49 protein-coding genes and 4 pseudogenes are annotated in these 50853 nt (G+C 64.7%); 21 read left to right on the top strand and 32 right to left on the bottom strand.

Annotated elements, in window-relative coordinates:
* Positions 1-211, top strand: a pseudogene (locus IHV84_RS14890) (hypothetical protein); the annotation flags it as partial.
* A gap of 91 nt (positions 212-302) precedes the next feature.
* Here IHV84_RS14890 and hisA read toward each other — a convergent pair.
* From hisA to IHV84_RS14945, 11 genes are all read right to left on the bottom strand, one after another.
* Positions 303-1046, bottom strand: a complete 744-nt coding sequence (gene hisA / locus IHV84_RS14895; RefSeq protein WP_044400271.1) for a 1-(5-phosphoribosyl)-5-[(5-phosphoribosylamino)methylideneamino]imidazole-4-carboxamide isomerase — start codon at positions 1044-1046, stop codon at positions 303-305.
* Between the two features lie 56 nt (positions 1047-1102).
* Positions 1103-1771 (bottom strand): imidazole glycerol phosphate synthase subunit HisH, encoded by a 669-nt coding sequence (hisH, locus tag IHV84_RS14900; RefSeq protein WP_198847440.1) that lies wholly within the window; start codon positions 1769-1771, stop codon positions 1103-1105.
* Between the two features lie 50 nt (positions 1772-1821).
* Positions 1822-2457 (bottom strand): imidazoleglycerol-phosphate dehydratase HisB, encoded by a 636-nt coding sequence (gene hisB, locus IHV84_RS14905; protein ID WP_044400277.1) that lies wholly within the window; start codon positions 2455-2457, stop codon positions 1822-1824.
* Positions 2454-3584 carry a histidinol-phosphate transaminase gene (gene hisC, locus IHV84_RS14910; protein WP_066697377.1) on the bottom strand — a complete coding sequence of 377 codons (1131 nt, stop codon included), beginning with the start codon at positions 3582-3584 and terminating at the stop codon, positions 2454-2456. The genes hisB and hisC overlap by 4 nt, the downstream gene beginning before the upstream one ends.
* Complete coding sequence (locus tag IHV84_RS14915; protein WP_066697385.1) at positions 3581-4033, bottom strand: PIN domain-containing protein; 453 nt, start codon at positions 4031-4033, stop codon at positions 3581-3583. The genes hisC and IHV84_RS14915 overlap by 4 nt, the downstream gene beginning before the upstream one ends.
* Positions 4030-4254 (bottom strand): CopG family transcriptional regulator, encoded by a 225-nt coding sequence (locus IHV84_RS14920; protein WP_066697387.1) that lies wholly within the window; start codon positions 4252-4254, stop codon positions 4030-4032. Before IHV84_RS14920 ends, IHV84_RS14915 begins: the two co-directional genes overlap by 4 nt.
* 194 nt (positions 4255-4448) lie before the next feature.
* Positions 4449-5093 (bottom strand): sulfite oxidase heme-binding subunit YedZ, encoded by a 645-nt coding sequence (locus IHV84_RS14925; protein ID WP_198847441.1) that lies wholly within the window; start codon positions 5091-5093, stop codon positions 4449-4451.
* Between the two features lies 1 nt (position 5094).
* Complete coding sequence (gene msrP, locus IHV84_RS14930) at positions 5095-6093, bottom strand: protein-methionine-sulfoxide reductase catalytic subunit MsrP (RefSeq protein WP_198847442.1); 999 nt, start codon at positions 6091-6093, stop codon at positions 5095-5097.
* 153 nt (positions 6094-6246) lie between these two features.
* Positions 6247-7581 (bottom strand): c-type cytochrome biogenesis protein CcsB, encoded by a 1335-nt coding sequence (ccsB, locus tag IHV84_RS14935; RefSeq protein WP_198847443.1) that lies wholly within the window; start codon positions 7579-7581, stop codon positions 6247-6249.
* Positions 7578-9731 carry a cytochrome c biogenesis protein ResB gene (locus IHV84_RS14940; RefSeq protein WP_198847444.1) on the bottom strand — a complete coding sequence of 718 codons (2154 nt, stop codon included), beginning with the start codon at positions 9729-9731 and terminating at the stop codon, positions 7578-7580. The genes ccsB and IHV84_RS14940 overlap by 4 nt, the downstream gene beginning before the upstream one ends.
* A gap of 133 nt (positions 9732-9864) precedes the next feature.
* Entirely contained in the window at positions 9865-10494 is a 630-nt protein-coding gene (locus tag IHV84_RS14945; protein ID WP_066697399.1) for a cytochrome c, read from the bottom strand.
* Positions 10495-10567: 73 nt separating this feature from the next.
* On the opposite strand from IHV84_RS14945, the gene yihA reads away from it, so the two are divergent.
* Both yihA and IHV84_RS14955 read left to right on the top strand, forming a co-directional pair.
* A complete protein-coding gene (gene yihA / locus IHV84_RS14950) occupies positions 10568-11329 on the top strand; it encodes a ribosome biogenesis GTP-binding protein YihA/YsxC (RefSeq protein ID WP_067511846.1) in 762 nt (253 codons plus the stop codon).
* 57 nt (positions 11330-11386) lie between these two features.
* Positions 11387-12295 (top strand): alpha/beta fold hydrolase, encoded by a 909-nt coding sequence (locus IHV84_RS14955; protein WP_198847445.1) that lies wholly within the window; start codon positions 11387-11389, stop codon positions 12293-12295.
* A gap of 80 nt (positions 12296-12375) precedes the next feature.
* On the opposite strand, the gene IHV84_RS14960 is transcribed toward IHV84_RS14955, so the two are convergent.
* Positions 12376-13245, bottom strand: coding sequence for a lysophospholipid acyltransferase family protein (locus IHV84_RS14960; protein WP_198847446.1), 870 nt, complete (start codon positions 13243-13245; stop codon positions 12376-12378).
* Positions 13242-14093 (bottom strand): lysophospholipid acyltransferase family protein, encoded by an 852-nt coding sequence (locus tag IHV84_RS14965; protein ID WP_198847447.1) that lies wholly within the window; start codon positions 14091-14093, stop codon positions 13242-13244. Before IHV84_RS14965 ends, IHV84_RS14960 begins: the two co-directional genes overlap by 4 nt.
* Before the next feature lie 131 nt (positions 14094-14224).
* Here IHV84_RS14965 and metK point away from each other — a divergent pair, with 131 nt between their 5' ends.
* From metK to IHV84_RS14985, 4 genes are all read left to right on the top strand, one after another.
* A complete protein-coding gene (metK, locus tag IHV84_RS14970; RefSeq protein WP_198847448.1) occupies positions 14225-15406 on the top strand; it encodes a methionine adenosyltransferase in 1182 nt (393 codons plus the stop codon).
* A gap of 336 nt (positions 15407-15742) precedes the next feature.
* Positions 15743-15928, top strand: coding sequence for a DUF1328 domain-containing protein (locus IHV84_RS14975; protein ID WP_198847449.1), 186 nt, complete (start codon positions 15743-15745; stop codon positions 15926-15928).
* Between the two features lie 8 nt (positions 15929-15936).
* Positions 15937-16413, top strand: coding sequence for a hemerythrin domain-containing protein (locus IHV84_RS14980; protein ID WP_198847450.1), 477 nt, complete (start codon positions 15937-15939; stop codon positions 16411-16413).
* Between the two features lie 193 nt (positions 16414-16606).
* Positions 16607-17644 (top strand): bifunctional nicotinamide-nucleotide adenylyltransferase/Nudix hydroxylase, encoded by a 1038-nt coding sequence (locus IHV84_RS14985; protein ID WP_198847451.1) that lies wholly within the window; start codon positions 16607-16609, stop codon positions 17642-17644.
* A 69-nt stretch (positions 17645-17713) separates the two neighbouring features.
* Here the strand turns inward: IHV84_RS14985 and IHV84_RS14990 are convergent, their stop codons facing one another.
* The 6 genes from IHV84_RS14990 to IHV84_RS15015 all read right to left on the bottom strand — a co-directional run bounded on the left by IHV84_RS14990 (position 17714) and on the right by IHV84_RS15015 (position 25062).
* Positions 17714-18979, bottom strand: a complete 1266-nt coding sequence (locus tag IHV84_RS14990; RefSeq protein ID WP_198847452.1) for a Zn-dependent hydrolase — start codon at positions 18977-18979, stop codon at positions 17714-17716.
* Positions 18980-19005: 26 nt separating this feature from the next.
* Entirely contained in the window at positions 19006-20457 is a 1452-nt protein-coding gene (gene hydA, locus IHV84_RS14995; RefSeq protein ID WP_198847453.1) for a dihydropyrimidinase, read from the bottom strand.
* Positions 20458-20537: 80 nt separating this feature from the next.
* Positions 20538-21995 (bottom strand): NCS1 family nucleobase:cation symporter-1, encoded by a 1458-nt coding sequence (locus tag IHV84_RS15000; RefSeq protein WP_198847454.1) that lies wholly within the window; start codon positions 21993-21995, stop codon positions 20538-20540.
* Between the two features lie 221 nt (positions 21996-22216).
* Entirely contained in the window at positions 22217-23530 is a 1314-nt protein-coding gene (gene preA, locus IHV84_RS15005) for an NAD-dependent dihydropyrimidine dehydrogenase subunit PreA (protein ID WP_198847455.1), read from the bottom strand.
* 33 nt (positions 23531-23563) lie between these two features.
* Positions 23564-24913 carry an NAD(P)-dependent oxidoreductase gene (locus tag IHV84_RS15010; RefSeq protein WP_198847456.1) on the bottom strand — a complete coding sequence of 450 codons (1350 nt, stop codon included), beginning with the start codon at positions 24911-24913 and terminating at the stop codon, positions 23564-23566.
* Positions 24913-25062, bottom strand: coding sequence for a hypothetical protein (locus IHV84_RS15015; RefSeq protein WP_158276436.1), 150 nt, complete (start codon positions 25060-25062; stop codon positions 24913-24915). The genes IHV84_RS15010 and IHV84_RS15015 overlap by 1 nt, the downstream gene beginning before the upstream one ends.
* A gap of 182 nt (positions 25063-25244) precedes the next feature.
* On the opposite strand from IHV84_RS15015, the gene IHV84_RS15020 reads away from it, so the two are divergent.
* On the top strand, positions 25245-25958 hold the full coding sequence (locus tag IHV84_RS15020) for a TetR/AcrR family transcriptional regulator (protein ID WP_233100044.1): 714 nt from the start codon (positions 25245-25247) through the stop codon (positions 25956-25958).
* A gap of 89 nt (positions 25959-26047) precedes the next feature.
* On the opposite strand, the gene IHV84_RS15025 is transcribed toward IHV84_RS15020, so the two are convergent.
* Complete coding sequence (locus IHV84_RS15025) at positions 26048-27427, bottom strand: sigma-54-dependent Fis family transcriptional regulator (RefSeq protein ID WP_198847457.1); 1380 nt, start codon at positions 27425-27427, stop codon at positions 26048-26050.
* A gap of 362 nt (positions 27428-27789) precedes the next feature.
* On the opposite strand from IHV84_RS15025, the gene petA reads away from it, so the two are divergent.
* Complete coding sequence (gene petA, locus IHV84_RS15030) at positions 27790-28416, top strand: ubiquinol-cytochrome c reductase iron-sulfur subunit (protein WP_198847458.1); 627 nt, start codon at positions 27790-27792, stop codon at positions 28414-28416.
* 46 nt (positions 28417-28462) lie between these two features.
* On the opposite strand, the pseudogene IHV84_RS15035 reads toward petA, so the two are convergent.
* Positions 28463-28912 (bottom strand): annotated as a pseudogene (locus tag IHV84_RS15035) (LysR family transcriptional regulator substrate-binding protein); the annotation flags it as partial.
* Between IHV84_RS15035 and argC the strand changes: the two are divergent.
* From argC to IHV84_RS15075, 8 genes and pseudogenes are all read left to right on the top strand, one after another.
* A pseudogene (gene argC / locus IHV84_RS15040) lies at positions 28907-29774 on the top strand (N-acetyl-gamma-glutamyl-phosphate reductase); the annotation flags it as partial. The pseudogenes IHV84_RS15035 and argC overlap by 6 nt on opposite strands.
* 204 nt (positions 29775-29978) lie before the next feature.
* Positions 29979-30269 (top strand): co-chaperone GroES, encoded by a 291-nt coding sequence (locus tag IHV84_RS15045; protein ID WP_198847459.1) that lies wholly within the window; start codon positions 29979-29981, stop codon positions 30267-30269.
* A gap of 97 nt (positions 30270-30366) precedes the next feature.
* Positions 30367-32004 (top strand): chaperonin GroEL, encoded by a 1638-nt coding sequence (gene groL / locus IHV84_RS15050; protein WP_066695232.1) that lies wholly within the window; start codon positions 30367-30369, stop codon positions 32002-32004.
* A gap of 289 nt (positions 32005-32293) precedes the next feature.
* Positions 32294-32746 (top strand): DUF1924 domain-containing protein, encoded by a 453-nt coding sequence (locus tag IHV84_RS15055; protein ID WP_370541295.1) that lies wholly within the window; start codon positions 32294-32296, stop codon positions 32744-32746.
* Positions 32743-33261: a diheme cytochrome c gene (locus tag IHV84_RS15060; protein WP_198847461.1), complete on the top strand. Its 519-nt coding sequence runs from the start codon at positions 32743-32745 to the stop codon at positions 33259-33261. The genes IHV84_RS15055 and IHV84_RS15060 overlap by 4 nt, the downstream gene beginning before the upstream one ends.
* 8 nt (positions 33262-33269) lie before the next feature.
* The gene (locus IHV84_RS15065) at positions 33270-34046 is read left to right on the top strand and encodes a cytochrome b/b6 domain-containing protein (RefSeq protein ID WP_198847462.1); all 777 of its coding nucleotides are present in this window, start codon (positions 33270-33272) and stop codon (positions 34044-34046) included.
* A 13-nt stretch (positions 34047-34059) separates the two neighbouring features.
* Complete coding sequence (locus tag IHV84_RS15070; RefSeq protein WP_066696793.1) at positions 34060-34725, top strand: winged helix-turn-helix domain-containing protein; 666 nt, start codon at positions 34060-34062, stop codon at positions 34723-34725.
* Positions 34722-36074 (top strand): ATP-binding protein, encoded by a 1353-nt coding sequence (locus IHV84_RS15075; RefSeq protein ID WP_198847463.1) that lies wholly within the window; start codon positions 34722-34724, stop codon positions 36072-36074. Before IHV84_RS15070 ends, IHV84_RS15075 begins: the two co-directional genes overlap by 4 nt.
* 28 nt (positions 36075-36102) lie before the next feature.
* Here the strand turns inward: IHV84_RS15075 and eda are convergent, their stop codons facing one another.
* Together eda and edd are read right to left on the bottom strand one after the other, a co-directional pair.
* The gene (gene eda, locus IHV84_RS15080) at positions 36103-36732 is read right to left on the bottom strand and encodes a bifunctional 4-hydroxy-2-oxoglutarate aldolase/2-dehydro-3-deoxy-phosphogluconate aldolase (RefSeq protein WP_198847464.1); all 630 of its coding nucleotides are present in this window, start codon (positions 36730-36732) and stop codon (positions 36103-36105) included.
* A gap of 162 nt (positions 36733-36894) precedes the next feature.
* The gene (gene edd / locus IHV84_RS15085; RefSeq protein ID WP_198847465.1) at positions 36895-38664 is read right to left on the bottom strand and encodes a phosphogluconate dehydratase; all 1770 of its coding nucleotides are present in this window, start codon (positions 38662-38664) and stop codon (positions 36895-36897) included.
* A gap of 99 nt (positions 38665-38763) precedes the next feature.
* Here edd and IHV84_RS15090 point away from each other — a divergent pair, with 99 nt between their 5' ends.
* A complete protein-coding gene (locus IHV84_RS15090; protein ID WP_198847466.1) occupies positions 38764-39693 on the top strand; it encodes an SMP-30/gluconolactonase/LRE family protein in 930 nt (309 codons plus the stop codon).
* Positions 39694-39710: 17 nt separating this feature from the next.
* On the opposite strand, the gene pgi is transcribed toward IHV84_RS15090, so the two are convergent.
* On the bottom strand, positions 39711-41282 hold the full coding sequence (gene pgi, locus IHV84_RS15095) for a glucose-6-phosphate isomerase (RefSeq protein WP_198847467.1): 1572 nt from the start codon (positions 41280-41282) through the stop codon (positions 39711-39713).
* Positions 41283-41456: 174 nt separating this feature from the next.
* Here pgi and zwf point away from each other — a divergent pair, with 174 nt between their 5' ends.
* On the top strand, positions 41457-42911 hold the full coding sequence (gene zwf, locus IHV84_RS15100; RefSeq protein WP_198847468.1) for a glucose-6-phosphate dehydrogenase: 1455 nt from the start codon (positions 41457-41459) through the stop codon (positions 42909-42911).
* A gap of 90 nt (positions 42912-43001) precedes the next feature.
* Here zwf and IHV84_RS15105 read toward each other — a convergent pair whose 3' ends face one another.
* The 5 genes and pseudogenes from IHV84_RS15105 to IHV84_RS15125 all read right to left on the bottom strand — a co-directional run.
* Positions 43002-43607 (bottom strand): DUF1569 domain-containing protein, encoded by a 606-nt coding sequence (locus tag IHV84_RS15105; RefSeq protein WP_198847469.1) that lies wholly within the window; start codon positions 43605-43607, stop codon positions 43002-43004.
* 79 nt (positions 43608-43686) lie between these two features.
* Positions 43687-44130 carry a VOC family protein gene (locus IHV84_RS15110; protein WP_370541296.1) on the bottom strand — a complete coding sequence of 148 codons (444 nt, stop codon included), beginning with the start codon at positions 44128-44130 and terminating at the stop codon, positions 43687-43689.
* Positions 44131-44135: 5 nt separating this feature from the next.
* Positions 44136-45110: a glucokinase gene (locus IHV84_RS15115; protein ID WP_198847471.1), complete on the bottom strand. Its 975-nt coding sequence runs from the start codon at positions 45108-45110 to the stop codon at positions 44136-44138.
* A gap of 125 nt (positions 45111-45235) precedes the next feature.
* Positions 45236-46297 carry an ABC transporter ATP-binding protein gene (locus IHV84_RS15120; protein ID WP_198847472.1) on the bottom strand — a complete coding sequence of 354 codons (1062 nt, stop codon included), beginning with the start codon at positions 46295-46297 and terminating at the stop codon, positions 45236-45238.
* A gap of 17 nt (positions 46298-46314) precedes the next feature.
* Positions 46315-46761, bottom strand: a pseudogene (locus tag IHV84_RS15125) (carbohydrate ABC transporter permease); the annotation flags it as partial.
* A 9-nt stretch (positions 46762-46770) separates the two neighbouring features.
* Between IHV84_RS15125 and IHV84_RS15130 the strand changes: the two are divergent.
* A complete protein-coding gene (locus tag IHV84_RS15130) occupies positions 46771-47604 on the top strand; it encodes a sensor histidine kinase (RefSeq protein WP_370541297.1) in 834 nt (277 codons plus the stop codon).
* A gap of 30 nt (positions 47605-47634) precedes the next feature.
* Here IHV84_RS15130 and tal read toward each other — a convergent pair whose 3' ends face one another.
* On the bottom strand, positions 47635-48582 hold the full coding sequence (gene tal, locus IHV84_RS15135; RefSeq protein ID WP_198847473.1) for a transaldolase: 948 nt from the start codon (positions 48580-48582) through the stop codon (positions 47635-47637).
* A 171-nt stretch (positions 48583-48753) separates the two neighbouring features.
* On the opposite strand from tal, the gene IHV84_RS15140 reads away from it, so the two are divergent.
* Positions 48754-49599: a MurR/RpiR family transcriptional regulator gene (locus IHV84_RS15140; protein ID WP_066699038.1), complete on the top strand. Its 846-nt coding sequence runs from the start codon at positions 48754-48756 to the stop codon at positions 49597-49599.
* A gap of 52 nt (positions 49600-49651) precedes the next feature.
* Here IHV84_RS15140 and IHV84_RS15145 read toward each other — a convergent pair whose 3' ends face one another.
* Together IHV84_RS15145 and IHV84_RS20500 are read right to left on the bottom strand one after the other, a co-directional pair.
* Positions 49652-50635, bottom strand: a complete 984-nt coding sequence (locus tag IHV84_RS15145; protein ID WP_198847474.1) for a tripartite tricarboxylate transporter substrate binding protein — start codon at positions 50633-50635, stop codon at positions 49652-49654.
* Positions 50636-50764: 129 nt separating this feature from the next.
* Positions 50765-50853: electron transfer flavoprotein subunit alpha (locus IHV84_RS20500; RefSeq protein ID WP_233100048.1), on the bottom strand; the 89-nt coding region annotated here is incomplete at its 5' end.

Genomic DNA, 50853 nt, shown 5'->3' on the forward strand with positions numbered 1-50853 from the left:
CTCTCTCATCTCCCGAGCCTACATCAGCTGCGACCGGCATTTGTGCAACAACGCCGCGCGCTACAACCACGGCCTGGTGTACGCCACCAACCTGCAATACAACCCCACCACGCAGGTCGGCAACCCCTGGGCCAGCCTGCCAAGCTACTGGAGTTCGCTGGTGGGCACGGTGCGCGCCATCAACACCGCCACCGCCCTTCCCGCCTGCTGACCAGCCAACAAAAAGCCCCGCCCGGAGTTGCTCTCCGGGCGGGGCTTTTTTGTGGGTTTCAACGGCTGCGCTCACCGCAGCCCGCGCAATCTCAGGCTTCGCCGAGTTCGTCGGCGCGGGCTTGCGCAGCAGCAAAGTCCAGGTCGCCACTGTAAATGGCGCGGCCGCAGATGACGCCTTCCACGCCTTCGGACTCCACAGCACACAGCTGCTCAATGTCGGCCATGTTCGACAGACCGCCCGAAGCGATCACGGGGATGCTCAAAGCCTGGGCCAGCTTCACGGTCGCGTCGATGTTGATGCCCGAGAGCATGCCGTCGCGGCCGATGTCGGTGTAAATGATGGACTCGACGCCCCAGTCTTCAAACTTCTTGGCCAAGTCCACCACTTCGTGGCCGGTGAGCTTGCTCCAGCCGTCGGTAGCGACCTTGCCGTCCTTGGCGTCCAGGCCCACGATGATGTGGCCGCCGAAGGCGCTGCAGGCGTCTTTGAGGAACCCGGGGTTCTTCACCGCAGCGGTGCCGATGATGACGTAGCGCAGGCCGCCGTCGATGTACTTTTCAATGGTGTCCAGGTCGCGGATGCCGCCGCCCAGCTGCACGGGAATGTCGTCACCCACCTCTTTGAGGATGGACTTGATGGCGCTGTAATTCTTGGGCGTACCCGCAAAAGCACCGTTCAAATCGACCAGGTGCAGGCGACGTGCCCCGGCATCCACCCACTTGCGGGCCATGGCCGCGGGGTCTTCACCAAAGGTGGTGGATTGGTCCATATCGCCTTGCTTGAGGCGAACGCAGTGGCCGTCTTTGAGATCGATGGCGGGGATGAGCAGCATGATGGGTTCGGGAGGAAAAGGGCGAGGTGAAACTCGGCCCGAACGGGTTGAAAGATTCAGGGGTTCCAGTGCAGAAAGTTGCGGTACAGGGCCAGGCCGTGTTCCGCGCTCTTCTCGGGGTGAAATTGCGCGGCAAAAATATTATCGCGCGCAATGGCTGCGGCGAATACTCCGCCGTAGTCTGCCTCTCCGGCACAGTGCGCGGCGCTTTGCGGGCGGGCGTAAAAGCTGTGCACGAAGTAAAAGTAACTGTTGTCAGGAATTCCTGCCCACACCGGGTGCACCGCACCACCGTGGGGCACCTGGCGCACCTGGTTCCAGCCCATCTGCGGCACCTTGAAGCGGCTGCCATCGGGCTGCGTGCGGCCTGCCAGGTCAAACTTGATGACTTCGCCAGGGATCAGGCCCAAGCCCGGTGTGTCGCCCTCGGCGCTGTGGTCCAGCAGCATCTGCATGCCCACGCACACGCCAAACAGCGGCTTGGACGCTGCAGCTTCCAGCACGGACTCTTGCAGGCCCGACTCACGCAGTTCGCGCATGCAGTCGGGCATGGCGCCCTGCCCTGGCAGCACTACGCGCTGGGCAGCGCGCACTTCGTCGGGGCGCGAGGTGACGATCACCGTCCAGCCCGTGCCTTGCGCTGCCGCCTGCACGGCCTGCGAGACCGACCGCAGGTTGCCCATGCCGTAGTCCACCACGGCGACTGTTTTTGCTTCTGTATTCATAGCTGTTAGCGCTTACTGGATGGGCGCTAGAGGCCTTTTTGGCTTAAAAATCAGAGACTGCCCTTGGTGGACGGAATGGTACCTGCCGCGCGCGGATCGCGTGTGAGCGCAGAGCGCAGTGCGCGGGCAAAAGCCTTGAACACCGTCTCGCACTGGTGGTGGGCATTGATGCCCTTGAGGTTGTCGATGTGCAGCGTCACGCCCGCGTGGTTCACAAAGCCCTGGAAGAATTCGTAGGTGAGCTGGGTGTCAAAACCGCCAATGCTGCCTGCGGTGAAAGGGATGTGCAGATGCAGGCCGGGGCGGCCCGAAAAATCGACCACCACGCGGCTCAGCGCTTCATCGAGCGGCACATACGCGTGGCCATAGCGGTTGATGCCCTTCTTATCGCCCACCGCGCGCGCAAACGCCTGGCCGAGGGTGATGCCCACGTCTTCCACCGTGTGGTGGCCGTCGATGTGCAGGTCGCCTGCGCAGTCGATGTCCAGGTCGATCAGGCCATGGCGTGCGATCTGCTCGAGCATGTGGTCAAAAAAACCGATGCCGGTGTGCAGCTTGGCCTGGCCCGTGCCGTCGAGGTTGATGCGCACGGTGATGCGCGTCTCGGCGGTGTTGCGGCTGACTTCGGCAATGCGGTCGGCCGTGGGGTCGATGGCGGAAGAGGTGACGAGTGCGGAGGAGGTCATAAGGAGGCTTGGAGTGCTGCCAGCATGGTGGCGTTGTCCTGGGCGTTGCCCACGGTCAAACGCAAACAGTTGTGCAGCAATGGGTGCATTGTAGAAACGTTCTTGATCAGGACCTTGCGGGTTTTCATGCCCTCATAGGTCTTGCCAGCGTTGGCCACGCGCACCAGCACCATGTTGGCCTCGCTGTCCCAAACCTTTTCGATGCCGGGCATGGCCCGCAGGGCATCGATAAGCACCGTGCGCTGGGCGCGCAGCTCGGCCGCCTGGGCGGCAAACACGTCGGCATGCTCCAGCGCAAACAGGGCGGCTTCGCAGTTGAGCACGCTCACGTTGTAGGGGGGGCGCACCTTGTCGATCTCGGCCACCAGCGCGGGCTGGCCCAGCATGTAGCCCAGGCGCACACCGGCCAGGCCAAACTTGCTGAGCGTGCGCATGAGCAGCACGTGGGCGTTGCGCGCAGGCTCGGCCTGCATGCGGGTGAGCCAGGTGCGGCTGGCGAACGGCTGGTAGGCCTCATCCACCGCCACGATGCCGCCTTGCGCGCCCACGGCGTCGATGATGCGCTGCACCGCGCCCTCGTCCCACAGCGTGGCCGTGGGGTTGTTGGGGTAGGCGATGTAGGTGATGGCGGGTTGGTGCTGCGCAATGGCGGCCAGCATGGCGGGCTCGTCCAGCTCAAAGTCGGGCGTCAGCGGCACGCCCACAAAGTCGAGCCCCTGCAGTTGCGCGCTCATGGGATACATCACAAAGCCCGGCATGGGGGCCAGCATGGTGGCGCGGTGGCCGGTGCCGGGCTGTGCGCAGGCCAGTGCCAGCAGGGTGATGAGTTCGTCAGAGCCGTTGCCCAGCACCACGTCGTAATCCGTGGGTGCGCCCGCATAGGCTTTCAAAGCAGCCCGCAGATCGTTCTGCCGTGCCCCTGGGTAGCGGTTCAACGGCAGCGCCCCCAGACGCTGGCCCAGCGCAGCCTGCAGCGCCTCAGGCAAGGTGAAGGGGTTCTCCATCGCGTCCATCTTCAGCATGCCGGTGGACGGCTGCACCACGTACGAGTGCATGGCGCGCACATCGGGGCGGATGCGGTTCAAAGCGTTGGCGAGCGTGTCGGTAGGCGTGGCGGCAGAGGTCATTCGGCAGTGTCCAGTTCGTTGGGGGCCAAAACAAAGGGGTTGATGGCGCGCACGGCGTCCAGCACCTGGTCGTGCGGCAAGGCTTCGGTCAGCAGGTAGCGGCAGCCCTGCTGGTGGGCGGACGAGACGATGAGCGCATCCCAGTAGCCCAGGCCGTAACGGTCTTGCAGATCCCAGGCGCCATCGACGGTGTAGGCATCCAGATGCGGCGGCAGCCACACGCGCAGGCGGCGCACCTGGGCACGCACTTGCTGCAGCACATGGGGACCGGAAAAGCGCTGGATGGCTTGGTTGTACAACTCGTTGAGCACCTGCGAACTGATGCGCCCGCTGCGCGTTTGCCAGCAAAAAGTGAGCCACTCGCGCGCACGCGCCTGGCGCGCCGGGTCGCGCTCGTCCACGCTGGCGAGCAGCACTTCGGTGTCAACAAAAATGGGGGTGGTGCTCATCGCTGGAACAAGGTCTCGCGGGGCACATAGGGGCCTGATGAAGCGCCCCAGGTCTCAAACGCCAGCGCCTCGCGCATGGCCTGCGCGTAGGCGTCTTCCTGGCGCATTTTTTCGGCCAGCCATTCACCCATGAGCCGCGACACACTGCTGCCACGCTTGGCCGCCTCTACCCGCACCCATTCGGCCACGGTGTCGTCCATCGTGATGGTGACGTTTTTCATACGGCCCAGTTTACACGAACTTCGTGGCCCACGAAGTTCGTGCAACCAAACACCTCAGCGCACCCACCGCAAGACAAGGGCACCATCAACCCTTGAAATACAGAGAGAAATTGGCCTATAGCGCTCTATCCATAAGCGCAAGCAGCTACTAAAAATATAGCAATCTCACCCCAAGGAACGCAGCGCCACCCGGGTCAGCCCTTCAGCCTGCGCCACAGCCGCCATCCCAGCAGCGCCGCGATGATGGCGGCGTAAGGTGCGACTTCGGCAAAGTCGTTTTTGCCAGCGCGCATCCAGAAGAAATGCAGCACCGCCAGCGAAGCGGCTGCGTACACCGTGCGGTGCAGAGCCTGCCAGCGCTTGCCTCCCAGCGCCCGAATGGCCCGCTGGAACGAGGTGGCCGCCAGCGCCAGCAGCACCACAAAGGCTAGCGTACCGACCAGGATGAAAGGCCGTTTGGCAATGTCAGCCAGGATGTCGGGCAAGGCCAGCCCCATGTCCAGCCAGCTGTAGCTGAGCACATGCAAGAAAGCGTAGAAGAACGCAAACAGCCCCAACATGCGCCGCCACCGCGCCAGAGCGGGCACGGCAAACGCGACGCGCAGCGGGGTCAGGGCCAGCACCACGCACAGCGCGCGCAGGGCCCAGTCACCGGTAGAGCGGATCAGCGCCTCGGCCGGGTTGGCACCGAGTTGGTTGGTGGCCGCAGCCACCACCAGCCACACGGCAGGCAGCAGCGCCGCGCAAAACAAGATGGGCTTGATGGCCGGATGCAGCAGCGCCTTGCGCCAGTCGCCCTGCGTGCCGGAGGGGCGCTGCGGGCTTGTATCAGCCCGCATGTCAGTAGAACTTCTTGAGGTCCATGCCCGCATACAGCTGGCCCACCTGGGCCTCGTAGCCGTTGAACATCAGCGTCTTGCGTTTCTTGGCAAACAGGCCGTCTTCGCCAATGCGGCGCTCGGTGGCCTGGCTCCAGCGGGGGTGATCCACATGCGGGTTCACGTTGGAATAAAAGCCGTATTCCTGCTGCGCTGCCTTGTTCCAGGCAGTGCCAGGCTCTTTCTCGACGAAGCGGATCTTGACGATGCTCTTGGCGCTCTTGAAGCCGTACTTCCATGGCACCACCAGACGCACGGGCGCGCCGTTCTGGTTGGGCAGCACCTCGCCATACATGCCAAACGCCAGCAGGGTCAGCGGGTGCATGGCTTCGTCCATGCGCAGGCCCTCCACATAGGGCCAGTCGAGCACGCGCGAGCCCACATAGGGCATGGTGGCCTTGTCGGCCAGCGTCACAAACTCCACATACTTTGCACTGCCCATGGGCTCCACACGCTTGATCAGCTCGGCCAGCGAATAGCCCACCCAGGGGATGACCATCGACCAGCCTTCCACGCAGCGCAGGCGGTAGATGCGCTCTTCCTGCGCACTGAGCTTGAGCAGATCTTCAATGCCGTATTTGCCCGGCTTCTTGATGAGCCCCTCCACCTCCACCGTCCAGGGCGTGGTCTTGAGCGTGTGCGCGTTGCGCGCGGGGTCGGCCTTGTCGGTGCCGAACTCATAGAAATTGTTGTAGGTGCTCGCGTCCTTGTAATCGGTGAGCTTCTCCATCGTCACCGCACCTGCCACGGCCGACTTGGTGCTGGCCAGGGCTGCGAGCTTGCCAGGGCGCGTGACCTGCTGGGCCATGGCTTGGCGCCCCGCCCATGCGGCGATGGCAACACCCGCAGCGCCACCCGCCATCCGCTTGAGCATCTGACGGCGGTCTTCGTAAACGGCCTTGGGGGTGATTTCGCTGGAATACGGGTGTTGAAAGCCCGTGTTGCGAGGAGGTGTCCGCATGAGTTTCTCCGGTGGAATGGTGACTGCCGCGCTGTATGAGCACAAAAGCGACGCTTAGTTCGCTTTGCAGACCAATCAGGTTACACCGAAGACGAAACAGTTGCCCACCGGAGGGCAAGCGCCCCCTGTAGTGGGGGGCGCTGCGCGTAAAAGTTACAGGGTGCCGTAGCTGTGCAGCCCGCTCAGGAACATGTTCACCCCCAGGAAGGCGAAGGTGGTGACCACCAACCCCACCAACGCCCACCAGGCAGAGATGGCGCCGCGCAGGCCCTTCATCAGGCGCATGTGCAGCCAGGATGCATAGTTCAGCCACACGATCAGCGCCCAGGTTTCCTTGGGGTCCCAGCTCCAGTAGCCGCCCCAGGCTTCGGCAGCCCACAGCGCGCCCAGCACGGTGGCGATGGTGAAGAAGGCAAAGCCCACGGCGATGGATTTGTACATCACGTCGTCCAGCACCTCAAAGCTGGGCAGACGCTCGGCAATGCGCTTGCGCCCCCACAGGATGGCGGCCACGATCAGCGCGGAAATGCCGAAGTACACCATCCAGTAACTGCTGCCACCCTCGGTGGCGTTCTGGCGAAACACGATGGGTTCAAAGCACAGCACTACGCCCAGCAGCCACAAGGGTGCAAGCTTGTACCAACGGGTTTCGCTGGCCTGCATCTTGATGAGGTAGGCAAAGGCCACCATGGCGGCCAGCGCAAACGTGCCGTAGCCAATGAAGTTGGCTGGCACATGCAGCTTCATCCACCAGCTCTTGAGGGCGGGCACCAGGGGCTGGATTTCATGTGCCTCCCGCACCACGGTGTACCAGAGCAAGAAGCCCACAGCCGCACTCACCACCAGCATGACGAAGGCCCCGAGCGAGCGGGTTTCGTACTGCTCTTCGTAATACAGGTAGAACGCCGCGGTCATCCAGCAGAACATCACGAACACCTCGTAGAGGTTGCTGACCGGGATGTGCCCCACATCAGGGCCGATGAGGTAGCTTTCGTACCAGCGCACCAGCGTGCCGATGAGGGCCATGGCCACCGCCACCCACGCGATGCGTGAGCCGATCATGCTCATGGTGTTCCCCTCCCCGCGCGAGAACATGCCGATCCAGTAGAACGCAGTGCTCATGAAGAACAGCATGCTCATCCACAGAATGGCCGACTGGCTGGACAGGAAGTACTTGAGGCCAAACACCGTCTCTGCTCGCGCCAGGGTGCCCGCACCATCTTGCTGGTACAGGCCGATGGCCATCAGCGCCAGGGCCGCCACCACCAGCATCAGCACCCGCAAAGGGCGCCAGAACCAGCCCAGCCAGATCACGCTGGGCACCGCGCCGATCAGGATGCCTTTTTCATACACATCCATGTAGGCGCTGTAGCGCTGAAAGGCGTAGAGACCGCCCACAGTGACCAGGACGGCAAACAGCCAGTCCAGCCAGTTGCGGCGCGACAAAAAGCCTTCGTTCAAGGTGATGGTGGTGGTTGCGGTGTTCATGCGTGGCCTGTGTGGGGCTGCGCCCCGATCAGTTTTTGAGCGAGCTGGACAAATTCCTTGTCGCCGTCCATCGTTTTGCGGTTGGTGGAAAACGCCATCAGAGCATGAGAGCCCTGTTCCTGGGGCGATAACCACACCCAGACACGGCGTTCACGGATGTAAAGCATGGCAAAAACGCCCAGGATGAGCAAGGCGCAACCCAGATAGACAATGTTCTTGCCGGGGGCACGGGCCACCTGGAACACGCTGGCCTGCACTTGGGTGAAGTCCTTCAGTTCAAAAGCAATCGGGGCGGGGTACATCACGGCGTCGCTGAGCGACAGCACCGCCTGCGTCATGAAGGCGCGGGTGCGATCGTCCTGCTCCAGGGGCTTGAGGCCCGCATTTTCGCGCGTCAGTTGCACCAGCTCAAACAAAGTGCCGTTCAGGATGCGGATCAGCACCTCACCCGCGCGAGAGCGCTCGGCCTCTGGCACGTTGGCTTCCATGAAATCAGAAATGGCTTGCAGCCCACCGGCTGGCTTGCCTGGAGCAGCTGGCATCGCACCCGCGAACACGGCCAGGGCCCGGGAGGCGGATTGGGACAACTGCTCGGCCAGTTCACGCCGCGAAGGCTCGATGGCCTGCGCCACATAGCGGCGCACAGCCTTGTCGCGAGCGGCGGGGTCTGCCAGCGCTGCACGCATGCGCACAAAGCCATCCATGCTGCCCTGGTCATCGGCAGGCACACGCAGGTAGCGGAAGGGTTCGGAAGGCGCTTCGCGCACGCCCAGCAGGAACACTGGCGTGCCATCGCCCGTGTCCACGGGCAGCATGTAGTTGTGGTACTCGCGGGCCTGGCCTGCGGCATCGCGCAACTTGTAGCTCACACTGGGGCCCACGTTGCGCAACTCTTTCTTGGTCACGGTCTTGTTGGCAGCGCCCAGGCGGGACTCGACGGACTCGCGCAAATCCACCTTGCGCACATCGGCGCCCGACATGTTGGGCGCCCCCGCGAAGTTTTCCACGTTGATGGTGCGCAGCGCCGTGAACTCCAGGGTCATGGTGTCGCCGCCCGCGGCTCCGCCCTTGTTGGTGAGCTGGATGGAGCCACCCACCACGCCTTCCACATCAAACGGCTGGGCTCCAGGCGCCATGGGCACCGCACGCAGCTTGAGCTGGGAGCCCCCATCGTCAAAGCTGGATTGGTAAATCTCGATGCCCTTGTAGCTGGCGGGGTGGTTCACCTCCACACGGGCCGGTGTTTTCTCGCCCGTGGCTTTGTCGTGGATGATGATTTCGCTGGCAAACAGCTTGGGCATGCCGGTGGAGTAGTGCTCCACGATGAACTTCTTGAGTTCCACCGCAAACGGCAGCTCCTGCAGCAGCACGCCGTCCGACTGGTTCAGGATCGCCGTGCCCGACTGCGTGCCTTCGGCCACCACCAGGTTGCCACGGAAGGTCGGGTTGCGCTCGGACAAGCGGTGCTCTGGCTTCACATCGGCAATCAGCCCGCTGCCCGCGTAAGGGGTCTTGCCGCCCAGCAACATCTGGGCGCGCACGATCAAATCGCCGTCGAGCAAACCACCCACACACACCAGCACGATGGCGCTGTGCGCGGCGATGTAGCCGATCTTGTTCGCAGCCCCTGCCTTGGCGGCCACCATCCAGCCGGTACCGGGGCCTGCGGCGGTGTCACGCTGCTGCAGACGCACCTTCCAGCCCCCGCTGGCCAGCATGCCGCCAATGCGCCGGGCCTCGGCTTCCGTGCCTTCTGCCAGGGCCGCTTCGGCCTTGTGGTGGAACGCGCGCAGGCTCTGCTCGCGCACATTTTCTTTATAAGATTTGATATCGCTCAAAAATTTGGGGGTGTTGCGAGCGATGCAAAGGGACGTGCTGACCACCAAAAAGGCCAGGATCAGCAAAAACCACCACGCGCTGTACACCGCATTGAGCTGCAAAGCACCAAAAAGCTCTGCCCAGAAGGGCCCAAATTGGTTCACGTAATTGACGGCCGGCTCATGCTGCTTGAGCACGGTGCCAATGACCGAGGCAATGCAGATCACCGTCAGCAGCGAAATGGCAAACCGCATGGACGACAGCAGTTCGACCCCTGCGCGCAGAGCCCGTGAGCCCGACTGGACGCGAACGCCTTGGGTGGTTTCAGACATGGAGATAAAAGGGCAGGAGGCGAAGAAAAAGGGCGGGGCCATCGTCTGGATGGGCCCGCCCTTTTTGGGTTTGTTTATTGGCGGTTGGTTCCGTGTGGCCTCCAAAAGAAGCCACCCAATGCATCAGCGCAACTCAGCGCAGGCCGGCAATGTAGTCGGCAACCGCCTTGATTTCCTTGTCGTTCAGCTTGGCAGCGACCTGGGTCATCTGGGTGCTGTTGGCACGGGTGCCATCACGGAAGGTATTCAGCTGGGCCACGGTGTAGTCAGCGTGCTGGCCCGACAGGCGTGGGTATTGGGCAGGAATGCCAGCACCGTTGGGGCTGTGGCAGCCAGCGCAGGCGGCGATGTTGCGGTCTGCAATGCCGCCGCGGTAGATGCGCTCGCCCAGGGTCACCAGGTCTTTGTCCTTGGCGAAACCTGCCTTGGCTGGCTTGGAAGCCACCCAGTAGGCGATGTTCTTCATGTCTTCGTCGGTCAGCATGGCGGCAAAGCCCTTCATGACCGCGTTGTTGCGCTTGCCGGACTTGAACTCCTGCAGCTGCTTGACGAGGTATTCGGGGTGCTGCTGGGCCAGCGTGGGATTGACTGCGATGGCTGAATTGCCGTCAGCACCGTGGCATGCCGCGCACACAGCGGTGTAGCTGGCCTCGCCTTTGACGAGGTCCGGCTTGGCCACTTTGGGTGCATCACCCGCTGCAAAGGCCGAGAAAACAGGTGCTGCCAGTACGGCAGCCGTCAACAAGGAGGCGAGCAACTTCATATCGAGGGTGTGTGTTTATGTGCGCAAAAGCCGCTCGATTCTACAATGAGGCTCCAGAGCATCCCAACTTTCCATGACAACCCATCTTTCTGCGCCAGTTGCTGGCAGCCTTCCGCCCGCACCCGACGCCAAGATCGCCATGGGCTGGATGCACACGGCACGCTTTCTGACCACCGCTGCCCAGCTGCACCACCTGCCCCCCATCGATGTGCCGGAAATCGCCTTCGTGGGCCGCTCCAACGCCGGCAAATCCACCTGCATCAACACCCTCACCCAGCAAAAGCAACTGGCCTTTGCCTCCAAAAAGCCAGGGCGCACCCAGCACATCAACCTGTTCGCCCTGGGCAAGCAGGGCGTGACCGACGCCGTGCTGGCCGACTTGCCCGGCTACGGCTACGCGGCGGTGTCGCGCTCCGACAAGCTGCGCTGGCAGCAGGTGATGGTGAACTATCTGGTCAGCCGCCCCGGCCTCACGGGCATCGTGCTGCTGTGCGACCCGCGCCTGGGCCTGACGGAGCTGGATGAAGCCCTGCTCGAAGCGGTGCGCCCCCGCGTGGAAGAGGGACTGAAGTTCCTCATCGTGCTGACCAAAGCCGACAAGCTCACCCGCTCGGAGCAAGCCAAAGTGCTGTCCATTACGCGACTGCAAGCCGGCGGAGGCGAGGTGAAGATGTTCTCGGCCCTGAAGAAGCAGGGGGTGGACGAAGTAGCGCAATTGCTGTGGCAATGGGCGCACCCCGTGCGTCCGCAAGGGACGGAGCCTGCGGCAGAGGGAGGTGCCCAATCCCTCCCAGCCAGCCCACAGGCCGCCGACGAGAACCCATCAACCAAATAGCCGCCAGCGCTTATAGGCAAAGCGCGAGCAGCTATATAACTTATAGCAAATCGCGCCATGATCCAGACCCGCACTGTCACCCTGCCCCACGGGATTTCATTGCAATGCCGCGAAAGTGGCTCGCGCGGACGCCCGGTGCTGATGTTTCTGCACGGCTTCCCGGAAGGCGCGTTCATCTGGGATGAGTTGCTGTTGCACTTTGCCCGCCCCGAAAACGGCGGCTACCACTGCGTGGCGCCCTACCTGCGTGGCTTTGGCGAATCCAGCCAACCCCAAGCCACCGAAGCCTACCGCGCCAAACACCTGGTGCAAGACCTGGTCGCGCTGATCTCGGCGGTGTGCACCACGGGGACCGTGGAGTGCCTGGTCGCGCACGACTGGGGTGGCGCCGTGGCCTGGAACCTGGCCAACCAGCAGCCGCAATGGCTCAAGCGCCTGGCGGTCATCAACTCGCCCCACCCCGGCGCGTTTTTGCGCGAACTGCAAACCAACGCAGCCCAGCAGGCCGCCAGCCAGTACATGCACTTTTTGTGCAGACCAGACGCAGAATCGCTGCTGGCCGAGAACGACTTTCAGCGGCTGTTCGCTTTCTTCAACACCCCGGAAGGCCACGCGCCCGCGTGGTTGACCGAGGCTGTGCGCGCCCAATACCGGGCGCTGTGGAGCCAGGGGCTGACCGGAGCCTGTAACTACTACCGCGCCAGCCCGTTGCGCCCGCCGCGCGAAGGCGACCGCGCCGCGCTGGACCTGGAATTGCCTGCATCGATGCTGAGCGTGGATGTGCCTACGCTGGTGCTGTGGGCCATGAACGACCCCGCCCTGCTGCCCGGGCTGCTGCAAGGCTTGCCCGACTGGGTGCACCGCCTGCGGCTGCGCCAGATCGAGCACGCATCGCACTGGGTGGTGCATGAACACCCCGAGCGCGTCGCGAAGGAATTGGGGCATTTTTTGCTACTGAAACAGTAGCTTGCAGCGCTTAACGGACGAGCTCCGCAAGGCTTTCACCTCATCAAGCACCACGCGCCGCTACGCGCCCGCTCCACGGGTTATTTGTACAAGGAAGGCTGCCCCTCAGGCCGCGTCTTGAAGCGCTTGTGCACCCAGTAGTACTGGCCGGGCATGGTGTTGATGTAGCTCTCCAGCTCGCGGTTCATGCGGGCGGTGTCAGCCTCGACATCGTCGGTGGGATAGTGGTCCCACGCGGGCGTCAGCTCGGCCACATAGCCCTCGGGAGTCAGTCGCGTGTACATGCCAATCACCTTGGCGCGGCCCAGGCGCGCAAAGCGCGACAGCGAAGGCACCGTGGCCGCTGGAACGCCGTAGAAGGGCACAAAGATCGACTCACCAGCGCCAAAGTCCATGTCGGACAGCAAGTAGAGCAGCCCACCCTTGCGCAGGTTGGAAATGATGGGCTTGACCCCGTCTGCGCGGTTGAGCATGCGCACGTCGCCAAAACGCTGGCGGCCCGCCATGAACCAGGCGTCAATGACCGGGTCAGGGTGGGTAGAAAAAATGGACGTGAACGCCCGGGAAGTGCGCAGCGGCAACACCAACCCGCCCGCGTCCAGCCCGTAGAAATGGGGAGCGAAGATGATGGTGGGCACATCGCCGTCCAGTTCCTGCACAGCGCCCTGGAGCTTCACGCGCTGCTCCACCACCGACTGAGGGGCGGACCACAGCCAGCTGCGGTCCAGCCAGGTCTGGCAAAAGACGATAAAGCTCTCGCGCGCCCACTGCGTGCGCTGCTCAACCGATGCCTGCGGAAAGCACAGCTCAAGATTACGCAGAGCAATCTTGCGCCGTGGCACCACGAGCACAAACAACACCCGCCCCAACGCGGCCCCCATGGCGCGCAACACCGGCAAAGGCACTCGGGCCAGCACGCCCATGAACCACACACCCAGCCGACTCATCATGACGAGGCCTCCACCGCTGGGGCTTCGGCTCGGGGCTGCTTGTAGCGGCCATAGCCCCAAAGATACTGGCCAGGGCACTGGCGAATCACATGCTCCATGGCCTCGTTGACCTGGCGCACGGCGGTCTCCAGGTCAGCGTCGAGCGGCTGCGGCAAGGGCTCGGCATACATCACAAAGCCCCGCCCCATCGGTTCGCGCTCGCAGCGCACCAGCAGCACGGTAGCGCCGGTCTGCAGCGCCAGGCGGGCGGCCAGCGTCATGGTGTAGGCCGGTTTGCCAAACACGGGCGACCACACCCCCAGCCCTTCGGGCGGTACCTGGTCAGGCAACAGGCCCACGGCTTCGCCACGGCGCAGCGCCTTGATCATCTGGCGCACCCCCGCCAGCGTGGTGGGCACGGCCTGCATGCCTGGGCGATTACGTGCCGTCTCCATCACCTTGGCCAACCAGGCTTGGCGCGCGGGGCGGTACAACACGGTGATGGGGCCTTGCTGGGCACTCCAGCGCATGGCAACGGCCTGGGCCGACATCTCGAAGCACCCCAGATGCGGGGTGAGAAAAATCACACCGCGCCCGGCCGCCCAGGCCTGCTCCACGCAGGGCTCGCCCTCGATGCGAACCGGCACAGGCGCGCCCAACCACAGCCGGGGCAACTCGGCCACCATGCGCCCGGCGTGGCCTACGGCGGCGCGCACCTGCGCAAACGAGTAGCCCGCCAGCGCCGCATTGGCCAGAAAGCGTTGGCGATACACACCCGAGGCAGCAAAAGCCACCCAGCCCAGAACGCATCCGATGATGTGGAGCAACCACAGCGGAAATACGGAAAAGAATCGAAAGACAGCAGGCATTAAAATGTAGGGGTCGCTGAGTTAAATGAGCAACTTGCAGGGCGACGTAAAAAAAATCTGCTAAAGCGTTCGCCAAAGCTACCTAGGCTGCGGGCGACGCCCAAAATGCCGGAACACAGGAGTTTATTCAAATGGCGAACGACTTTCTTTTTACCTCGGAATCCGTCTCTGAAGGCCACCCCGACAAGGTGGCAGACCAGATCTCTGACGCGATCCTCGACGCAATCTTCGAACAGGACCCCAAGAGCCGTGTGGCCGCCGAAACGCTGACCAACACCGGCCTCGTGGTGCTGGCCGGTGAGATCACCACCAACGCCCATGTGGACTACATCCAGGTCGCACGCGACACCATCAAGCGCATTGGTTACGACAACACCGAATACGGCATCGACTATCGTGGCTGCGCGGTGCTGGTCGCCTACGACAAGCAATCCAACGACATCGCCCAGGGCGTGGACCATGCCTCCGACGACCACCTGAACATCGGCGCGGGAGACCAGGGCCTGATGTTTGGCTACGCCTGCGACGAAACGCCCGAGCTGATGCCCGCGCCCATCTACTACGCCCACCGCGTGGTCGAGCGCCAAGCCCAGCTGCGCAAGGACGGCCGCCTGCCCTTCCTGCGCCCTGACGCCAAGAGCCAGATCACGATGCGCTATGTGGATGGCAAGCCCCACAGCATCGACACCGTGGTGCTCTCCACCCAGCACAGCCCCGACCAGTCGGAAACCGCCACCAAGATGAAGGCCAGCTTCTACGAGGCTTGCATCGAAGAAATCATCAAACCGGTGCTGCCCAAGGAATGGCTGCAGGACACCAAGTACCTGATCAACCCCACAGGCCGTTTCGTCATCGGCGGTCCGCAGGGTGACTGTGGCCTCACGGGCCGCAAGATCATTGTGGACACCTACGGCGGTGCATGCCCCCACGGCGGCGGCGCATTCAGCGGCAAGGACCCCAGCAAGGTAGACCGCTCTGCCGCCTATGCAGCCCGCTACGTGGCCAAGAACATCGTGGCTGGCGGCCTGGCACGCCAGTGCCAGATCCAGGTGGCGTATGCGATTGGCGTGGCACGCCCGATGAACATCACCGTGTACACCGAAGGCACTGGCGTGATCCCCGACCACGAAATCGCCAAGCTGGTGGAAGCCCACTTCGACCTGCGCCCCAAGGGCATCATCCAGATGCTGGACCTGCTGCGCCCCATCTACAGCAAGACCGCCGCCTACGGCCACTTCGGCCGCGAAGAACCCGAGTTCACTTGGGAGAAGACCGATAAAGCTGCTGCGCTGCGCGCAGCAGCCGGGCTGTAAGCCCGCCGCGCTGACAGCGCGGTATCGGTCTTCGGGCGAAGTTCATATCGCGCCAGCGATGTGAACGTAGACCAAAGTACGGACAAGGCAGCTGCGCTGCGCGCTGCTGCGGGGCTGTAAGCCCGCCGCAGCTAGGCGCATGGGCCTGGCTGCAAGCAACAAAACCAGGGGCCTCCAGGCCCCTTTTTCTTTGGATTTTTGGCCCTGTCCGCATGGGCATATCGCCCTCGCCTCCTACATCTGCTCACCGGCTGCGCCTACAGCACCCCAATGCCCATTCCCCTATCGTGCTACCCAACGGGCTGCGCGTCGCGGCCCCAGAACGAGGAGAACGCCATGCTGAAGTACGCCATCATCTTTGCACTGATTTCACTGATCGCAGGCGCCCTGGGCTTCACCGGGGTAGCGGCCGGAGCGGCAGGCATTGCCAAGGTTCTGTTCGTCGTGTTTCTGATCCTGACCTTGATTTTTGTGGTCCTGGCCTTCAAGGCCGCTGGTGCCGTCAGCCGGGCGATCAAGTGATGCAGCACATGAACATCTTTGAGGCCTTGCGCCAAAGCCACACCGTTCAGCGGCATCTGTCCGCCCTGCTGCTCAAGACCCATGGCGACACGGCCGAGCGGCACACCCTGTTCCAGGCCCTCAAGGGCGAATTGGCAGTCCATGCGCTGGCGGAAGATCGGCACTTCTACATCCCGCTCATGCAGCATGATGCAGGCATCGACCTGTCACGCCACGCGATTGCAGAGCACCACCAGATCGATGAACTGGTGGAAGCGCTGGAGACCACCGAAGCATCCAGCCCCGCCTGGTTGCCTCTGGCGCGCAAGTTGACAGAAAAAGTGGAGCACCACCTGCGTGAAGAGGAGCAGCGCTTTTTTCAGATGGCAGGCAAGCTGCTGACCGACGCTCAAAAAAGCGCATTGGCACGCGACTACCTGAACGAATACGACACTGCCAAAGCCGAATTGGCCGTGCAGCCCGAAGACTGCACGACGGCGGAGTGAACGCGCATTGCAGGCCTGCGGCGTTGGTGCAACGTACGCATCGCACCGATGCGTATGCGCCTGGCGCCACGCCCCGCCTGCAGTCGCGAAGAGGCGGCCCGTAGTCACCCGGTAAAATCACTATAAAAAACATAGCTGCTTGCGCTCATAAATCAAGCGCGCGAGGCTCTTTTTATAAAAATGCTGGAGACCCATGCACGATACCGCCCTTCTGATCGGCCGCTTTGAACCCGTGCACAGTGGCCACCTTGCTCTGCTGCAAGAGGCCCTGCGCCAGGCCCCTCAGGTCATCGTGGTGGTAGGCTCCGCCTGGCAGCCCCGCTCCCCCAAAAACCCCTTTACTTGGCAAGAGCGCGAGGCCATGCTGCGCGAAGCACTGCCAGCGCCAGACCGCGCCCGCGTACGGGTGCTGCCAGTGCGCGACTATTACAACGAAGCCGTTTGGGTGCAAGCGGTGCAGGCAGGCGTGGCGCAACACACGCCGCCCGGTGCGCGCATCGCGCTGGTGGGCCACTTCAAAGACGCCACCAGCAGCTACCTGCGCGCCTTCCCGGGCTGGACCCTCATCGACCTGCCCCGCCAGGGCCAGATGGACGCCACCACCATCCGCGACGCGTATTTCAGCGCCACACCCGACACCGTGGGCCAAGCCCTAGCTCCCTGGTCAGCGGAGATTCCCGCCAGCACCATCGCCACGCTGCAGCAGTTCGCCCACACCGAGCACTATCCCGCTCTGCAGGAAGAATGGCGCATGCTGCGCGGCTACCGCGACGCCTGGGCCGCGGCGCCCTACCCGCCGGTGTTTGTGACGGTGGACGCCGTGCTGCGCTGCCAGGACCATGTGCTGCTGATTCGCCGTGCCCACGCGCCCGGCAAGGGCCAACTGGCCGTGCCCGGCGGCTTCATCGAGCAGCGCGAAACCGTGTGGCAGTCCTGCCTGCGCGAGCTGGTGGAAGAAACCCACTGCCACCTGCCCGAGGCCACCATGCGCGACGCGCTGCAGTCGGTGGCCGTGTTCGACCACCCTGACCGCAGCCAGCGCGGGCGCACCATCACGCATGCGCACTACTTCGACCTGGGCGATGCGCCCTTCCCGGTGGTGCAGGCCGACGACGATGCGGCGCTGGTGCAGTGGACACGCATCGACCAGCTGGCAGGCATGGAAGAAGAGTTCTTTGAAGACCACTTCCACATGCTGGACCACTTTCTGGGGCTGACGGAGCTGCACTGACAACGTGCAGCCAGACTTCAAGCAAAAACAGCCTCTAGCGCTTTTCCCTAAAGCGCCGACAGCTATTGTTTAAATAGCACCAAGCCCTGCACGCTCCAGCATGGCATGCAGCAGCACGTTGCATCCCGCCTCGATGTGCTCGGGTTTCGCATCCTCGATCTCGTTGTGGCTGATGCCGTCCTTGCAGGGGATGAAGATCATGCCGCTGGGCGCCAGCTTGGCCATGTAGACGGCGTCGTGCCCGGCACCCGAGACGGCAGGCATGTGGCTGTAGCCCAGCTTGGCGGCGGCGCGGCCCACGGCCTCCACGCATTCGGGCTGGAACAGTTGCGCAGGGTAGCTGGACACCATCTCAATGTGCACCTGCACGCCATGCTCCTTGGCCACCTGGTCGGCAAAGGCCTTGACCTCGGCGGCCATGGCGTCCACCAGCGCGTCGGTGCTGTTGCGCAGGTCGATGCTGAACTTGACCCGGCCTGGAATCACGTTGCGGCTGTTGGGGAACACCTGCACCATGCCCACGGTGCCCCGGCCATGCGGTGGGTGGCGGTGGGCTGCTGCCACCACGTCTTGCATGATGCGTGTGGCGGCCAGCATCGCGTCCTTGCGCAGGGCCATGGGGGTGGGGCCTGCGTGGGCTTCCATGCCGGTCACGGTGCAGTCAAACCAGCGGATGCCGAGCACGCCGCTGACCACGCCGATGGTCTTGTCGTTGTCTTCCAGCACGGGGCCTTGTTCGATGTGGGTTTCAAAGTACGCGCCGATGGGGTGGTCGCCGGGTTCCTGGTCGCCGATGTAGCCGATGCGTTCGAGCTCGCCCTTCACCGTCTTGCCCTCGGTGTCGGTGGCTGCGTAGGCATGCTCCAGCGTGAAGGCTTTGGCAAAGACGCCGGAGCCCATCATGACGGGCACGAAGCGGCTGCCTTCTTCGTTGGTCCAGAAAGCGACTTCGATGGGGGCTTCGGTTTCGATGCCGTGGTCGTTCAAGGTGCGCACCACCTCGATGCCCGCGAGCACGCCGTAGTTGCCGTCGAACTTGCCGCCTGTGGGCTGGGTGTCGATGTGGCTGCCGGTCATGATGGGTGGCAGGCTGTTGTTGCGGCCGGGGCGGCGCATGAAGCCGTTGCCGATTTTGTCGATGGTGACCGTCATGCCCGCACCGCGTGCCCAGCGGGTGACGAGGTCGCGGCCCTGCTTGTCCAGGTCGGTGAGGGTCAGGCGGCACACGCCGCCTTTTGGCGTGGCGCCGATCTGCGCCAGCTCCATGAGCGAGTCCCACAGGCGCTGGCCGTTGATGCGCAGGTTTTCGATGTTGGGTTTGACTTTGGTGTCCATGGTGTTCTCCGGATGCGTTGCAGCGGTCAGCGGGCCACCGCCGTAGGTGCCAGGTCCTGCGCGCGCTTTTGCACGGCCTGGAAGTTGGCGCCAAAAGCGGGGCGCTTGATGTAGCGGCCTTTGCCCTGCTCGGCGCGCAGGTCGCCGTTGGCAAACACCACGCGGCCCTGGCTGACGGTGTGGCTGGGGATGCCGCGCACGGTGCGGCCTTCAAAGATATTGAAGTCGCCCTTGCTGAACTGGGTCTTGGCCGAGAAGGTCTTGGTGCCTTGCGGGTCCCACAGCACCAGGTCGGCATCGGCGCCTTCGCCGATGTAGCCCTTGCGGGGGTAAATGTTGAACAGCTTGGCCGCGTTGGCCGAGGTAATGGCCACGAACTCGCTGGGCGTGAGGCGCCCCGTGTTCACACCGCCATCCCACAGCGCGGCCATGCGCTCTTCCACGCCGCCGGTGCCGTTGGGAATCTTGGCGAAGTTCTCCTTGCCCATGGCCTTTTGGGCGGCGCAGAAGGTGCAGTGGTCCGTGGCCGTGGTGTGCAGCTGGCCCGACTGCAGGCCGCGCCACAGCGCCTCCTGGTGGCCCTTGGGGCGGAAGGGCGGGCTCATCACATAGGCGGCGGCCTTGGTAAAGTCGGGGTCGCGGTACACGCTGTCGTCCACCAGCAGGTGGCCGGCCAGCACCTCGCCGTACACGCGCTGGCCGCGTGCGCGGGCGCGGGCAATCGCGTCGGCCGACTCCATGCAGCTCACATGCACCACGTAGATGGGCACGCCCAGCACGTCGGCAATGGCGATGGCGCGGTTGGCGGCCTCGGCCTCGACCATGGGGGGGCGCGAAAGCGGGTGACCCTCGGGGCCGGTGATGCCCATCTTGGCGACCTCCTGCTGCAGCAGGTACACCAGCTCACCGTTCTCGGCGTGCACCGTGGGCATGGCGCCGAGTTCGAGCGCGCGCTTGAAGCTGTTCACCAGGGTTTCGTCGTCGCACATGATGGCGTTCTTGTAGGCCATGAAGTGCTTGAAGCTGTTCACCCCCTCCTGCTGCACCAACGTACCCATGTCGGCGCGCACCTGCTCGCTCCACCAGGTGACGGCGACGTGGAAAGAATAGTCGGCCGCAGACTTTTCGGCCCAGCCGCGCCACTTGCGGTAAGCGTCCATCAGCGGCTCCTGCGGGTCGGGGATCACGAAGTCGATGATGCTCGTGGTGCCGCCCGCCAGCGCGGCGGCGGTACCAGTGAAGAAGTCGTCCATGGTGACGGTGCCCATGAACGGCAATTGCATGTGCGTGTGCGGGTCAATGCCACCGGGCAACACATACTGGCCGCTGGCGTCCAGCGTCTCTGCACCCGCAGGGGCCTGGGCCGCGGCATCCTCCCCCACGGCCACGATGCGGCCATCGACGCACAACACATCGGCGCGCTGTTCACGGTCGGCGTTGACCACGGTGCCACCGCGGATCACAAGGGCTTGGCTCATGGGGGTCTCCTTCAGGGATACAGATCAATTCAAAGAAAGGGACCCTGCACTGGCACCAGACCCAGGCAGGGTCCGGGGCATCACTTCTTCTTGGCCGTCAGGTAGTAGTAGGTGCCGGCCACCGCCAGGCTGAAGAACCAGCCCGAGTCGAACAACGACAGCCAGATGGCAGGCATGCCCGCCTTGTCCACCACACCCGACACTGCCAGGTAGCCGGGCAGGCAGGGCAGCACGCCCAGTGCAAACGCAATCAGGGCCTGCAAGTTCCAGCCGTTGCTGTACTCGTATTCACCGCCACGGCGGTACAGGTCGTCCACCTTCAGCTCGCTCTTGCGCACCAGGTAGTAGTCCACCAGCAGAATGCCCGCGATGGCGCCCAGCAGCGTGCCGTAGCCACCCAGCCAGGTGAACAGGTAGCCGCCCGATGTGGCCAGCAGCTTCCAGGGCATGAACAGCAGGCCGATGCCTGCAGCGATCAGGCCGCCCATGCGGAAGCTGATCTTGGACGGCGCGCACTGGCTGAAGTCATACGACGGCGACACCAGGTTGGCGGCCACGTTGGTCGTGAGGTTGGCCAGCAAGATCACCAGCAGACCCAGGCCGGCAGCCACACTGCCCATCTGGGTGAGCAGACCATCGGGAAACAGCTGCGCCTTGCCATACAGGATGGCCGAGGCCGAGAAACCGATCACGCCCACCATGGAGAACAGCGCCATGGGAATGGGCAGGCCGATGGCCTGGCCCACTACCTGGTCCTTCTGCGATTTGGCAAAGCGGGTGAAGTCCGGAATGTTGAGCGCCAGCGTGGCCCAGAAGCCCACCAGGCCCGTGAGCGCCGCCCAGGTCTTGGGGCCACCCTCGACCACCTTGGCGGGCAGGTTGAAGAGCTGGCCCGAGGGCACCTTCATCACCAGCACCACCACCAGCGCGATGGACGCAATGATCATCAGCGGCGCCGCAATCACCTCCAGCATGCGGATGGACTCCGGGCCCTTCCAGATGAACCAGATGTGCACCGCCCAGAACGCCAGAAAGCACATGAACTGCGAGGTGCTGATGGTCTGCCCATCGGCCGGTCCCGCCAGATTCATACCCAGGATGTTGAGAAACCCATGCAGCGCCAGCGCGCCAAAGTAGCAGTTGATGGAGAACCAGCCACAGGCCACCAGCCCGCGCAGCACAGCGGGCAGGTTGGCGCCTTTCACGCCAAACGATGCCCGCGCCAGCACCGGGAACGGCACGCCGTACCGGGGCCCCACGCGCCCGATGAGCACCATGGGCACCAGCACGATGCAGTTGGCCAGAAACACCAGCCACACCGCCATCTGCCAGGTAAAGCCCTGGTCCAGCATGGAGCTGGCCATGGTGTAGGTGGGCACACACACGACCATGCCCACCCAGAGTGCGGCAAAGTCCTTCCACGTCCAGTGTCGCTGCGCGGCGGTGGTGGGGAGCAGATCTTCATTGGCGAGCGTGTTGGATGCATCGCCGGGCATCAGCCCCGCCACATGGGCCGCGCTGCCGGTACTGTTGGTCATGCCTGTACTCCTGTCAAAGACGTCGTTGGGGTTGCACACAACCCGCTGTCTATTCCAGCGCCCTCACGCTGGCAGATGGCGGGCAAAGGGAAGCGAGCGATGCTAGAGATCACGCAAGAACTGCACCAGATGCAGTGCAGCATGCGTTGCAAATCGGCACCACAACGGGTGCTGCCGCAACGCCTTGCGGGGTCTGTGGCACACGCACGCGGGGGCACCTATCAAGCGGCAGCAGACACGCGCTGCGGGTTGTTGGGGTGCGTGGTCCAGTTGGCGTATTCGCCCGTCACCTTCTTGCCCGTGCGCACGTCCACCTCGCCGGGCTCCAGCGCGCGCATGGTGATGCACTCGGGCACGGGACAGATCGACACGCACAGGTTGCAGCCCACGCACTCGGCCTCGTTGATCTCGAACTTGCGCACGCCGCCTTCCTTGGTGAAGGTGATGGCCTGGTGCGAGGTGTCTTCGCACACCACATGGCAGCGGCCGCACTGGATGCACGCATCCTGATTGATGACGGCTTTTTCGATGTGGTTGAGGTTGAGGTTCTTCCAGTCCTTCACCGTGGGCACGGCCTGGCCCTTGAAGTCGTCGAGCGTGGCGTAGCCGTGCTCGTCCATGAAGTTGGACAGCCCATCACACATGTCCTGCACGATCTTGAAGCCATAGACCATGGCGGCCGTGCACACCTGCACCGTCCCGCAGCCTAGCGCGATGTACTCGGCCGCGTCGCGCCAGGTGGTGATGCCGCCAATGCCGCTGATGGGCAGACCGGCGGTCTGTGCGTCGCGTGCAATCTCGGCCACCATGTTGAGCGCAATGGGCTTGACGGCCGGGCCGCAGTAGCCACCATGCGAGCCCCAGCCGTCGGTGCTCGGGCTCATCACCATGCGGTCCAGGTCCACGCCCATGATGGAGTTGATGGTGTTGATGAGCGACACGGCATCGGCCCCGCCCGCCTTGGCCGCGCGCGCTGGGTGGCGCACATCGGTGATGTTGGGCGTGAGCTTCACGATCACGGGCAGCTTGCTGTAGTGCTTGCACCAGGCCGTGACCATCTGGATGTATTCAGGCACCTGGCCCACAGCCGCGCCCATGCCGCGCTCGCTCATGCCGTGTGGGCAGCCAAAGTTGAGTTCGATGCCGTCGGCGCCGGTGTCTTCCACCAGCGGCAGGATGTTCTTCCAGCTCTCTTCCACGCAGGGCACCATCAGCGAGACGATCATGGCCCGGTCCGGCCAGTTGCGCTTGACGCGGCGGATCTCTTCGAGGTTGGTGTGCAGCGGCCGGTCGGTGATCAGCTCAATGTTGTTAAGGCCGATCACGCGGCGGTCTTGCGACATCAGCGTGGAATAGCGCGGGCCGTTGACGTTGACCACTGGTGGGTCTTCGCCCAGCGTCTTCCACACCACGCCGCCCCAGCCCGCCTCGAAGGCGCGAGTGACGTTGATCTCTTTGTCGGTGGGTGGTGCGGAGGCCAGCCAGAAGGGGTTGGGGCTTTGGATGCCCAGGAAATTGCTGCGAATGTCTGCCATGGGGTGCTCCCGTGAAAACTGGGGTGAAGGGGTTCAAGCCATCAATGCGGCGTGGATGGAGACAGCGGCGACCTTGCCGTGCTCCACCGCCTCCACCGTGAGGTCGCGGCCGCCCACGCGGCAGTCGCCACCGGCCCACACACGCGGCAGGCTGGTCTGGCCCTCGGCATCGGTGGCAATGCGCCCGCCCTCCAGCGCAATGCGACTGCCCACGGGCTCGGCCACAAAGGTCTGGCCGATGGCCTTGAGCACCATGTCGGCATCGAGCGTGAAGGTCTCGTCGGTTTCCACCAGCTTGCCGCCGCTCAGCGCCGTGGCGGCGAAGCGCACACCCTTCACTGCTCCGCCCTCGCTCAGCACCTCCTTGGGAGCAGCCCAGTGGCGGATGGTCACGCCGTTCGTCTGCGCCCATTGCTGCTCCACCGCCGATGCCGACATGGCCTCGGCGCCCCGGCGGTAGACGATGGTCACTTCTTCGGCCCCCAGCTTGCGCGACTGCACGGCGGCATCCACCGCCGTCATGCCGCCGCCAATCACCACCACGCGGCGGCCCACCGGCAGGGTGGAAAGGTCGGCGCTCTGGCGCAGCTCGGCGATGAAGTCCACCGCATTGCGCAGGCCGGTGGCTGTGGGCTCGGCCACACCCAACGCGTTAACGCCCTGCAGGCCCAGCCCCAGGAACACGGCGTCGTAGGCGTCCAGCAGGCTGTCGAGCGTGATGTCACGGCCCAGTTGCTGGCCGGTACGCACTTCAATGCCGCCGATGGACAACAGCCACTCCACTTCCTTCTGCGCGAAGTTGTTGGTGGTCTTGTAGCTGGCCAGGCCATATTCATTGAGGCCGCCGAGCTTGGGGCGCGCCTCGAACAGCACCACGTCATGCCCGCGCACGGCCAGGCCATGTGCGCAGGCCAGGCCCGCAGGCCCGGCGCCCACCACGGCCACGCGCTTACCGGTGGCGGCTGCGCGCTGGAACAGGGGTGCACCGGGCTTTTCAAAAAATGCGTCAGTCGCATAACGCTGCAACGAACCGATCTCCACCGGCTTGTCCTCGTTGGTGTTGCGCACGCAGGCCTGCTCGCACAGCACCTCGGTGGGGCACACGCGGGCGCACATGCCGCCGAGCGGGTTGGCCTCCAGGATGGCGCGGGCGGCGCCCCGGTTGTTGTCCTGCGCAATGCGGTGGATGAACGACGGGATGTCGATGCCCGTGGGGCAGGCCGTGGCGCAGGGGGCGTCGTGGCAGTAATAGCAGCGCTCGGCCTCGATCAGCGCCTGCGGGCGGGTGAGCGGCGGGTGTGCGTCGCTGAAGTTCACGGCGTAGTCGGCCAGGTTCAGGCGTGCGGCATGAATGCCGCAGGCACGGCTTGCGGGTGTGTCCATCAGGTTTCCTCCGAGAGGGTGAGGGTGGGGGTCTGGGCGCCCATGGGGCGTGCAAGCGCACGCCGCGCAGCGTTGGAGCGCCAGCCAGTGGCGCCAACCAATGCGGCACCAGCGTGAATGCTGGTGCCCGCAAACTTCGGAGGTTTCATCGTGGTCCTCGCTGTGGGGTGCAGGTGCCCGCTGCTTTGGTGCGGCGGTGCCCTGCGTTGTGGGTCAATTTACCAACCCGTAAAAATTTACCAATTGGTAAAATCCCTACAGCAAACCGCGTGCCAGCCCCACGCCAGCGATTTGCCAGTTTTTGGGCCCTGGCTTGTTCCACAATGGTGCAATGACTGCCGCCGCCTCCCGCACGCCCCCAGCTCCCTCCGCCCCCCGCCCCCCCAAGGTGCCGCGCACCGCCCCTGGCAACAACGTGGTGCCCCGCGCGCCCAAGGCCTCGCGCCTGGCCAAGGAGCAGGGCATCCTCACCGAAGCCGAGAACCACTTTGCGCAGTTCGGCTTCGAGGGCGCATCGCTGGAGAGCATTGCCGCCGCCATCGGCATCAGCCGACACAACCTGCTGTATTACTTCCCGAGCAAGGAAGCGCTGTACCAGCGGGTGCTGGACGATGTGCTCACCCAGTGGCTGGCGGGCATGGAAGACCTGTCACACAGCGACGACCCGCAGCAAGCGCTGCGGCGTTACATCCGCGCCAAGCTGCACTACTCGCGCACGCGCCCCCAGGGCGCCAAGGTGTTCACCAAAGAGGTGATTACGGGTGCACCACGGTATGGCACGGCCATCACCGAACGGGTGGCGCCGCTGCTCAAGACCGAGGTGCGCACCTTCGAGCGCTGGGCGCGCGAGGGCCGCATTGCCAAGGTCAACTTCACGCACCTGATGTTCATCATCTGGTCGGTCACCCAGGCGTATGCCGAGCAGGAGGCCCAGTTCGCCCTGCTGCTGGGCAAGCCCGCCCTGACCGAGCGCGACTACGAAAAGGCCGAAGAGCTGATCGTGCGCATGGTGCTGAGCGCGCTGGCGCCCGATGCAGTGGTGTAAGCAGGCATGGCACACCAGACGCTATATAAACAATAGCTGTTGGCGCAATCAACGTATGCGCCTGGGGCCGATTTCTTCACATATGGGCGTCATGCGCCCAAGGCTTTCAGCCGCCGGTACAGCGATCGCTCGCTGATGCCCAGCTGCCGCGCCAGCGCCGCACGGCTGCCCTGGTGGGCTGCCAGAGCCTGTTGCAGGGCCTCGTCGTCCAACAAGCGCCGCTGGCGTGACAACTCGGCCAACGCCGCCGATGCACGCGGCTCCCCTGCCCCCTCCTCCACCGCACGCGCGAGCGGCGGCAGGCCGCAGGCAAGCGCTTGCTGCACATGCTCCGCGCCGATGGTGTCGCCATCGCACAGCAAGGCGGTGCGCTCCAGCAGGTTGCGCAGTTCGCGCACATTGCCGGGGTAAGGGCGGGTCTCCAGTAAGGCCAGCGCAGCGCCAGACAGCTGCAGCGCCCGGGGCGGGGGCGCCACACGCTCCAGCAGCGAACATGCCAGCAGGGCGATGTCGCCCTGGCGTTCGCGCAGTGGTGGCATGTGGATGGGAAAAGTGCTCAGGCGGTAATACAAGTCTTCGCGAAAATGCCCTGCAGCCACCATGTGCGGCAGGTTACGGTGCGTGGCCGACACCACACGCAGGTCGGCGTGCCGCAGCTCGGTGCTGCCCACGCGGCGGTAGGTGCCGGTTTCCAGCAGGCGCAGCAGCTTGACCTGCAGCGGCAGGGGGATGTCGCCCACCTCGTCCAGAAACAGCGTGCCGCCGTCGGCCGCCTCCACCAGCCCCGGCCGGGCCTGGGCCGCGCCGGTGAACGCCCCTTTCTCATGCCCGAACAGCTCGGACTCGAACAGCGCCTCGGGCAGGCTGGAGCAGTCCACGGGCACCAGCGCCCGCCGCGCGCGCAGGCTGCCCTGGTGCACGGCATGGGCCACCAGCTCCTTGCCCGTGCCCGACTCGCCCAGCAGCAACACCGCAGCCGGCGATGGTGCCACCCGCGCCACCAGCCCCAACATCTTCTGGAACGCGGGCGAACGCCCGATGAGCCCCTGCGCCGACGGCACCGGCTGCGCCGCCACCGGCAAAGGCACCATCTTTTCGACAAAGAACCCTGTGGTGCCGTCCGCACCCGCCACCGGCGCCAGCTCAATCTGTACATATTCCTCGCCCTGGGCGGTGTGGTGCACATGCAGCACGCGTTCGCGTTGCCCCGAGGCGCGCGCCTGCGCGAGTGGGCAGGACTCGCCCGCCTGGTCACAAGGCACGCTGGCATGGTGGGACACGGCATGGCAGGTGCGCCCCACCACGCTGCCCTCGGCACCGCCATCCGTACCGCCCGCTGCACCGAACTGGCGGCGATAGGCGCCATTGGCCGCCAGGATGCGATAGCGGTCGTCCAGCAGGATGTGCGGATCGGGCAGGCCCTCCAGAAAGGACACCAGTTCGGCGGGCGGCGCGGGAAGACGGGGCATGGCAAAAAACCTCGGTACAGGCAAAGGCCCTGACGGTGCACCGGTTTTGCCGACAGGCCTTTGATCTATGCCATGCGGACTGCAATGAATGGCAGTTGGCAGCGAATTTGGCAGACGGAATGGCAGTCCATCCGGCTGGGGCCGGGCCTGCCGCGCGCCCGCCCACCCGATATAGCGCGCGCAACCTGTTGAATTCACAGGCTTTTCATGCAGTACGTGCCATGGCAGGCCGGTCTTGCGGGTGATGGCACGTCGTTTGCGATAAAGCATTGCCGCCCGCAGCGTTGCGGGCGGTGGTTGTCACCCCGCCGAGCCCCCCTATCGGCGCCACGGCCAGTCCTGCCTCTCTCTGAAAGCACCCCATGACCCTCCACCCCGCTACTCCCCATGGCTCCCTTCCAGGCACCGACGGCGATCCCTCCGCAGAGCGTCGGCAGCTGGTGCTGCTGACGGCGGCCACGGGCTGCGTGGCGGCAGCAGGGGTTGCCGTGCCCCTGGTGTCCAGCCTGGCCCCCAGCGAACGCGCGCGGGTCATGGGCGCCGGTGTGGAGGTGGACATCAGCGACCTGCCGCCCGGCGGCGTGAAGACGGTGGAATGGCGCGGCAAGCCCGTGTGGATCATGCGGCGCACGCCCGAGATGCTGGCCGCCCTGCCCCAGCAGGACGCCGCACTGGCCGACCCGGCCTCGCGCAAGGACCAGCAACCCGAGTACGCCCGCAACCCGCAACGCTCCATCCGCCCAGAGGTGTTTGTCACGGTGGGGATCTGCACGCACCTCGGCTGCTCCCCCACCGCCGTGCCTGCAGGCACCAGCAACCCCAGCGTGGGCGACCAATGGCAGGGTGGTTTCTTTTGCCCCTGCCACGGCTCCACCTTCGACCTGGCGGGCCGCGTCTTCAAGAACAAGCCCGCGCCCACCAACCTGGAGGTACCGCCGCACCGCTACGTGTCTGACACCCGGTTGCTCATCGGGGACGACGCGGCCTGAGCGATGGCAGCCGCCTGGGGCCGCGCAATGCCGGTTGCGCTTCGCGTCACACCTGCTTCTGCTGCCACAGTACATCCAACACATGCTGGGTGGCGCGCTCTACCGGGCCCGCGCGGTGGGCAATGCCCAGGGGGCGCCACAGCCTGGGCTGCACCGGCAGCATGCGGATACGCGGGTCCAGCGGCGTGGCAGTGGAGGCCTCGTGCGGCAGCAGCATGGCCCCATAGCCCGTAGCCACCAGGCTCTTGATGGCATCGTCGTAGTTGAGCTGAATGCGCGCCTTGGGTTGCTCGCCCGCCAGGGCCAGCCATTCGCTCGTCAGGCGCGACAGGCTGGTGCCGTCGTCATTCAGGATCAACGGCTGCCCCGCCAGCCACTGGGGGGTAACCCTGCGGGGCGCCGCCCAGGCCGAAGGGACGAATGCCATCACCGGGTCGCGCCGCCAGGGCATCACCGTCACCCCGCGCACCGAGGCCATGGGAAAGGCGACCAGCGCCTGCACAACCGCACCGACCTGCAGGTGCTGACACTGCCCGAAGCCGACCGCAAGAACCCCACGCGCCGAAGCCATCAACAACTGCGACTTCGCCGTCCTGTGCCTGCCCGACGCTGCCGCCCGCGAAGCAGTCGCCGCCATCCACAACCCCGCCGTTCGCGTGATCGACGCCAGCTCGGCCCACCGCGCGGACGCGCAATGGGTTTACGGCTTTCCGGAGATGGATGCGGCGCAGGCCGCGCGCATTGCCAGCGCGCAGCGCGTCAGCAACCCCGGCTGCTACCCCACAGGCGCAATCGCCCTGCTGCGGCCCCTGGTGCAGGCCGGCTTGTTGCCTGGCGACCATGCACTCAACATCCATGCGGTGTCTGGCTACTCCGGCGGTGGGCGCGCCCGCGTGCAAGCGCACGAAGGCCCCGAGGCAGCCCATGCGCCCGCCTTCCAGGTCTATGGGCTGCCGCTGGAACACAAACACACGCCCGAAATCGCGCAGCACGCCGGGCTGTCACAGCGGCCGTTTTTTCTGCCCTCGTACGGAGCCTTCCGCCAGGGCATCGTGCTGACCATCGGGCTGCATCTGCGGCAGCTCGCGCCGGGCACGCAAGGCGAACACCTGCACGCCTGCCTGCAGCAGCACTATGCCGACGCAACCTTTGTCGAGGTGATGCCCCCCGCCGCCACCGAAGCGGCCGAGCACCTGGACCCACAGGCCCTGAACGGCACCAACCGGCTGCGACTGGGGGTGTTCAGCAACGCCCGCCACGGTCAGGTGTTGCTGACCGCCGTGTTTGACAACCTGGGCAAGGGCGCCTCGGGGGCGGCGGTGCAGAACCTGGATCAGATGCTGGGCGGCACGACCTGACGGGCGCGGGCGGAACCGGAGAGGAGCAGCCTTCTTCCCCCATGTTCTGGGGGGGTGTCTTGAAATGGCCACAAATGCCCGTATCATTAGCACTCACCGCAGACGAGTGCTAACACCGCACTCCCTGCTGGCAGTTTGGTGGCCCCGGATGGCCGGGGCTGATTGAATCCATCAGCTTTTTTTACTGAAAACAGGAGCAATGCAATGAACCTTCGCCCTCTGCACGATCGCGTGATCGTCAAGCGTATTGAAAGTGAAACCACGACGGCCTCCGGCATCGTGATCCCTGACAACGCCGCCGAAAAGCCCGATCAAGGTGAAGTGTTGGCCGTGGGCCCTGGCAAGAAGAACGACAAGGGCGAACTGGGCGCGATGAGCGTCAAGGTCGGCGACCGCGTTCTGTTCGGCAAGTACTCGGGCCAGACCGTCAAGGTCAACGGCGACGAGCTGCTGGTGATGAAGGAAGACGACCTGTTCGCTGTCGTTGAAAAGTAATTCACTGCGGTCCATTTACTATCTTTTTCATAGCTACTAGCGCTTACTGGATAAGCGCTAGAGGCCAATTTGAATCATATTTTTCAGGAGCTCCAAAATGGCAGCAAAAGACGTAGTTTTCGGCGGCGAAGCCCGCGCACGCATGGTTGAAGGCGTGAACATCCTGGCCAACGCGGTCAAGGTCACGCTGGGCCCCAAGGGCCGCAACGTGGTGCTGGAGCGCTCGTTCGGCGCCCCCACCGTGACCAAGGACGGTGTGTCCGTGGCCAAGGAAATCGAACTGAAGGACAAGCTGCAAAACATGGGCGCCCAGCTCGTGAAGGAAGTGGCTTCCAAGACCAGCGACAACGCTGGTGACGGCACCACCACCGCTACCGTGCTGGCCCAAGCCATCGTGCGCGAAGGCTCCAAGTACGTGGCCGCTGGCCTGAACCCCATGGACCTGAAGCGCGGCATCGACAAGGCTGTCACAGCCCTGGTGGAAGAGCTGAAGAAGGCTTCCAAGCCCACCACCACTTCCAAGGAAATCGCCCAGGTGGGTTCGATCTCCGCCAACTCTGACGCTTCCATCGGCCAGATCATTGCTGACGCCATGGACAAGGTCGGCAAGGAAGGCGTGATCACCGTGGAAGACGGCAAGTCCCTGAACAACGAGCTCGACGTTGTGGAAGGCATGCAGTTTGACCGCGGCTACCTGTCGCCCTACTTCATCAACAACCCAGAAAAGCAAGCTGCCCTGCTGGACAACCCCTTCGTGCTGCTGTACGACAAGAAGATCAGCAACATCCGTGACCTGCTGCCCACGCTCGAGCAAGTTGCCAAGGCTGGCCGTCCCCTGCTGATCATTGCCGAAGACGTCGAAGGCGAAGCCCTGGCTACGCTGGTGGTGAACACCATCCGCGGCATCCTGAAGGTTGTGGCTGTGAAGGCTCCTGGCTTCGGCGACCGTCGCAAGGCCATGCTGGAAGACATCGCCATCCTGACGGGCGGCAAGGTCATCGCTGAAGAAGTGGGCCTGAGCCTGGAGAAGGTGACTCTGGCCGACCTGGGCCAAGCCAAGCGCATCGAAGTGGGCAAGGAAAACACCATCATCATCGACGGAGCTGGTGCCGCTGCCGACATCGAAGCCCGCGTGAAGCAAATCCGCATCCAGATCGAAGAAGCGACCAGCGACTACGACCGTGAAAAGCTGCAAGAGCGCGTGGCCAAGCTGGCTGGCGGCGTGGCAGTGATCAAGGTCGGCGCTGCGACCGAAGTCGAAATGAAGGAAAAGAAGGCCCGCGTGGAAGACGCCCTGCACGCTACCCGCGCTGCTGTGGAAGAAGGCATCGTGGCCGGTGGTGGCGTGGCTCTGCTGCGCGCACGCCAAGCGGCTGGCGAGATCAAGGGCGACAACCCTGACCAAGACGCCGGCGTGAAGCTGATCCTGAAGGCTATCGAAGCCCCTCTGCGCGAGATCGTTTACAACGCTGGTGGCGAGCCATCGGTGGTGGTGAACGCCGTGCTGAACGGCAAGGGCAACTACGGCTTCAACGCTGCCAACGACACCTACGGCGACATGATCGAAATGGGTATCCTGGACCCCACCAAGGTGACCCGTACAGCTCTGCAGAACGCCGCTTCCGTGGCATCGCTGCTGCTGACGACCGAAGCCATGGTGGCTGAGGCTCCAAAGGACGACGCTCCTGCCGGCGGCATGCCTGACATGGGTGGTATGGGCGGCATGGGCATGTAATTGCCTGGCGGGCATTCCACGGTGCCCTAGCCCAAAGCCTGCAGGTCTCACGGCCTGCAGGCTTTTTATATGGCTGTGCTGGATGTGCTGCCGCAAACAGCGGACCGCTCTGCCTTGCGGCGATGAGCTATCGCCAAATCACATCAAATTTCATAGCATGCAGCGCTTACCACACGGGCGCTAGAGCCACTTTCGGCATCAACCACGCCAAACAGCCGTGGGGCCAAGCTGAACGCCGCATGAACGGGTTGTTAAGCCATTCTTCATGCCCGCGCCGCACCATAGCGGCATGACAACAGCACACCGCCCCCTCTTCGCACGCATCGCAGCCCCTCTGTTGCTGGCTGCGTTGGCACCCCTGGCACACGCTGGCGACACCACGGCCGCCTTGCAAATGCAGCGCTTCAGCGATGCTTCTGGCACTGCGGTCAGTGCCGAACGGGGGCGCATTTTCTTCAACAGCCGCCACGGTGGTGAATGGTCGTGTGCGTCGTGCCACGGTAACCCGCCCACCACGCCTGCGCGCCACGCCAGTACCGGCAAGACCATTGCGCCGCTGGCACCTGCGTTCAACCCCGAGCGCTTCACCGAAACGGCCAAGGTCGACAAATGGTTCCGTCGCAACTGCAACGACGTGCTCAAGCGCGAATGCACGGCGGCTGAGAAGGCTGACGTGCTGGCCTGGCTGCTGAAGCTCGACGCCAAAACTGCAGCCGCCCAACCCAGCAAGAGCACGCCATGACCCACGCCACCCTCACAACCACCCTCACACCCACCCGCACAAGCTGGATATATGCCGCCCGCCTGCCAGCAGCCTTGCTGGCCCTGGCCTGCGCCCTGCCTGCAGCGTGGGCCGACAGCCGCCAGATGCCTGAGTCCAGCATGCTGCCCGCCTACAAGCAGGAATGTGCGGGCTGCCACATGGCCTACCCGCCCGGCATGCTGCCCGCCAGCTCCTGGAGCCGAATGATGAAAGGTCTGGACCAGCACTACGGCACCGACGCATCGCTGGACCCCGCCATGGTGCGGCAGATCAGCGTGTGGCTGGAAGCCCATGCCGGCACCTACAAGCGCGTGCGTGAGGCACCTCCGCAAGATCGCATCACCCAGTCTGCATGGTTTGAACGCAAGCACCGCGACATCGAACCCGCCGTGTGGAAGCGCGCTTCCATCGGCAGCCGCGCCAACTGTATGGCGTGCCACACCCGGGCCGACCAGGGTGACTTTGACGACGACCGCGTCCGCATTCCCAAGTGAGCACCCGCATGACCAGCAACAGCCTTCCCCACAACGCGCCACCCGCACCGCCCGGGTCGGCCCCGTCCGCTTCATCGTCAGCCACAACACCCCGCCCCGCCACCCGCCGCGTGGTGGATGCCGCCACACGCACGCTGCACTGGCTGATGGCGCTGAGCTTCACCGGTGCCTACATCACCGCCGATGGTGAACGCTGGCGGCTGGTGCACGTCACGCTGGGCTACACCCTGGCGGGGCTGCTGGTGGCACGGGTGCTGTGGGGTCTGTTCGGCCCCCGGCAGGTGCGCCTGTCCGTGCTGTGGCGCAAGCTGCAGGGGTTGCCCGCCTGGTTGCAGTCGCTGGTCGCCGTGCGCTCGCCATCGGCACTGCAGGCCGCCTGGCGGCCCGGGCAAAACCTGCTGATGGCACTGGCCGTGGGGCTGATTTTGGTGCCCATCGTCCCGCTCACCCTCAGCGGCTACGCCGTGTGGGACGAATGGGGTGGCGAATGGCTGGAAGAGGTGCACGAGTTCTTCGGCAACGCCATGTTGATGGTCGTGCTGGTGCATGTGGGGCTGATCGCCCTTTTGAGCGTGCTGCGCCGCAAGAACCAGGCGCTGCCCATGCTGACAGGCCGTGTGCCCGGCCCTGGCCCCGACTTGGCCAAACACAACCACCGCGCCTTGGCCGCCCTGGTTCTGGCCTGCGTGCTGGGGTTCTGGGCCTGGCAGTGGAACAACGCTCCGGTGCAACCCGCCGCCACCAGCTGGGGCTGGAGCGAGAATCACGACGATGACGACGACTGACTGAAGGCACTCCATGCGCATCCTGCTGGCAGAAGACGATGAACTCCTGGGCTCTGGCATCCGTGCGGGCTTGGCGCAGCACGGCTTTCAGGTGGACTGGGTGCGCGATGGCGTGGCCGCAGAACGGGAACTGGCCACCGGCGCCTACCAGGCCGCAGTGCTCGACCTGGGCTTGCCCCGCCAGGACGGCATGGAGGTGCTGCGCCAAACGCGGGCACGCCGCAACACCACGCCCGTGCTGGTGCTTACCGCCCGCGACGCCGTGCCCGCCCGCATCGAAGGGCTGGACGCCGGAGCCGACGATTACCTCATCAAACCCATCGACCTTCACGAACTGGCCGCCCGCCTGCGCGCGCTGGTGCGTCGCGCCCATGGGCAAAGCGACACCTGCCTGGCCGCTGGCGATGTGGTGCTGGACCCGGCCGCACACCAGGTGCTGGCCCACGGCCAGCCTGTGGAACTCTCCAACCGCGAATACGACCTGCTGCACGCCCTGATGCTGAATGCGGGCCGCGTGCTCAGCCGCGAACAGCTGGAGCAACGACTGTACGAGTGGGGCAGCGAGATCAACAGCAATGCGGTGGAAGTGCACATCTACCACCTGCGCCGCAAGCTGGGCGCCGGATTGATCGAAACCGTGCGTGGCGTGGGCTACCGCATTCCGCGGGAGCAGGCATGAGCGTGGCCACACCAGCGCGCACGCCGCGCTCGTTACAAGCGCGGCTGCTGATGACCGTGCTGGCGCTGGTGGTCGTGGCCTGGGCTATTGCGGCCGCGCTGGCCTGGCATGAGACCGATGACGAAGTCAGCGACCTGCTGGACGCGCACCTGGCCCAGGCCGCCGCCCTGCTGCGCCTGCAGCCGCTGGACGAGCTGGACGAAGACCGCCTGAACGAGGCGCCCGAACTGGACAAGCACCAGCCCCGCGTGGTGTTCCAGCTGTGGCACGAGGGGCAGCTGCTGGCCCGATCAGCCAGTGCGCCGCACGAGCCCCTGACACGACGGCACAAACGGGGCTTTGCCGACAGCACCGTGGACGGCAAAGCATGGCGCGTGTTTGTGACCCAGGGGCGCGAAAGCGATGTGCGCATTCTGGTGGGCGAGCTGCAATCGGTGCGTGAAGAAATCATCCTGGCCAGCCTGACCAGCATCCTCAAGCCGCTGGCCTGGGCCCTACCTTTGCTGGCACTGGGCATCTGGTGGGCCGTGCGTGGCTCAGTGCGCCCACTGGAGCAGTTGGGCCGCGCAGTGGCCACCCGCCAGCCCCAATCGCTGGAGCCGCTACCCACCCAGGGTGTGCCACCCGAGGTGTTGCCGCTGGTGACTGCGTTGAATGATTTGTTTGAACGCACGGCCCGCCTGCTGGCCACCGAACAGCAGTTCACTGCCGATGCCGCCCACGAACTGCGCACCCCCATCGCCGGGATTCGCATGCAAGCCCAGGTGGCACAGGGCGCGGCAGATTCGCAGGATCGCGCACGCGCGCTGGAGGCCACCGTGCAAGGCTGCGACCGCGCCACACGCCTGGTGGAACAGCTGCTGCAACTGGCGCGGCTGGATGCAGAGCCAGCCACGGGTAACGCCCAGAGCACGCCGCTGGCAGACGTGATCCGCTCCCTGGTGGCGGAATGCAGCCCGACCGCACAGCGCCGGCAGCAGGAAGTGGCAATCACCGAGCCTTTGCCCGCAGCCCTCCATATTCCGCTGCCCGAGCCCTTGGCCCGTGTGCTGTTGCGCAATTTGCTGGACAACGCCGTGCGCTACAGCCCCGATGGCGCGCAGGTGCGGCTGCAGGTGGCCCAGGCCCAGGGCTTTACGGAGTTGACCGTGGAAGACAGTGGCCCCGGCCTGGCACCGGAACAACAGGCAAGGCTGGGCGAAAGGTTCTTTCGCGTGCTGGGCACAGGCCAGACGGGCAGCGGCCTGGGATGGTCCATCGTGCAGCGCATCGCGCGCATTCACCGGCTGCAGATCAGCACCGACACCAGCCCAGAGCTGGGGGGCATGCGCGTGAAGGTGCGCTGGTAAGGGGGCAAGCCCCTCCCCCACCGAGCCCTCAAACTGGCGCGCGCAAAGCGTGTGTGTCGCGTGCCAACTGGGTGATACGCGCCCAGTCTCCCTGGCGCATGGCGTCTGCAGGCGTCAACCACGAGCCACCCACGCAGCGCACATTGGGCAAAGCCAGGTAGTTGGGGGCGGTGGCCTGGCTGATGCCCCCCGTGGGGCAGAAGCTCACCTGCCCAAACGGACTGGCCCAGGCCTTGAGCAAGGGGATGCCACCAGCAGCCTCGGCCGGAAACAGCTTGAGGAACGAGAACCCATCGGCCAGCGCGGCCATGATCTCGCCGGACGTTGCCACGCCCGGCAGCAGCGGCAGGCCAAGCCCCTTGCAGGCATTGCCCACGTCTGAGGTGTAGCCAGGGCTGACGGCAAAACGTGCACCGGCCTCGCTGGCGCGGCGGGCATCATCGGCATTGAGCACGGTGCCCACGCCGACCAAAGCTTCGGGCAAATGGCGCGCGATGGCTTCAATGGCCGGCAGCGCAGCAGCAGTGCGCAGCGTCACCTCCAGCACCTTCACACCACCGGCCAGCAACGCCTCGGCCAGGGGCAGCGCGTCTTCCACGCGGTCGATCACGATGACGGGGATGACGGGGCCATGGCTGGCGATGTCAATGGGATTCATGGAAATACTCCTTGATGTTGGATGCCGCACGCGGCGTATGACAGGGGCGCGGCCCATACCAGTGCACCCGTGGAACTGGCTTCGCCAGGCCCACTGGGTGCGTCCCCCTCCCGCGCAGCGAGAGAGGGGGAAGGCGCGCAGCGACTCAGGGGGTGCATCCTGCTACAACCATGTGCAGGCTCCTTGTTCGGCACCGCCTGCGTGGCGGCGAAAGTTGGTGAAGAGTTCGCGACCAAACCCGGTTTGCGAGGGTGCGTTGTAAGGCGCGGGGGTGCGAGCGGCCCAAGTGGCTTCATCGACCAGCACATCCAGCGTGCCTGCCACGGCATCGACCCGCACCATGTCGCCATCGCGCACCTTGGCCAACGGGCCACCGGCCAGTGCCTCGGGCGTAACGTGGATGGCAGCAGGCACCTTGCCCGATGCGCCGCTCATGCGGCCATCGGTGACCAACGCAACTTTGAAGCCCTGGTTTTGCAGCACGGCCAGCGGGGGCGTGAGCTTGTGCAGCTCGGGCATGCCATTGGCCTGCGGGCCCTGAAAGCGCACCACAGCGACCATGTCCTGGTTGACCTCGCCCGCACTGAAGGCGGCGAGCAAGGCCTCTTGCGAATCAAAGACGCGGGCCGGGGCCTCGATGATGTGGCGGTCTTCAGGCACGGCAGACACCTTGATCACCGCACGGCCCAGGCGGCCTTGCAGCAGGCGCAGGCCGCCCGTGGGGGAGAAGGGGTTGGACACGGGGCGCAGCACGCTTTCGTCGCCCGACTGGGCCGGTGCATCTTGCCCGCCTGCGGCAATGCCGCCCGCATTCACGCTCATCACATCGGCGTGCATGAAGCCACCGGCCAGCAGCTCGCGCAAGATCCACGCGGGGCCGCCTGCGGCCTGGAACTGGTTCACATCGGCATCGCCATTGGGGTACACGCGAGCCAGCAACGGCACGGCGGACGAGAGTTCATCAAAGTCCGACCAGTCGATCAGAATGCCCGCGCTGCGCGCAATCGCCACCCAGTGGATTAGGTGGTTGGTGGAGCCGCCCGTGGCCAGCAGGGCCACCATGGCGTTGACGATGCAGCGCTCGTCCACCAGCTTGCCGATGGGGGTGAAGCGGTTGCCGCGCTTGCCAATGTCGAGCACGGTGCGCAGCGCCTGGCGGGTGAAGGCCTCGCGCGCCTCGGTGCCGGGGGACTCGAACGCCGCGCCAGGCACGTGCAAGCCCATGGCTTCGAGCAGCATCTGGTTGCTGTTGGCCGTGCCGTAGAAGGTGCAGGTGCCAGGGCTGTGGTAGGCGGCGGACTCGGCCTTGAGCAGCTCGTCGCGCCCCACCAGGCCTTGTGCGTACTGCTCGCGCACCTTGGCCTTGTCTTTGTTCGACAAGCCCGTGCCCATGGGGCCTGCGGGCACAAATACACAGGGCAAGTGGCCATAGTGCAGCGCACCGATCAGCAAGCCCGGCACGATCTTGTCGCACACACCCAGCAGCAGCGCACCGTCAAACACATCGTGGGATAGCGCTACCGCAGTGGCCATGGCAATGGCATCGCGGGAGAACAGCGACAGCTCCATGCCGGGCGTGCCCTGCGTCACGCCGTCGCACATCGCAGGCACACCGCCCGCCACTTGCACCGTGGCGCCCAGCTTGGCGGCTTCGTCCCGCAAGACGGCGGGATAGCTTTGGTACGGCTGGTGGGCCGAGAGCATGTCGTTGTAGGCCGTGACGATGCCAATGTTGGGCGCCTTCTCGACCGTGACCTTGAACTTGTCGGAACCTGGCAGCGCCGCATAGGCATGGGCCAGGTTGGCGCAGCCCATGCGGTCTTGAGCGGGCTTGCGAGCGATCATGGCATCGATGCCTGCAAGGTAGGCGCCGCGGGTGTCTGCGCTGCGCTGGACAATGCGCTGGGTCACGCGCGCTACAACTGGGTGCATGGAAGTCTCCATCGGTGGGTGGCAAGGCCCCGTGCAGGGTGACGGGGCCCGTTGTATGAGGCCCTAGAATGTAACTCGATAACCACCCCGCTTCAACCCATGTCCCTGCAAACCCTGCCCTTGCCGCCGTCCGAACTGGGCGAATCGCCCTTCTGGCACCCCACGGAAAAATCCCTTTACTGGTGTGACATTCAGGGACAAGCGGTGCATGCGTGGCATCCTCAGAGCGGCAAACACCGGCAGTGGCGCATGCCCAGCGAGCCCGGTTGCTGCGCGCCAGTGGCGGCGGGTCGATTGGTAATCGGGTTACGAAACGGTTTCTATCTTCTGGACACGGCCAAGGACAGCGCCGACCCCACCGCCCTCACCTGCCTGGCCCTGCTGCCGCCCGAGCAGCACGACACCGCGGTTCTGCGCTTGAACGACGGCCGGTGCGATACCGCGGGCCGCTTCTGGGCGGGCTCCGTCATCACGCCCCGCACGGCACCCCATGCCGCACTGTGGTGCCTGCAGGCCGATGCCAGCAGCGCCACGGGCTACAGCGTGCGCCACATGGCGGGCGACAACTTCACCGCCAACGGCTTGGCCTTCAGCCCCGACAACTGCACCCTGTATTGGTCGAACACGCCGGAACACCGCATTGACCAGTTTGACTTTGATGTGACCACGGGCGCAATCACCAACCGCCGCCCCTGGGTGCAGTTTGACCGCAAGGTGGACGGCCAGCCTTATGGCGGCCGACCCGATGGCGCGGCAGTGGATGTGGAGGGGAACTACTGGGTCGCGATGTATGAGGGGGCGTGTGTGCTACAGCTCTCACCAGCGGGCAAGGTCCTGCAGCGCATTGCAGTGCCAGTACAGTGCCCGACGATGGTGTGCTTCGGCGGTGACGATTTGCGCACGCTCTACATCACCTCTGCACGCGCCGGACGACCCCAGCAGGAGTGCGAAGCCCTCGTGCCCGCAGGCAGCTTGTTCAGCATCGAAGTGGGCGTGCCAGGGTTACCGGTGAACTTCTTTCGCTGCTGACTGGGCAGCGCGTTGCCTCACACCGCAGGGGTGCGCAACATTTGCAGCAGCCCGGCGGTTGAACCATCAAGGCCTGCCAGGTCGCCGCTGTCCCAGCGCGTCTCCAGGTCCTTGGCCAGTACCTTGCCCAGCTCCACCCCCCACTGGTCAAAGCTGTTGATCCCCCACAGGCTGCCGCTGACAAACACACGGTGCTCTTGCAGTGCAATCAAGGCACCCAACGTGGTGGGTGTCAGGGCGTCCAGCAGGATCAGCGTGCTGGGGCGATTGCCGGGGAAGTGGCGGTGCCCGTCGTCGCTGGCCTTGCCCACCATCAGCGCCTGCGTCTGCGCCAAAGCATTGGCCAGTACCTTCTGCTGGTGCCCAGGCAGCGGATGTGATGCCTTGCGCACGGCCACGATCTCCAGCGGAAGCACATCCGCGCCCTGGTGCAGCATCTGAAAGAACGCATGCTGGCCATTGGTGCCGGGCTCGCCCCAGATGGCAGGCGACGTGGCGCAAGTCAGTGTGCTGCCATCCAGCGCCACGCGCTTGCCGTTGCTCTCCATCTCCAACTGCTGCAGGTAGGCCGCGTAACGACCCATGGATGCGTGGTACGGCGCCACGCAGCGGCTGGTAAAGCCGTAAAAGTTGCGGTACCACACATCCAGCAGCCCCAGGCGCACAGGCAGGTTCTGCGCCAGCGGTGCGGTGCGAAAATGCTCATCCATGGCGTGGCCACCGGCCAGGAACTCACGGAAGCCTTGCTCGCCAATGGCGATGGCCATCGGCAGACCAATGGCCGACCACAGCGAATAGCGCCCACCCACCCAGTCCCAAAAACCAAAGGTGGTGGTGATGCCCAGTGCGCGCGTGGCTTCGAGGTTGGTGGACAAGGCCACGAAGTGCCCCGCCACATCCTGACCACCCTGCGCAGCGAACCAGGCCAGCGCCGAGCGCGCATTCATCATGGTCTCGGCCGTGGTGAACGTCTTGGACGCAATGATGAACAAGGTGTTCTCGGCCTTGAGCCCTTGAAGCACATGGTGCAGTTCATGGCCATCGACGTTCGAGACGAAATGGAAGCGCTTGGAAGGAATGCGGAACTCTTCCAACGCCCGCACCGCCATGTGGGGGCCCAGGTCGGATCCGCCGATACCGATGTTCACCACATCGGTGATAGCGGTATCGCTGCGCACCTCTTCGGCAAAGGCCAGCATCGCGTTCAGCGTGCTGTGCACATCGGCCAGGCGCTGAGCTGTTTCGGGCACATCGCCGGGCAGAGCCACATTCGCAGGCCTGCGCAGCAAGGTGTGCAGCACGGCACGGTTCTCTGTGGTGTTGATGGCCTCGCCCGCAAACATGGCGTTGCGGTGCGCTTCCAGGCCCGTGGCGCGGGCCAGATCCAGCAGCAGCGCTTCCGAGTCGCGATCCCACAGATTCTTGGACAGATCAGCGAACACATGGGGGGCCGACTGGCTGAAATGCGCAAAGCGGTCCGCATCCTGCTCAAACGCCCGCCGCATGTCCAGGTGACGGCCCCGGTCTGCATAGTGCGCCTGCAGCAAGGGCCAGGGGGTAGTTTGGTCGCAACGGAGGGGCATAAACATTTGGATGGACAGGGTTCTCAATCGGCTGAAATCGTAACTTGATTACACAAACAACAACGAATACCTGGATTCTTTCTGGTTACAAAACACTGCAAATCTCAATTCAAAGAGGAATTTTCATGTAACGAGATTACAATTTTCACCACAAAACGATCCACACTTCACGGAGACACCATGAGTTTTGACCTCGTCCTGTTCGGCGGCACTGGCGACCTTGCCTGGCGCAAGCTCATGCCCGCATTGTTTCAGGCTTTCAGGCACGGAACACTGCCAATAGGAGGGCGCATTATTGCCGTGGCGCGGGATGACCTGAGCGACGAGCAGTACCGCAGCCTGATCCAGTCGCGCTTTGACAGTGTGGACCTGGCCAAACGCCCCAGTGCAGAAGAATTTGCGCAGTTTGCGGCCCTGCTGCAGTACCTGCGCATGGATCTTTCCAAGACCGAAGATTACCAGCGCCTGGCCGAGTTGCTGAACGCGCGTGGAGCGGACTCGGTGGTGATGTATGTGGCCACGGCCCCCAGCCTGTTCACCAACGTGTGCGAACAGATCGCCGCCGTGGGCCTCAACGGCCCCACCACCCGCGTGGTGCTGGAAAAGCCCCTGGGTCACGACCTGCAGTCCAACCAGGCCATCAACGACACGCTGCGTCGCGTCCTCAAGGAAGAGCAGGTTTTCCGCATCGACCACTACCTGGGCAAGCCATCCGTCCAGAACCTGTTTGCGCTGCGCTTTGGCAACGCCCTGTTCGAGCCCCTGTGGCGCCGCGAGACGATTGCCAACATCCAGATCACCATCGCCGAAGAACTCGGCGTCGAGTCGCGCGGTGCCTTCTACGACCAGACCGGCGCGCTGCGTGACATGGTGCAGAACCATGCGCTGCAATTGCTGTGCGCCATCGGCATGGAGCCCCCCATCAACTCCAGCGCCAACGCGATTCGCGACGAAAAGCTCAAGGTGCTGCAGTCGCTCAAGCCCTGGACGCTGGAGAGCATCGGCCAGCATGTCATCCGCGGCCAGTACGCGGCAGGTACCCACCAGGGCCAGGCCGTGCCCGGATACGCGCAGGAAAAAGGGGTAGCCCCCGACAGCACCACGGAAACCTTTGTGGCACTGCGCACCGAGATCCTGAACTGGCGCTGGGCGGGCGTGCCTTTCTACATTCGCACCGGCAAGCGGTTGGCAGGGCGCGATGCGCACATCGTCATCAACTTCCGCCCTGTGCCCCACCCGATTTTCAAGACGCCCATTGGCGCAGCCAATCGTCTGGTGATCAACCTGCAACCCAAGGACGGCCTGGAGTTGCACCTGATGGCGCAAGGCGCAGCACAGCACCAGACCGAGCCAGCACTCTCGCAGGTACACCTGAACCTGGACTTTGACCAGCGCTTCGGCGCAGAGCGCGTGGGCGCGTACGAACGCCTGCTACTGGACGTGATTGCCGGTCGCCTGAATCTGTTCGTGCGCAGCGACGAGCAGGAAGAAGCCTGGCGCTGGGTCGAACCCATCCTGCAGTACTGGAAGAACGATCCTGCAGGCCCCCGCCCCTATGCCGCAGGCAGCTGGGGCCCACGGGCCGCCAGCGCGATGATTGCGCGCGATGGGAATTGCTGGAGCGAAGAGATGTGATTCGGGGCGGAGGCGACGCAAGCATCGCCTCGTCCAATCCACAAGGCCTGCGATTGTCAGCTGCAGCGCACGACTGCAAGCAGATTGAATTCAAGCAGATGTAAACGCCAGTGCATGCTCCGCAAGGTGCATCGCGTGGGCCTGCTCATAGTCGCGGCGCTCCAAGGCACCGTAAGCAAAGTGCGGACGCAGCGGGCCGGAATGCAGCAGAAAAGCCTGAGCTGCGGCTTCCAGGCGCTGAAGTGCAGAGGCTGGGTCCTGCGCTGGCGCCGGCAGCGGGGCGGCCGATGGAATGGGCTCGTTGATGTCGTGCTGCATGTAGCCGCGCGCACGGAACACAGCAAACGCAGCCGCACCGGCCGTGTGCTGGAACAGAGGTGAATACAGCTGCGGATAGCCCTGCAGCGAATATTCAATGCTCTGCGCACAGTGCTCCAGCGTTTGGGACCATGACCACCGCGCAGCGGCAGACGACGGCTGCACTTGGGAATGCGCCTGCAACTGTCGCATGCCTTCCAGGGCCTGCTCCAGTGAATGCCATGGTGGCGGATGTTGGCCTGCCGTCAAGCGGGACACGCCCCACCCGATGGCAGCGGCGCCGCCCGCTGAAGCCACCAGCACGGATCGCCGCCGCCAGCGGGCTGGGCTGGGGCGTGGGTTGGAGGCAGAGCTGGAGGGTGTGGGCGGGTGAGACATGGGCGCAGTCGCGGTGATGGCAACTGGCGCATTGTGCGCAGCGGTGGGCCCTTCGGCCATGCCCGCTAACAGCTGAAGGTCAGCCAGCCGACACGCCCGGCGCAGCAGCGCCCGAGGGCGCCACCAGCTCAATGGGCAAACCATCCGGGTCCGCAAAAAAAGTGAACAGATCGCCCGTGACCGGATCGGTGCGCACGGGTTCCACCGCCACACCCTGCGCCGCGAGCCACGCCACGCTCGCGCCCATGTCGGCCACGCGCAGGGCCAGGTGGCGCAGGCCACACGCCTCGGGGTACGAAGCGCGCGGAGGCGGCGAGGGAAACGAAAACAGCTCCAGCTGCGTGCCATCGGGCAGCTGCAGGTCGAGCTTGTGCGACCGGCGCTCGGCGCGGTACATCTCATGGACCACCGGCAGGCCCAGCACCTGGGTGTAGAAGTGCCGGGAGCGGGCGTAGTCCGATGCGATGATCGCGACGTGGTGCAGGCCTGTGATCTGTAACGGGTGGGGTGAGGAATCTGCCACGGCGTTCATTCGGTGCCAGCCATGTCCAGCGCGCGCGCGGCGCCGTGCAATGCGGGGGTGGCGGTGGGGTCGATGATCCAGCACGGAATGCCGGCCAGATACGGCTGAAAGCGCCCCTTGGACTCGAACCGCGCGCGGAACGAGGATTGGTCAAACCAGGTGCCCAGGCGCGGCACGATGCCGCCGCCCAGATACACGCCGCCCCGCGCGCCCAGCGTGAGGGCCAGGTTGCCCGCCACGCTGCCCAGAAAGCCGCAGAACAGGTCCAGCGCCTCCAGCGCCAGGGCGTCGTTCGACTGCAGGGCCAGATCGGTCACCTGGGCGGCCGAGCTGACTTCCTTGCCGCCGCGCTGAGCCATCCTGCGCAGCGCGTGGTACAGGTCTACCAGCCCGGCGCCACACACCGCGCGCTCGGCAGACACATGGCCGTAGCGCTCTTGCAGGATGGCCAGCACATCAAATTCCCGCTGGGTCTGCGCGGCCAGCGTCACGTGCCCGCCCTCGCCCGACAGCGGCACGCCGTGGCTGGCACCCGGTGGAAACACCAGGCCCGACACGCCGAGCCCCGTGCCCGGCCCCACCAGCGCAATCGCGCTGCCCGCCACGGCCGCACCGCCGCCCACCTGGCGCAGTTGCGCGGGGGCCAGCGTGGGCAAGGCCAGCGCCAGCGCGGTGAAGTCGTTGATGACCACCAGGCGCTGCAGGCCCAGCGACGCTTTGAGTGCGCTTTGCGAGAAACACCAGCTGTGGTTGGTCATGCGCACCTCGTCGCCCGTGACCGGGTTGGCAATGCCAAAAGCGGCCTCGCGTGGGGTGGGAATGCTCACCTCGGCCAGGTAGGCGGCAATGGCCGCGTCTACCGTGGGGAACTGGGCGCAGGGCAACACGCGGGTGTCGTGCAAGGGGCCATCAGGCTGGTCTTGCCAGGCCAGGCGAATGTTGGTGCCGCCGATGTCGGCCAGCAGGCGCAGGGGGGTCATGCGGTACTTTAAACAAAAATAGCCTCCAGCGCTTATTCAACAAGCGCCAGCAGCTATTATTTTCATAGCAATTGATCGACTGGTTTGCCAAAACGGAGAACGCACCCGCAGGCGGGCTCCCTCTGTCACGCCAGACGATTTTCGCTGCTGGCGTCAAACCAGTGGGCGTTGGCGGGCTCCACCGCCAGGCCCACGGCATCGCCGGGCTGCACGCGGGTCTGCGCATCTGTGCGCAGCGTCACGCTGCCTGCAGCGGTGTCCACTACCACGTAGGTGTCAGGGCCCGTGGGCTCCACCACGCTGACCTTGCCGCGCCAGGGGGCGCTGTCATTCATCACCAAATGCTCAGGGCGCACGCCCAGCAGCACTTCGTTGGCACTGGCAGGGGCGGCCAGGTTCAGCGCCGCGCCCTGGATGCCAAACTGCCCGCCCGCGGCAGCGCCGCGCAACAGGTTCATGGTGGGCGAGCCGATGAAGGTGGCCACGTAGGTGTTGGCCGGGCGGTTGTAGATATCGTCCGGCGTGCCCAGTTGCTGCACCACGCCGCCCTTCATCACCGCAATGCGCGAGCCCAGCGTCATCGCTTCGACCTGGTCGTGCGTGACGTACACGCTGGTGATGCCGCTGGCCTGGTGCAGCCGCTTGATTTCGGCGCGCATCTCCACGCGCAGCTTGGCGTCCAGGTTGGACAGCGGCTCGTCAAACAAGAAGAGTTGCGGCTGGCGCGCGAGCGCCCGGCCCATGGCCACGCGCTGGCGCTGGCCGCCCGAGAGCTGGCTGGGCCGGCGGTCCAGCAGGTGGCTGATCTGCAGCATGGCCGCGACTTCATCGATGCGCTTTTGGCGCTCGGCCTTGGGCATCTTGCGCATCTCCAGCGCAAAGCCGATGTTGTCGGCCACGCTCATGGTGGGGTACAGCGCGTAGCTCTGGAACACCATGGCAATGTCGCGGTCGCGCGGGGGCATGCCCACCACGTTCTTGCCGCCAATACGCACCTCACCTTCGGTCGGGTCGTCCAGACCCGCAATGATGTTGAGCAAAGTGGATTTGCCGCAGCCCGAGGGGCCCACCAGGATGAGGAACTCGCCCGGCGCGACGTGGATGTCCACGCGGCGCAGAACCTCCACGCTTTTATCGCCGTTGCCAAAGCGCTTGTTGATGCCTGCAATTTCGAGTGATGACGCCATGATCTTCCCTTACCCTCTTAACCCTTAACTGCGCCAGCCGTCAGCCCGCGCACAAAAAACTTTCCGGCCAGCACATAGATGGCCATGGTGGGCAGGCCCGCGATGATGGCGGCAGCCATGTCCACGTTGTAGGCCTTCACACTGCTGCTGGTGTTGGCCAGGTTGTTCAGGCCCACGGTGATGGGCTTGGACTCGGTTCCCGAGAACACCACGCCGAACAGGAAGTCGTTCCAGATGTTGGTGAACTGCCAGATGAGCGTGACCATGAAGATGGGCGTGGACAGCGGCAGCACGATGCGCCAGAAGATCTGCCAGAAGTTCGCCCCGTCCATGCGCGCCGCATTCACCAGCTCCTTCGGAATGGCGGCGTAGTAGTTGCGAAAGAACAGCGTGGTGCCCGCCAGGCAGTGCACCAGCACCAGCCCGGTGATGGAGCTGGACAGCCCCAGCATGCCCAGCACCTGTATGCCGGTGTGCTGCGCGGCCTGCAACCCCTCAAGCGGCTGGAAGCGCAGATTGAGCGGGCCGGCAAGCGCAGCCACAACGCGGCAGACCCGCTACCGCCCATTGAACTGACCTCGGCCCCGCAAGAGGTGTATTCCCTCGCCAGCACCATCAACCGCTTGCTGGAAGCCGTGGCCCGCGGGCAACAAAAGGAAAAGCGCTTCCTCAACGATGCAGCCCATCAGCTGCGTACGCCGCTGGCAGGCCTGATTGGCCAGACCGAACTGGCCCTGCACGAAAGCCATGAGCCCCAGGTGCGTGAGCGGCTGCACAAAGTGCTGTCGGCCGCCCAGCGCAGTGCCCACCTGGTTCACCAGTTGCTGCAACTGGCACGGTCCGAAAGCAACGTGCCCATGCAGCCGTTGGACCTGCCGCAACTGGCCTGCGAAGTCGCCCGCGAATGGACCGCCAAGGCCCTGGCTGCGGGCATTGACCTGGGGTATGAAGGCGAGGAGCAACTCCGCGTGCTGGGCCACCCCCTGCTGCTGCGCGAAGCGCTGAACAACCTGATTGACAACGCACTGCACTACGCTGGCACCGGCGCCACGGTCACTGTGCGGGTACACCTCACCGCCCCTGGCATGGCTGCGCTGGCCGTGGAAGATGATGGCCCCGGGGTGCCCGCAGAGCATCTGGGCGACCTGTTCGCGCGGTTCTGGCGCGGGTCAGACAAGGCCGGCGGTTGCGGCCTGGGCTTGTCTATCGTGGACGAGATTGCCCTGCGCCATGCTGGGCAAACCTTTGCAGAGCCCGTAGTACCCCACGGCTTGCGCGTGGGGATCTCGCTGCCAGCCCTGACCTAAGAACCTGTCAAAGGCTGGCAGGAACCCTGCTCAGATGGCCTGAATCAGCTTTTCCAGCTTGACGGCATCCACCGCGAAAGCGCGAATGCCTTCTGCCAGCTTTTCGGTCGCCATCGCGTCTTCGTTCAAGGCATAACGGAAGCCTGGCTCGTCGTAGGTCACGAAGGGCAGATCCATCGCCTTGGCGGCATCGGCGCTCAAGGCAGGCTGCAGGGGGGCTTCGGTGGCGGCCAGTTGGGCCAGCAGTTCGGGGGCAATGGTCAGCAAATCGCAGCCTGCCAGCGCCGTGATCTGGCCTACGTTGCGGAAGCTCGCGCCCATCACCTCGGTGGCAATGCCAAAGCGCTTGTAGTGGTTGTAGATCTGCGTGACCGACTGCACGCCAGGGTCGTTGGCGCCAGCACGGGCGGCCTCGTCCCAGCTCGCGCCTGCCTGCTTCTTGTACCAGTCGTAAATGCGGCCCACAAAGGGCGAGATCAGCTGCACCTTGGCCTGGCCGCAAGCCACTGCCTGGGCGAACGAAAACAGCAGTGTGAGGTTGGTGTGGATGCCCTTGCGCTCCAGCTGTGCAGCGGCCTGGATGCCTTCCCAGGTGGCGGCGATCTTGATGAGCACACGGTTGATGTGGATGCCTTCGGCCTGGTACAGCTCAATGATGCGCTCAGCGCGCGTGACGGTGGCGCTGGTGTCAAAGCTCAGGCGGGCATCCACTTCGGTAGAAACGCGACCCGGCACATGCTGGAGGATTTCGCAGCCAAAACGCACCAGCAGGCGGTCAATCACCTCGTCCATCGCCCGCCCTTGCCACTTGGCCACGGTGTCCTTGAGCAGAGGTGCGTACTCAGGCTTTTGCACCGCCTTGAGGATCAGCGACGGGTTGGTCGTCGCGTCCTGCGGACGGAACTGGGCCAGTTGCAGAAAGTCGCCGGTGTCGGCAACCACGGTGGTGAACTGTTTGAGGGCGTCGAGTTGGTTCATGGCTATGGTCTCAAAAGTGGACAGCGAACAGGGCAAGGCATCGCGAATGACCGGGGGCACAGGCGGGCCAGCGCTGATAGCAAGTGTAGACGCGCACCGTTACCGGTAGCCCCCGCTGCATGAAACCAAGTTACATTGCAGTTACCTCGTTTCGTTTTCTGTGGATCTCCCATGCTTGAACGCATCACCGCATCCTTGAGTTCCCTGGCCCCGGCAGAGCAGCGCGTGGCCAAGCTGGTGCTGACCGACCCCCGCGCCTTTGCCCGCCTGCCTGTGCGCGAGCTAGCCGAGCGCGCCCATGTGAGCAAGCCCACCGTGGTGCGCTTTTGCCGCAGCATGGGCTACGACGGGCTGGCCGACTTCAAGCTCAAGCTGGCTGGCAGCGTGAGCGAGGGCGTGCCCTTCATCCACCGCAGTGTGGACGTGGACGACAAGACGGGTGATGTGCTGGTGAAGGTGGTGGACAACGCCGTGGCGGCCTTCCTGCAATACCGCAACGCGGCCAGCACCGTGGCGCTGGAGCGTGCGGCGCAGGCCATCTCTGACACCTGGAAGAAGGGCAAGCGCATCGAGTTCTACGGCGTGGGCAACTCGGGCATCGTGGCGCAGGATGCGCAGCACAAGTTCTTCCGCCTGGGCGTCACCTCCATCTCCAGCAGCGACGGCCACATGCAGGTGATGAGCGCCACCCTGCTCGGCCCAGGCGACTGCGCGGTGATCATCTCCAACTCGGGCCGCACGCGCGACCTGATGGACGCTGCCGACATTGCCCGCAAGAACGGCGCCGTCACCATTGCCATCACCGCCAGCGGTTCGCCGCTGGCCAGTACCTGCAACATCCACCTGGCCGCCGACCACCCTGAGGGGTACGACCGTTACAGCCCCATGGTGTCGCGCCTGATGCACCTGCTCATCATCGACGTGCTGGCCACCTGCGTGGCGCTGCGCATCGGCAGCTCGCTGCAACCCATCCTGCAGCAGATGAAAGAAAACCTGCGGGCCAAGCGCTACGCGTAAGCGCCCGTTCCCCAAACCGGTTCAAAGGCCAGGGCCCAGGCCCGGCTCCCGCTCAATCCAGCGTCACCCCCGCGTCGCGGATCACTTTGCCCCACTTGGTCGTCTCGGTCGCCAGGAAGGCGTCGCAGGCTTCGGGCGTGGTGCCTTCACCGAAGGTGCCCATGGCTTCGAGCTTCGCCTTGGTTTCTTCGCTCTGGATGATGGCGTTCACCGCGTCGGACATGCGTTTGACGATGTCGCGCGGCGTGCCTGCCGGAGCAATCATGCTGGCCCAGGTGCTGCCCACCATGCCGGGGATGCCCTGCTCGATGAAGGTGGGCACATCGGGCAGCATGGGCAGGCGTTTTTCGCTGGCCACGCCGATCAGCGTGATGCGGCCGGCCTTGGCAGGCTGGATGAGGTTGGGCGGTGGGTCGAGAAACAACGGCACCTGGCCGCCCAGCAGATCGGTGAGCGCAGGCGCTGCGCCGCGGTAGGGAATGTGCACCATGAACGTCTGCGTGAGCGACTTGAGCAGCTCGCTCGTCAGGTGCGCGGCCGAGCCGGTGCCTGATGAAGCAAAGCTCACCTTGCCCGGGTTGGCCTTGGCATAGGCCACCAGTTCCTTCACCGTTTTGAACGGCGCATTGGGCGCCACGGCAGCCACCAGGGGCGACACGCCCATGAGCGACACGCCCACCAGATCCTTGCGCGGGTTGTACGGCAGCTTGGGGTACAGCGTGGTGTTGGCGGTGAAGGCCGGAATCACCACGCCAAACGTGTGCCCGTCGGGCGCGGCCTTGGCCACGGCTTCCACACCGATGATGCTGTTGGCACCGGGCTTGTTGTCGATCACCACGGGCTGGCCCAACTGCTTTTGCAGGCCCACGGTCAGCAGGCGCGCCATCTGGTCGGTGAAGCCACCGGCGGTGTACGGCACCACGATGCGAATGGGGCGGCTGGGCCAGCCGGACTGCGCCAGTGCGGGCAGCGCGGCCGTGGCCAGCGCAGCGCCTGTGGCCTGCACGATGCGGCGGCGGGAAAGGGATGCGTTCATGGTGTTGTCTCCTGTATCGTTTTTCAAATAAAAATAGCTGCTAACGCTTTATGTATAAGCGCTAGCAGCTATGTTTTTAGTAGCAATCAGCCTTGCACATGCGGGCCGATGGTGGAAGGCCTGAACAGGTCAGAGGGCCTTGACCAGTTCAGGCACAGCCGTAAACAAGTCCGCCTCCAGCCCATAGTCCGCCACGCTGAAGATCGGCGCTTCCGGAT

This window comes from Acidovorax sp. IB03 (assembly GCF_016406015.1).
GTDB classification, from domain to species: domain Bacteria; phylum Pseudomonadota; class Gammaproteobacteria; order Burkholderiales; family Burkholderiaceae_C; genus Acidovorax; species Acidovorax temperans.

Coding starts and splice junctions, on each gene's coding strand:
- IHV84_RS15015 (WP_158276436.1), bottom strand. CDS start 25,062: ATGAAACCTCCGAAGTTTGCGGGCACCAGCATTCACGCTGGTGCCGCA.
- IHV84_RS14965 (WP_198847447.1), bottom strand. CDS start 14,093: ATGCCTGCTGTCTTTCGATTCTTTTCCGTATTTCCGCTGTGGTTGCTC.
- hisB (WP_044400277.1), bottom strand. CDS start 2,457: ATGACCTCCTCCGCACTCGTCACCTCTTCCGCCATCGACCCCACGGCC.
- eda (WP_198847464.1), bottom strand. CDS start 36,732: ATGAATCCCATTGACATCGCCAGCCATGGCCCCGTCATCCCCGTCATC.
- IHV84_RS15090 (WP_198847466.1), top strand. CDS start 38,764: ATGTCCCTGCAAACCCTGCCCTTGCCGCCGTCCGAACTGGGCGAATCG.
- yihA (WP_067511846.1), top strand. CDS start 10,568: ATGACAACCCATCTTTCTGCGCCAGTTGCTGGCAGCCTTCCGCCCGCA.
- groL (WP_066695232.1), top strand. CDS start 30,367: ATGGCAGCAAAAGACGTAGTTTTCGGCGGCGAAGCCCGCGCACGCATG.
- IHV84_RS14920 (WP_066697387.1), bottom strand. CDS start 4,254: ATGAAAAACGTCACCATCACGATGGACGACACCGTGGCCGAATGGGTG.
- IHV84_RS14925 (WP_198847441.1), bottom strand. CDS start 5,093: ATGCGGGCTGATACAAGCCCGCAGCGCCCCTCCGGCACGCAGGGCGAC.
- msrP (WP_198847442.1), bottom strand. CDS start 6,093: ATGCGGACACCTCCTCGCAACACGGGCTTTCAACACCCGTATTCCAGC.
- IHV84_RS15140 (WP_066699038.1), top strand. CDS start 48,754: ATGCTTGAACGCATCACCGCATCCTTGAGTTCCCTGGCCCCGGCAGAG.
- edd (WP_198847465.1), bottom strand. CDS start 38,664: ATGCACCCAGTTGTAGCGCGCGTGACCCAGCGCATTGTCCAGCGCAGC.
- zwf (WP_198847468.1), top strand. CDS start 41,457: ATGAGTTTTGACCTCGTCCTGTTCGGCGGCACTGGCGACCTTGCCTGG.
- preA (WP_198847455.1), bottom strand. CDS start 23,530: ATGGCAGACATTCGCAGCAATTTCCTGGGCATCCAAAGCCCCAACCCC.
- IHV84_RS14960 (WP_198847446.1), bottom strand. CDS start 13,245: ATGATGAGTCGGCTGGGTGTGTGGTTCATGGGCGTGCTGGCCCGAGTG.
- IHV84_RS15065 (WP_198847462.1), top strand. CDS start 33,270: ATGACCAGCAACAGCCTTCCCCACAACGCGCCACCCGCACCGCCCGGG.
- IHV84_RS15025 (WP_198847457.1), bottom strand. CDS start 27,427: ATGCCCCGTCTTCCCGCGCCGCCCGCCGAACTGGTGTCCTTTCTGGAG.
- hydA (WP_198847453.1), bottom strand. CDS start 20,457: ATGAGCCAAGCCCTTGTGATCCGCGGTGGCACCGTGGTCAACGCCGAC.
- IHV84_RS15145 (WP_198847474.1), bottom strand. CDS start 50,635: ATGAACGCATCCCTTTCCCGCCGCCGCATCGTGCAGGCCACAGGCGCT.
- IHV84_RS14985 (WP_198847451.1), top strand. CDS start 16,607: ATGCACGATACCGCCCTTCTGATCGGCCGCTTTGAACCCGTGCACAGT.
- IHV84_RS15120 (WP_198847472.1), bottom strand. CDS start 46,297: ATGGCGTCATCACTCGAAATTGCAGGCATCAACAAGCGCTTTGGCAAC.
- IHV84_RS15000 (WP_198847454.1), bottom strand. CDS start 21,995: ATGACCAACAGTACCGGCAGCGCGGCCCATGTGGCGGGGCTGATGCCC.
- ccsB (WP_198847443.1), bottom strand. CDS start 7,581: ATGAACACCGCAACCACCACCATCACCTTGAACGAAGGCTTTTTGTCG.
- IHV84_RS14975 (WP_198847449.1), top strand. CDS start 15,743: ATGCTGAAGTACGCCATCATCTTTGCACTGATTTCACTGATCGCAGGC.
- IHV84_RS15045 (WP_198847459.1), top strand. CDS start 29,979: ATGAACCTTCGCCCTCTGCACGATCGCGTGATCGTCAAGCGTATTGAA.
- IHV84_RS15105 (WP_198847469.1), bottom strand. CDS start 43,607: ATGTCTCACCCGCCCACACCCTCCAGCTCTGCCTCCAACCCACGCCCC.
- tal (WP_198847473.1), bottom strand. CDS start 48,582: ATGAACCAACTCGACGCCCTCAAACAGTTCACCACCGTGGTTGCCGAC.
- IHV84_RS14945 (WP_066697399.1), bottom strand. CDS start 10,494: ATGAAGTTGCTCGCCTCCTTGTTGACGGCTGCCGTACTGGCAGCACCT.
- hisH (WP_198847440.1), bottom strand. CDS start 1,771: ATGAATACAGAAGCAAAAACAGTCGCCGTGGTGGACTACGGCATGGGC.
- IHV84_RS15020 (WP_233100044.1), top strand. CDS start 25,245: ATGACTGCCGCCGCCTCCCGCACGCCCCCAGCTCCCTCCGCCCCCCGC.
- IHV84_RS15060 (WP_198847461.1), top strand. CDS start 32,743: ATGACCCACGCCACCCTCACAACCACCCTCACACCCACCCGCACAAGC.
- IHV84_RS14955 (WP_198847445.1), top strand. CDS start 11,387: ATGATCCAGACCCGCACTGTCACCCTGCCCCACGGGATTTCATTGCAA.
- IHV84_RS14940 (WP_198847444.1), bottom strand. CDS start 9,731: ATGTCTGAAACCACCCAAGGCGTTCGCGTCCAGTCGGGCTCACGGGCT.
- petA (WP_198847458.1), top strand. CDS start 27,790: ATGACCCTCCACCCCGCTACTCCCCATGGCTCCCTTCCAGGCACCGAC.
- IHV84_RS14980 (WP_198847450.1), top strand. CDS start 15,937: ATGAACATCTTTGAGGCCTTGCGCCAAAGCCACACCGTTCAGCGGCAT.
- pgi (WP_198847467.1), bottom strand. CDS start 41,282: ATGTTTATGCCCCTCCGTTGCGACCAAACTACCCCCTGGCCCTTGCTG.
- IHV84_RS15075 (WP_198847463.1), top strand. CDS start 34,722: ATGAGCGTGGCCACACCAGCGCGCACGCCGCGCTCGTTACAAGCGCGG.
- IHV84_RS15055 (WP_370541295.1), top strand. CDS start 32,294: ATGACAACAGCACACCGCCCCCTCTTCGCACGCATCGCAGCCCCTCTG.
- IHV84_RS15010 (WP_198847456.1), bottom strand. CDS start 24,913: ATGGACACACCCGCAAGCCGTGCCTGCGGCATTCATGCCGCACGCCTG.
- IHV84_RS14915 (WP_066697385.1), bottom strand. CDS start 4,033: ATGAGCACCACCCCCATTTTTGTTGACACCGAAGTGCTGCTCGCCAGC.
- IHV84_RS15115 (WP_198847471.1), bottom strand. CDS start 45,110: ATGACCCCCCTGCGCCTGCTGGCCGACATCGGCGGCACCAACATTCGC.
- hisC (WP_066697377.1), bottom strand. CDS start 3,584: ATGACCTCTGCCGCCACGCCTACCGACACGCTCGCCAACGCTTTGAAC.
- IHV84_RS14990 (WP_198847452.1), bottom strand. CDS start 18,979: ATGGACACCAAAGTCAAACCCAACATCGAAAACCTGCGCATCAACGGC.
- hisA (WP_044400271.1), bottom strand. CDS start 1,046: ATGCTGCTCATCCCCGCCATCGATCTCAAAGACGGCCACTGCGTTCGC.
- metK (WP_198847448.1), top strand. CDS start 14,225: ATGGCGAACGACTTTCTTTTTACCTCGGAATCCGTCTCTGAAGGCCAC.
- IHV84_RS15070 (WP_066696793.1), top strand. CDS start 34,060: ATGCGCATCCTGCTGGCAGAAGACGATGAACTCCTGGGCTCTGGCATC.